We start from the raw sequence: 56,615 nt of genomic DNA, 5'->3' as shown, positions 1-56,615 counted from the left end.
GGTCGACTGAGCCATCAGCTTTCCTTCATGACGCGACGTTGGATGAGAGAGATCAGAAGGGTAATGACGAGCAGCACGAGGCCGGCCGCACTGGCGTATCCGAACTCGAAATAGCCGAAGCCCTGGTCATAGATCATGTAGGTCAACGTGTAACTCGCACGCGACGGACCTCCGCCGGTCATCACGTAGATCGTGTCGAAGGTCTGGAAGGACTTGATGATCTCGAGAATGATCACGAAGAACAGCGCAGGCTTCAGCAGCGGCAACGTGATGTAACGAAACCGATGCCAGGCATTCGCACCATCGAGAGAGGCAGCCTCGTAGTAGTCACTGGGGATGGCGAGGATGCCGGCCAAGAGAATGAGCATGTCATAGCCGAAGTTGCCCCATGCGTTGACGATCGCCAGAGACGGGAGAACGAAGGCCTCGCTCGTCAGCCATCCGATGGGCTGCATACCTGCATTGCTGATGAGCCAGTTCAGTGCGCCGTCTTCACTGAAGATCCACACCCAGATAATTCCTGCCATCACCGGGCTGGTGACCACCGGGAGGAAGAAGATCGACCGGTAGACGGCCATTCCGCGCAGCGGCCTGGACGCCAGTACGGCGACCGCGAGCGATAGCACCACCACCATGGGCACGGCGAGCGCGACGAAGACCAGAGAGACGACGAGCGCCTTCTGGAAGATCGGATCTGCGAAGAGGCGGACGAAGTTATCCAGCCCGACGAGTTCAAACGCCCCGGAGATCTTCCAATCAGTGAAAGAGAGGAAGAGACCGCCGAGTGCGGGGATGATGCGGAAGGCGAGGAAGAGAATCAGGTACGGCGCGATGAACACATAGGCAATGACCGCGGTGTCCGATCGCAGTGCTTTACGCAGCCGGGACGGCGGCTTGTCAGCGCCCGTGGCGGGCGCCGCCTCCTTGCGCGGGAGGAGTGTGGATGTCGACACATCGGGCCTCTCGGTCGATCGGTTCAGAGACGGTGGGCGATACGGACGTTCGCCCACCGTCTCGACGGGTTCTTCTATCCGCGGCTGAGCAGAGAGTTGATCTCTGCTTCGGCGGCATCCAATGCTTCCTGCGGGTCGGTGCGTCCGAGGATCGCGTCCTGCACGTGCGGGGCGAGGAGGCTGATGATCTCTCGGGCCTGCGGGTGCATCTCGCCCGCATAGGCATCATCGAGGTACGCGGTCTGGAAGTCCTCGAGGCTGCCTTCCTCGAAGAGACCGGTGATCGACGGACGGGGCGACTGGTATCCCGTGGCCTCCAGGAACGGTGTGAGCTCCTCGGGACTGGTGACGAACTCGATCCAGGCCTTGGATGCGTCGACGCTGTCGGTCGTGTTGAAGATCGAGAGTCCGCCGACCGTTCCGAATCCGACCGTCTCCTTGTTGGTGAGCGGGGGACCGGCGATCATGTTCTCGCGGTCGTAGAAGCCGTCCAGTGAGCGCGGGGTCGACGTCGCCATGAACCCGATCTTGCCGTTGCCGGCCGGGGTCTGCTCGAACGAAGTCAGCGTCGTCAGCTCCGCCGACGGGAAGTACTCGTTCTCGGCCATGAGCTTCAGGAACTCCAGCGTCTCCAGCCCCTCAGCGCTATTGAACGTCGCCTTGGAGCCGTCATCTGAAAGGACCGATCCGCCGGCCTGCGCGAGAGCGGTGTAGAAGGTGCCGTTCAACGTCACCTGCACTGCCCCTTCATACTGCGTCGAGAAATATCCGGCTTCCTTCAGCGCGGGCGCATTCTCGCGAACGTCATCCCATGTCTCCGGGCACTCGATTCCGGCTGCTTCCAGCACATCGGCGAAGCAGACCGTCATCCCTGCGTTCATCAGGATCGGAACGCCGTAGACCTCGCCGTCATAGGTCATGGCATTGATCGCCGATTCGCGCCAGTCGTCATCGCCTTCGACGATGTCGGTGACGGGCTCGAGTACCCCCTCCTCCGCGAACCGCGGAATGAAGTCGGGGTTGAAGTACACGACATCTGGCGCCTGTTTGCCTGCGAGCGAGACCGTCAGCGCCTCTTCGCGACCGCTGAACGGCTGCACGACGACTTCGACGTTGACGTTCGGGTACTGCTCGTTGAAGCGCTCGATGACCGGTGCCCAATAGGAGTCTTCTCCGGAGTCACCGATCGTGTAGTGCCAATAGGTGACGTCTCCGGTGACCTCGGTCGGCTCGGAGGCCGGCTCCGCCGCGGGTTCCCCTGCACACGACGCAAGCGTCACGGCGAGTAGGGTCGCGGTCGCCAGCGCTGCAAACTTAGAAAGTTGCTTCATTGCCCCATCCTTCTATCATCAACTGCAATCGGTTGCATTTCACGCTACGGCCCGTCGGGCTCTCTGTCAAGAGCTCTTGCAACCGGATGCATCACAAAGAGATCACAACCACAGTGGGGGCCGCGCGAATGGCGCGACCCCCACTGTAGAACGTTCACAGAGACATCATTGTTCGACGCATCCGCTGATCGCGCCGCTGACGGTGTTCGCACTCCCCTCGTCATCAAGGGTTGCGGCGTTATCCGCACACGTCATCGATCCGCGCAGCTCGTTCCCCGAGAACACAAACGCGCCGGTGGTCGCCGTCACCGCGACCGCACCGCGCACCTCGGTGTTGCGCACCTCGATGCGCGCAGCGCCATCGGCCTGGATTCCACCGCGAACGTCGGTATCCCTCATCAGCAGAGCGCCACCCGCTTCGACCACGACCCCCTCATCCACTCGAATGCCATCGATGCAGACGACCTCGCCGGAACGAACGACCAGGCCGTCGGCGATGTCTGCCGCCGGTTTCTCGGTGCAACTGGCCCATTCCACCTCTTCCACGTCGTAGCGGAAGAGGTTCGCGCCCGCGCTCACGTAGACGTCGCCCTCACCGTCGACCGCGCTCCACTGCAGACCGTTCGCAATGCGCGTCGTCTCGCCGGTCGCAGGGTCATGCACGCTGAACCGATAGCCCGCCGTGACATAAATCCTGCCGTCGGCATCCGATCTGCTCACCGTACCGTAGGCCCAGTACGTCGTCCCGGCGCTGTAGCGGCCGCCGACCGTCGCCTCGACGGTGGACTCGCCCGTGGTCGGGTCATAGGCGAACAGCGCCTCTTCCGCGACGCCCCAGACGACGCCATCCGGGTCGACCATCAGGCCGCTGACGCCCTCGCGCTCCTCCCCGGCCGGGTCGATCGTCTTCACGACCGTCCTCGTCGCCGGGTCGAAGACGATCAGCTTGCCCGCGGTGTGCCCACTGGGCACTGACCCGAGACCGCCGTCCACGGTGCTGCCGAGATAGACCAGACCATCGTTCGGGTTGTAGGCGACCGAGATGATGTTCTCGTCCTCGCCGATCTCGGTCGTCAGCCAATCGTGCTCGCCCGTCTCGGCATCCCAGATCGCGAGAGCGCCCTGAGTCTGGCCGTAGGTAGCCACCGACCCCATGTAGATCTCGTCGCGGTCGGGGTTGTACGCCATTCCGAACGGACGGTCCTGCCCCTGCGCGACACCGTCGAAGAGTGTCGGCACGGTGCTGGTGTCGACAGGGTCGTAGGTGGCCGGATCGAGCACGTCGAAGCGCGCATGACCATAGCCGCCGAAGTACATCTTGCCGTCGCGCACCGCGGCCGACTCAAATTGACCGCGCTGCATTGTCGGCCCATGGTTCACGCCCGCCTTGTCGATCTCGGCAAGGCCGACCATGTACCCGGATGCCCACACGCCGCCGTCGGGGCCGGGGAACAGCTTCTGGATCAGAGTCGGCTGCGCGAACTCGATCGGCTCGTTCGAGACGAGTTCGCCCGTCTCGAGGTTTGCGACGAACACCGCCTTAGACGATGTGCCGTACAGAAGCGGCGTGCCGCCGGACGTATCGACCACCCCGTTGGAGAGGTAGCCGCCGATGTCGATGCCGGTGGAGGAGAACGTGTTCGCCGGAATGTCGTATGCCAGCAGCTCCCCGCCGTCAGTGGAGAAGATCGCCGTGTCAGCGGTCGCGCCCTGGATGACGTGGTGCCCGAAGAAAAAGCGGGTCTGATCCGGGTCCCAGTGGACGACGTTGCCGTCGAGGTCGAGCACGAGCATCCGCAATCCGACCTGCGCGAGGATCCGATCACCCACGATGTCCATCCGCCCCACGAACTGGGTTCCCTCGTTCAGACGCGGCGCGGTCGTCTCATCGGCGATCAGAGTCTGCTCGCCGCGACCGCCCTCGGTGATCTTCCAGATCTGGGGGACGCGCCCGCCTGAGCCGACGTAGAGCGTGTCGGTCGGGGCGTGGTAGGCGATCGCGTGGATGTAGTCGATGCCGTCGCCGATCTTGCGCAGCAGCTCGACCTCATCGGTCACCGGGTCCACCTTGAACAGGCGGGCATCCGGGTACGAGCCGATGTACATCGACCCATCGGAGCCGGGAGACATGCCGAAAGTGGAGTCCTTCACATCGCTGATCCGGCCGAGATCGGTGCATTCTCCCGTCGCCGGGTCGTATCGCCAGAGCTTGGAGTCGTGATAGGTGCCCCAGTAGACGCGTCCGTCGTCGGCGATGTTCAGGTTGCGCGCGTGGTCTGCACCGTCGATCGTGCAGATGCGCAGCTGTGCCCCGCTGGCGACGTCGGTCACCGCGAACGTGGCGGGGTACCCACTCGTCGGGTTGCCCTTGAACGCCTGGTACGAGACGTGCCTGCCGTCCTCGATCCCCTGCGCCGCCTGGCTGGGAATCTGGCTGGTCACGGGCGCCCCGAGGTAGTCGATGCGCTCATCCTGGACGAGGATCTTGTCGACCGGCGAGAGCTCGGGCTCTTCGGGGGCTTCCGTGGCCAGCCCGAAGAACGCGTCGTCGACAACGGTGTCGACAAGACCTTCACCCGCACTGTAGAACATCACCTTCGCGGTGACGGCGCCTGCCGGCGCAGTGAACTCGCTGACCGAACGCTCCCACTGCCCGATCGTCGATCGCTCCGATTCGTACGGCCGGCTGATCTGCGTGCCCTCCTCGTCGAAGAAGTACGTCATCAGCAGCAGGTGGCCCGAAGTGCGGAGCTGGTCGTAACTGAACTCGTACGACTGCCCAGCTTCAACCGGAACCTCATCGCTGACGAGCCCTGTCGCCCCTGCGTCATTCTCATCGAGGATCCGAAGGCTCTGCTCCCCGTGCGAGACCGGGTCGCCGGTCACGGTGAAGAACTTGTCTGAGCCGATCCACAGCGGTGACCATGCGGTCAGCTCGAGCGTCGTGGCACCCTCTTCGAAGCTGGCGTTGGCCAGCAGGTTCTGCGCCTCGGCGGCTGCAGCGGGCCGTGCATCGAGCTGCGTCGCCCCGGTGAATGCGGTGGCGAGCAGCGCTCCGGCGAGCAGGCCCACCCCCGCCCTGTATCCCGTCGAACTTCGGTATCCCATTGTCATGATGACTCCGTTCCGCCGGCAACCGTGCCGGCATTGCGATGATTGATGGATGTCGCTGATACGTGACCGGTTGCCGCCTCACACACCGTCGCAGCCCTGGCTGACACCGCGGACGGCGTTCGGATGGCCGAGGTCATCGATGGGATTCTCGTTTCCGGAGCACTGCAGAGAACCACGCACGTCATTGCCCGCGAACACATAGCCGCCAGTGGTCTCCGACACCGAGACGGTCCCCGATATCGAGCTGTCCTGGATGCGGATGGCATCCGCACCGGTCGAGATGACTCCGCCGCGGATGACGCTGTCGACGATCCGGAGCGCGCCGCCGCTCTGCACAGTCACGCCGCCATTCACGGTGACGTTCGTACCGCAGACGATCTCGCCCTCCGCGACGATGAGCTCCCCATCGACGCGATTTTCCAGCTCCACGGTGCAGGCAAGTTCCGCCGGCGCCGGCACGTCGTAGCGGAACACGTAGGGGCCGTGCGAGAAGAGGATGTCGCCATCGGGATTAGCGACCGCGTTCATGATCGGCGATCCCATCACAGGGTCCGGCACGATCTCGGAGTACTCCATCGTTTCGGCATCGATCCGGAAGAACGAGAACCGATCGGTGCCGTATACGTTCCCGTCGGAGCCGATCTCGAGGTCGCCCCACATCCACACGGTTCCGGTGCCGTATCGGTGCTGGAGGATCGGCTCGGAGTAGACGATCTCGCCCAGCTCCGGGTCCCACTTGAAGATGGTGTTCTCGGAGACGCCCCAGATCAGACCGTCGGGTCCGGCCATGAGTCCGGTGACGCCCTCGTTCCCGGCGATCGGGATGACGTCGTGCACCACGGTCTCAGCATCCGGGTCCCAGACGACCATGTGTCCGTCCGTCTGCCCGGAGGGCACGGCTCCGAGGCTGCCATCGATCGTCGTTCCGAGGTAAACCAGGCCGTCATGGGCGAGCACGCTGACCACGGACTGCTCGTCGACGATCTCGGTCGTATAGGTCTTGCGTGTGTTCGTCGCGAAGTCGTAGGCGGTCAGCCCGCCCTGGTTGTGACCGTAGTGCGCGACGGTGCCCATGAAGATGCGGTCGGATTCCGCGTCGTAGTCCATGCCGAACGGGCGATCCTGCCCCTGGTCCTGCAGCGAGAAGATCTGGCGAGGAGCCGCCCCCGTCGCGGGGTCGTACTCCATCAAGCGGGCATTGCCGTACGTCGCCAACAGCAACTTGCCGTCACGCACCTCGGCCGCTTCGTACTGGCCGGATTGGATGGAGGCCCCGGCCTGACCGGTTGCGTCGTCGAACGGGGCAAGGCCGATCAGGTACCCCGAGGCGTACATTGAATCCGGGCCATTGAACAGCCGCTGCGCGGTCGTCGCGCTCGAGTAGACGATGTCGTGCGCCTCGGAGATCCCGGCCTCGATGTTCATCCGGACCACCCCATTGCTGGTGGCGGCGATCATCGTCCATCCGGGCCAACCTGCCTCGTCCAGCTGCACCCAGTACGAGTCATTGAGGTATCCATTGTTCGGGATGCCGAGGTTGCGCATTGCTTGGGTCGTGGAGTCGTACTCCCAGAACGTGGACCCGAACGAGTAGATGTACTTGTCCGGGGCATCGGGTCGCTGCGAGACGTGGTACCCGTGGATCTCGTTTGCCCCACCACGCCAGTACTCGATCTGATCGTCGGCACCGACCACGATCAGTCGATTGGAGATCCGGGCGAACAGCCGGTCGTTCACCCAAGTGAAGGTCGACACGAACGATTCGGTGGTCGCGCCGGGCGCGTTCTGCTCGTTCAGCAGGGGCGTCTTCGTGCCGTCGGCTGCGACCTTCCAGATCTGGGCGCTGTTTCCGCCCGCACCGACGTAGAGGTTCTTGCGCACCGGGTCGTAGGCCATCGAGTGGATGTATGACTGGGTGGGATCGACGGCTCCGAGGTTCGTAATCGAATCGTCGGCCGGCTCGTAGAGGTAGAGGTAACCCTTGGGGTAGCTGCCGATGTACATCCTGCCGTCGTCTGCGGCGGCAAGCGACCAGCCGTACCCTTCTGCGGGGCTGGCAGGGTTGATGACGCCGATTTCGCGGAGCTGGGTTGTCGCCGGATCGTAGACCCACAGGCTGTAGCTGCCGGAGGTGGCGATGTAGATCTTCCCGTCGCTGGACTTCTGGATGTGCTGTGCGAAGTCCGCTCCTGCAAGGGGCAGCGTGCGCACAATTCCACCGTCGGAGGTGCGGGCGACCACGAGGGTCGCCGGCGTGCCGGTCTCCTCGACACCCTTGTACAGGCCGTACGTCATCGAGACGCCATCCTCTTCTCCGATGACCGCGTTACGCACAACGCGGCTGCCAACCGGAGTTCCCAGTGAAGTGAGAGACTCGTCATTCGCGACGATCTGTTCGGGCACCGACGGGGGCACAGGCGGCACGTGGCCCGATCCGCCTGGGAGCCCGAAGTACACATCGTCGACGTACACGTCGGAGGTCGGCAGGTTGCCCGAGTAGATCATCACCTTCGCCTGCGACGCCCCGGCAGGGGCGTCGAACTCGAGGAACGCGCGCTCCCATGCACCGGTGCCGGTGCGTACCGTCTGCCACTCTGAGCCGATCTGCACACCTTCGGCGTCGTGGAAGTACGCCCAGATGCTGAAGCTGCCCGACACATGGAAGACATCGAGGTTCACCTCGTAAGTGGTGCGCTCCGTCACCGGCATGAGCGCGCTGACGAAACCACCGCCGGTGGTCGTGGCCTGGTCGTTCACGTGCAGGCTTTGGATGCCGTCGCTGACGGGGTCGCTCGCAACACCGAAGTGCGTGAGGGAAGTGCTCGACCACGGCGACCAGCTGTCGAGTGCGTCTGCGCTGGCGCCAAGCTCGAAGCTCGCGTTCGGCAACAGATTCGCGTCTCCGGGTGCTGTCTCCGCATGCGCTGCGGAAATGAATGTCGTCGCCAGGAGTGCCCCGACGAGCAGTCCCGCCGTCGTACGCCGTCGCATTTTCATCGTGTCTCCTCTGTCGCGGCTTCATCGCCGTTCAGTTCGGGGGAAATTCTTGCAATCGGTTGCAGTAGCAGGGTAGCCTCGACCGTGATGAGCACACAAGCCCCCCAGCAGATTCGTATCGCGGTGTTGCCCCCCGATGAACGTCCGAACACGGCCGGCTACGCCGCATGGATCGGAGCGTGCAGCGGAGCCGACGTGATTCTGCCTCCAGCTGCACTCATGCCGCGCTTCCGCGAGCCCGCCGACACGGCAGGATTGGCCGCATGGCTCCGCGAAATCGATGGCGAAGTCGACGCCCACGTCATCTCATTGGATCTCCTGGTGCACGGCGGCCTCATTCCCTCACGGCTCACGCACGATCGCATCGCCGATGTCATCCCTCGTCTCGACGTTCTGCGGGACCTCCGCTCCCCGATCAGCGCCTACCAGGTCATCACCCGGCTTCCGCACTATGACAACGCGACCCGTAGCAGGCAGGAGCCGGAGTATTGGGCGACTCACGGTCGCCACCTGTTCGCACTGTCCCAGGCCTGGGATCGCCAGGCACGTGGCGAAGCCGACCTCGATGAGGTGCGCGCCGCCCGCGCCGCCGTACCTGCCGAGTACGCGGGCGACCTGGTCCGGCGGAGGCTCCGCAACCACGACGTGAATCTCGCCGCGCTCGGTCTCGCCGCCGACGGCACCGTCCGCGACCTGGTCATCACCTCGGATGACACCGCGCCGCGCGGGCTTCCGGCCGCGGAGCGCCTCGCCCTGAGCGCGTGGAACGACCGACTCGACGCCGGAGCGCTGCTGTATCCGGGCGCCGACGAGGTGCCCAGTGTCCTCGTTTCCCGGGTGATCGGCCAGGCTCGCGGCATCATGCCGCGCATCTTCGTCACGAGCCCGGATGCTGCCGGATTGAGCCGCATCGCCCCCTACGAGGACCGGCCAGTGGATCAGGGCATCAGCCAGCAGATCCTCGCCCTGGGTGGCGTCCGCGTCGATGTGGCATCCGATGCCGACCTCGTTCTGGTCATCCATGCGCCCGCCGAAGAGTCCGGGGACTTCACGGGGACGCCGATCGACCAGGACAGCCGGCCCGCCAGCGCCGCGGTCGCCGCAGAAACCGCCGCGCATCTGGCAGCGGGGCGACGGGTCGCCGTCGCAGATGTCCGCTACGCCAATGGCTCGGACCCGGCGCTGGTCACCGCGCTTGACGACGTGGATGCGCTCGGCGAGCTCGCCGCCTTCGGCGGGTGGAACACGGCGGGCAACACACTCGGCACGACGCTCGCAGCCGGCGTCAGCGCGCTCTTCGACAACTCCGCGGCAAGCAGTGCCGCCCGCCGGCGCTACCTGCTCACCAAGATCATCAAGGACGGTCACTACCTGCCGGTGCTCCGTGTGCGCCTGTTGCAGGAGCTCGCAGAGCGCGGACTATCTGACCCTCCGTTGGAGGAGATCCCGGCACTCGCCGAGCGCGTTGCTGAAGAGCTGACGGAGTGGGCGAGCGGGATCCTCGCACTCCGTGGCATCCGCGTCGTAAAGGTGCGCTGGCCATGGTCGTATCTGTTCACCGTCGACTTCGAGATCGAGACGACCGCCGACACGGAGCAGATGCCGTGACCGATGCTCGCCAGGCTCTGCGTTCCGAGTGGAGCGACTTGATCGGCGCTGAGCGTGCACCCGATGCGGCCTGGCGAATCGGCGAGAGCACGGCGGGACCGGACGGCATCATGCGGACGACGGTGCATCTCACGAGCTTCGGCGTCACGCTCGACGCAGTGTTGCTGCTCCCGCCGGGGCAGAGCGCAGTGATCGTGGTGCCGTTCTACGACGTCGAGTCGTTGCTCGGCATCCCGAGCGAGCGGTATCCGGATGCCGATGCTCGCCCCACGAAGGCGTTCGCCCGAGAGATCGCCGCCCGGGGACTCGGTGTTCTTGCCGTGCCGTGGTGGGCAGAGATCGAAGCCCGACCGAGCCCGGCCGTCGAGCTGCATGCGCGCTATGGGCCGGTCGCCGCAGCGAATCGCGCCCGCTTTCCCGGCGTCACCGGGCTCGGCCGCAGCATCGCCGATCTCCGACTCGCGCTCGACGCCCTCACCACTGTCCCCGGCGTGGATGCGCAGCGACTCGGCGCCTTCGGGCATTCCCTCGGCGGCAAGCTCGCGCTCTTCCTCGGCGCCCTGGATACACGCATCGCCGCGACGGTCACTCATGAGCCTGGCCTCGGATTCGCGCACTCCAACTGGGAGGATCCCTGGTACCTGACTGATCGTGTGCCGACGGACCGTGATCTGGATGAGGTCCTGGCGCTCATCGCTCCTCGACCCGTGCTGTACGTCGGTGGCGGTGCGTCGGACGGCCCGCACAATGCGAATCTCGCCGAACGAGCCGCCACTGCATGGCCCGATGGCGGCCTGGATGTGCTCCAGCACGGCAACGGACACCCGCTCCCCGAGGACGTGCTGCACACCAGCATCCAATGGCTGAGTGATCACCTGCAATACTCTGGAGAGCGCTCTCAATGACCCAACGTGCAGGAGGTGGACGCGTGAAGGCGACGATCTATTCGATCGCAACCGAGCTGGGGATCTCCGCTTCGACCGTTTCGCGAGCCTTCTCCCGGCCACACATGGTCAACGAGTCTGTCCGCGAGCGCATCATGGCCACCGCAACAGCGCAAGGCTACGAGCTCAACCGTGCCGCTCGCGGCCTCGCCACCGGCAAGACCGGGCTCATCGGCCTTGTGGTCCTCGACATCACCAACCCGTTCTTTCCCCCACTGGTGCGCGCGATCGAGCGGGCGGCCTCCGCGTCAGATGCCTCGGTGCTGCTTGTCGACGCCGAATCCGGTGGCGCGGATGCCGCCGAGCAGCTGCGTCGACTCAGCGGTCAGGTCGACGGACTCATCGTCGCATCAACGCGGCTGCCCAAAGCAGTGTTGCAGGATGCGGTCGGATCGACACCGACCGTTCTCGTGAACCGTGCCGAGCGCGGCATCCCCTCCGTGGTCTGCGACAACTCGGAAGCACTCCGACAGGCGGCCGACCATCTCGTCACCCTCGGCCACCGGCGGATCCTGCTCCTGCAGGGCCCCGACGGATCGTGGGCTGCGAAACAGCGGACCGCCGCCGTACGCGGTTGGGCGAAGGATGCGCCGGGCGAAGTCGAGCTGATCGAAATCGGCCCTGTCGAGGCGACGTTCGAGGCCGGCTGGGCAGCTGCTTCTGAGATCGCCGCACAGCAGGCCACAGCGGTCATGGCCTTCGATGACTTCGTGGCCTGCGGAGTGGTCGGCGGGCTGGCGGAAATCGGGCTGAGTGTTCCGGGTGACGTCAGCGTAGTCGGCTGCGACGATGTGCTCCTCGCGCGAACAGTGACACCGCAGTTGAGTACGGTGAAAGTCGATTTCGATGAACTGGGTGGGCGCGCGGTGGCGCTGCTCAGCGATGTCTCCGCGGGGCGGACGGCGCGCAACGTCGTCGTTCCTGGTTCCTTCGCACCGCGCGGGACGACCGCCGCGGTGTAACCCGCGCTCGAAGCCTCATCGGGCGCTGAACAGCGCCCGTGTCGCGGCGGCGTATTCCGCCATCTCGGCTTCTTCCTCGGGATAGCTCCGATGCCCGGCAGTCATCGCCATGACACGTCGATGCCGCTGCGGAACAGCATCCGCGACGGCGAACTGGCCCACCGGAGGAACCGAAGGATCCTCACGGGCGGCAGCGATGATCGTAGGCACATCGATCCGGCTAGCGGCTGTCGCTGCGTCGAAATAGTCCAGCACGTCCCAGGCCTCCGGATGCTCCTGCACCCAGTCCCTGAGGGCGGAACTGCTGCCGCCGTTCGGAATCGCCAGCCGCCGCACGTGCGCTCCGAAGGCGGGCACATACAGAGATGCCGCATCGATGCGGTCATCCCAGGGGATGGCCAAGGCGCCGATGCCGCCGCCGAAGCTCGGCCCGAAGTAGCCGAGCCGGACGCCGCCGTGTCGCTCGCCCAACTTCGCGCCCAGGAGTTCTTCGAGCGCAGAGATGGCACACCAGACATCCGCCGCACATCCACCGTGCACGTAGGTATCGCGTGACTGGATGCCGTGCAGCACATGTTCTCGCCCGACCGAAGGAATGCCGTCGATCAGCGAGAGCGTCGGCATCCCTCGCGCGATCGGATAAAACACTGCCGCATCGGCTGGCGCCCACCGCGAATCCAGGGCGGCGCGGCCCCCATAGCCGTGGGCGATGATCACTGCGGAACGGATCTCCCCTGGAGGCAAGGTGAGCCAGCCGCCGAGGCGGAGTCCGTCGAGCGAGGTGAACTCGACGAGGCGGGTGCCGGGTTCGGGTGACCCCGCACTCGTCGGTTGCACCACGACCTCTCGCGCACGCCTGACGAGCGAACTCCAAAAATCATCGAAGTCGTCCGGTTCAGCGCGCGTATCAGCCACGCTCGCATTCTCCCAGAGCGGTCAGCATACTGCAACCGATTGCAAGCACGTTCCGGCTCACCGCAGCCCCGACGCTGGCACCACCACCCGCCGCGGATCCCTCACCCACACGACCCCATCCCGTCGCCGCTCCTCCCGCGTCGCGAAGCGGTAGCGATACGACACCGCCCGCACCCAACGCGGCGGACGCCCCTCGAACGGATCGCTCCTGAGCAGTGCGAGCGTCGGGGCATCCGCCTGCAACAGCCGCGCGAGGAACGTCGTGAACCATTCATCGAGCGACCGACCGAGCGGCAGGAACCACATCAGCCAGTCCAGCCGCAGATGGTACGGCGCGAACTGCCGGGGCACGCGCCGCACATCCCCCGGCTTGCCCTTAAACTCGTACTCGCGCCAGGTCGCGGCATCCGGATCCTCGTCCGTCGTGCCCTCGACGACGATCTCGATCCGCTCTTTCGTCACCGTGCCGAACGCGCCGTACGCGTTCGCGAGCTGCCAGCGGTTGAAGCTCGCGTTCATCAGCTGCCGTCTCGCGAAGAGATTGCGCAGTGCGGGCCAACTAATGACGACGTAGAGGATGCCGACGGCCGAGGTGATCACGAGCCAGTAGTTGGGGAGCCCCGACGCCGGCGTCGCGGCCTGAGGCACCCCGATCGCCGAGAACGCGATCACGATCGTCGCCCAGTTGAGCCATGCGAAGTTCCCGGTGGCGACCAGCCAGAGCTGCGTTGCCAGCACGATCCCGCCTGCGACCGCCCCGATGATCGCCGGCGCAGGCCCATCGATCCAGAGACCGAGAAGCGGAGCGAACAGGAAGAACGGCACTACCAGCTGCGCAAAGTGGTTTCCCAGCACCTCGCCCTTGTGGAACCAGCGCGGCATCAGATGCGCCTGACGACTCAACGGCCCCGGCATCGGCTGCGTCTCGTGGTGAAAGGTGAGGGCGGTGAGATCGCGCCACTCGCGTCCACCGCGAATCTTGATCATGCCTGCGCCGAACTCCAGCCGGAACAGCAGCCACCAGAAGAGCACGATGACCACCGTCGGCGGCGGCTGGTCTCGAGAGCCGAGGAACGCGGCGAGAAATCCGGCCTCGAGCAGCAGCATCTCCCACCCGAAACCGTAGAACGTCTGCCCGATGCTCGTGATCGACATGTACCCGAACCACAGCAACAGGAAGCACACCATCGGCACCCACGGAGGTGCAAACTGCGGGATGCCGACGACCAGCAGCGCACCGATGACGATGCCCACCCAACACAGCACGACGAGACGTCGATCCGTATAGCGGATGCGCGCGAACAGCGTGGGGCGCAGCATCCGCCCCCTCGCCCTCGAGGCGGATGCCCAGGCGAGAAGATCCGGGGCGGGCAGCAGCCCTCGCTCCCCGAGCAGCGGGCGGAACTGATTCAGCGACGAGACGAAGGCGACGAGATACAGCGCCGCAATGCCCCGCTGCAGCACCTCGCGCGCGAAGTTGTAGTCGACAGCGGCGAAACCGTCCATGCCATCAGAATACGACCGAGCACCGTACACCTGCACGACCGGGGGACGGATGCACGAGGCATCCGCCCATTCGATCGTGCAGGTGTACCAGGATCGCCGCGGGCCGATCCGGCGCTTTACTCGGTGACGACCCAGTCGAACTGGTCGCCGTTGGCCTCGAGCCAGGCGTCGACGGCGTCGGCTTCCTGGCCCTCACCGAACTCGTTCACGACGAGGTCCTCGAGCGTGCCGTACTGGTCATCGTCGAGCTTGATCTGCTCGACGAGTGCAGCGGCCTCGGGGAACTCCTCAGCGAAGCCCTTGTGCGCCATGAAGTTCAGCGTCTCCGCGTCACCCATCGCACCCAGCGGGTCTTCGAGGTCCTTGACGTCATACGTGCTGTTGGCCCAGAACGGGCGCCACAGCGTCACGACGACGTCTTCCTCGTTGTCGATGGCTTCACTGAGGACGGTGAGCATCGCGGCGGTCGACGAAGTCTCGAGCGTGTACTCGTCTTCCAGCTCGTAGGCCGGAATCATCGAGTCCTGCGTCTTCGCCGTCAGGCCAGCGCCCGGCTCGATGCCGATGATCTTGCCGTCGAAGCGGTCGCCCGCACCCTTGAGGTCTTCGATCGAGTCGATGTCCATGTAGCTGGGCACGGCGATCGTGAGCTTGGCGTTCTCGTAGTAGGCGCCGAGGTCTTCGAGGTCGGCGCCGTACGTCTTCATGTACTCGGCGTGCGTGACCTCGGGCCACGCAGACGGGAACATGTCGATGTCACCCTGTGCGAGTCCGGTGAACAGCGGGCCCGCCTCGGTGAGCGTCTCCAACTCGACGGTGTAGCCGATCTTCTCAAGCTGGTCCTGGACCAAGTACGCCATGCTCAGCCCATCCGACCAGGAGGGGATGAAGCCGAGCGTGATGGTGCCCATTTCAGCGCTTTCAGCGCTGTCGCCGTCTGCGTCTGCGCCTGCGCCTGCGTCACCCGAGTCTGTCGGGGTGCCCGCGCAACCTGCGAGGGCGATGGATGCTACGGCTCCGAGAGCCACGATGGCTGTGATGTGCCGGTACTTCTTCATGGTGCTTCCTTTCGTATGTTCTGCTGCGTTACGTATAGGTGTGGGTTTCAGGGAGCGGCTGGACGACGCGGTGCCACGAGCGCACGTTCGACCTCAGCCGCGGCATCCGCGGCCTCGTCGCGACGTTCCGCCTGGCGACGCGCGAGGATGCCGAAGAGCGAAGAGCGGTACTGACTCGGCGTGCCGAGCGCCGCGGTGACCCGGTCGAGGAAGACGGCGATCAGCACGACGCCGAGGCCGGCCTCGACGCCCTTGCCGATGTTGACGGTCGAGATGGCCTGCACGACCATCTTTCCCAGGCCGTCCGCGCCGGCCATACCGGCGATGACGGCCATCGACAGGGCGAGCATGATGACCTGGTTGACACCGGCCATGATGGTCGGCATCGCGAGCGGAAGCTGGATGCCGCGCAGAATCTGCGATGGCGTCGCGCCGAAGGCCTGACCGGCCTCGACGGTTTCGGAATCCACACCGCGGATGCCGAGCTCGGTGAGTCGCACGCCAGGGGGCAGAGCGAAGATCACGGTCGCGACGAGCCCAGGCACGACACCGATGCTGAAGAACACGATCGCGGGAATCAGGTACACGAAGGCCGGCATCGTCTGCATGAAGTCGAGCACCGGCTTGAGCACGGCACGGACCGTGTCGTTGCGCGCCGACCAGATGCCCAGTGGGATCGCGATCAGCACGGCGACCACCGCCGAGACGAGCACGAGCGAGAGCGTCTGCATCGCGGGCTCCCACAGGTCCATGCCGATGATGAGCACGAACGAGATCACGGTGCCGACGGCCATCTGCCAAGAGCGCACGAACCACGCGATGAGCGCGAAGATGGCGATCAGCACAGGGAACGGCGTGGCGAGAAGAGCGTCGCTGAGTCCGTTGACGAAGAACTTGACGACGACCGCGATGAAGTCGAGCAGACCCTCGAGGTTGTCCTTCACCCAGTCAACGATGGTCGCGACCCACTCACCGAGGGGAATACGGAAACCATCCATCAGCGCACCTCCCTTTCGATTGCGACGCCGGCGACGGCATCCTCTGCCGCCTCCAGAACCGCATCGATCTCGGCCTGCGGAACCGGCAGGTGCGGCAGAGTGATCTCCTCGGTCGCATTGGGCCCCGGGCCGAGAGCGGCGAGCAGCGTCACACGGGGAATGACACCGGTCAGGCGCCCCTCAGCGTCGAGAACCGCAAGCGGGAGCTGCGACTCGACGGAGGGGATGAACAGGTCCATCAGCACGTCGTCCTCGGAGACGCTCAGCGGCACGGGCTTGAGGATCGACTCCAGGGACGTCTCCCCCTTGCGGACAAGCTTGATGGCATCGCGATCGGTGACCATGCCGATCAGCTTGCGGTCACGGCCGGTGACGTACGCGGCCGACATATAGGTATCGCGCATCTGACGCAGCGCCGTACGAGGGCCGGCGTTGTCGGCGACGACCGGTCGCGGACGCTCCATGACGTTGCATGCCGTGAGCACACGCGCGCGATCGACGTCCTGCACGAACTGCTCGACGTAGTCGTTGGCAGGGTCAGTGAGGATGTCTTCGGGCGTTCCGATCTGCACAATGCGCCCGTCGCGCATGACGGCGATCCGGTCACCGAGGAACATCGCCTCGTTGAGATCGTGAGTGATGAACACGATGGTCTTCTGCAGCTTTGCCTGCAGCTCGACCAGCTGCTCCTGCATTTCTCGACGAATGAGCGGATCAAGCGCACTGAACGCCTCATCCATGAGCAGAATGTCGGTGTCTGCGGCGAGTGCACGGGCGATGCCGACGCGCTGCTGCATTCCACCGGAGAGCTGAGAAGGCAGCTTGTCACCCCAGCCGGTGAGCCCGACCATGTCGATCACTTCTTCTGCCTTCGCCAGTCGCTCAGCCTTACTGACGCCCTTCAGTTCCAGCGGGTAGGCGACGTTCGCGGCGACCGTGCGGTGCGGCAGCAGGGCGAAGTGCTGGAATACCATCGACACGTTCTCGCGGCGGATCTCACGCAGGCGCGATGCCGGGATGCCGGTGATCTGATCCGAGCCGATGGTGACGGTGCCGTCGGTGATCTCGTGCAGCCCGTTGAGCATGCGGATGATGGTGGATTTGCCCGATCCGGACAGGCCCATGATGACGAAGATCTCGCCTCGATTGACGGTGAAGCTGGCGTCGATGACGGCAGCCGTTCCGACATCCAGGATGTCATTTCTTCCCTCGCCTGCCTTCAGCCGGCGGACGGCTTGGTTCGGATTCTTTCCGAACACTTTGAAAAGATTGCGCGCGACAAGTGCGGCTTCGGTCACGATTCCCCCGATGGCTCACCCGCATTTCGGGTGCTCAGTGAGCCCGTCTCGGTTACGCCCGGGTGATACTCGAGGCCGTTTCGACATTCATCACGCTGGCGGCACTAACGGTGGATTCGGCTCCACCACAGGAGCATCGACCGTACGTCCACGCCTCTTCGCAGCACAGCTCATCGAAAGAAGGACGTGTCCGCGGACTGGTCATAAGGCCAAAAGGCCTACATTCCAAAGTAACAAAATGGCCGGTCAGAGGCAAATCTCGGTCGACAGAAGGGTGTGGTTTTTGTCGCGTGAACGGGGATTTGTCTAATGTCGACAATCTGCGGCGCGGACAGAATCAGCGCTTGATACTGCGCGTCACCGTGAATTTTGCCGTGCGGTGCAGTTGCTCGGTCGGGCCGATCAGACGGGTCAGCTCGGGCTTGTAAGTGAGGCTCGAGTTGAAAACCGTGAGCAGCTCACCTCCCGGCCGGAGGAGCCGGGCGGATGCCTCGAACAGGCGGGTGGCGGCACCAGTGTGCACGCTCGCGCCGAGGTGGAACGGCGGGTTGAGCAGGATTAGATCGGCGCTCGCATCCGGCAGCTCGGCGCCAGCATCGTCGTGAGTCACTGTGACTCGATCCGCGACGCCGTTGGCGATCATCGTCTCGCGAGCGGATGCCGCGGCTGCCGCCGAGCGGTCAGTGGCGATGACGCGGGCGTCGAGGTGGTGCAGGGCGTAGTACGCGGCGAGCGCGCCGGTGCCGCATCCGAGGTCGATGACGTTCTCTGCGGTGGGTGCACCGCCTGCGGCGAAAAGTTCCAGCAGCACCCGGGTGCCGATGTCGATTCGGTTCGCGGCGAATGCTCCCCCATGCGCGACGAGAGTGAGAGCGAACTCCGGATGCTCCGCACGCTGCGGGTACGGTGGCTCTTCCGCCACGGGCAACGGTCCGGTCGCCACGATCAGCCGCGACTTCCGCTCTGAGCGCTGCGCCTGCACGGTGTCGAAGTTCCGCCCGAGCACCTCGTTCTGCGTGAGGGTCATGTGCTTGACTCGCCCACCCGCGACGAGAGTCACGTCGGGCGCGGCCCAGCGAGCGACGGCATCCGCGATCTCTTCCAACTCGGCGAGCGCCTTCGGCAGCTGTAGCAGCACGAGGCGGGCGCCAGCGACTAGGTCGGTGTCGAACTCGTGTGCGGCGAAGCCGGTCAGTTCCAGCTTCTGCGCGTTGTTCGCCAGAGCCAGTCGTCCGGTGGCGGAATCTTGATGCACGCGCACACCCGCGAGCCCGGTATCCGCCAGAGCCAGCGTGATTGCGCCGTACTCGTCACCGATCACGACGATCTCGGGCCCGCTCAGCCCACGTTCTTCGACCAGCGCGAGAGCGCGCTCGACCAGCTGCAGATCGGTGGCGTCGTACGCCTGGAGGTTGTCCGCTTCGACATCGGGGAAGCGGCGGAGGCGGTCATAAGCAAAGTCGGGCACCTCCCCAACTTACGCGCGTCTGCGACCGCCGCTACGCACCTTCGCTCACGAGGTGGATCTCGTCGGCGACCAGTCCGTGTGCTTCTCTGTGCACGGTGTTCGCGGCCTCGGCATCCGGTGCGTTGACCAGGCAGAAGATCTTCCCGCCCGGCTCATCGACCCAATAGCGCAGATACTGCACGTCGTGCGCGTCCTGCAGCTGAAGATCGGCGGCGTGCGCCTTGGCGACATCCTCCTTGCTGACGGCGTCACCGAGCGTGTGGACGTCCATATACAGCGGCATGATTCCATTCCCTTCATCAAGGGTCGCGAAAGTCGGCGCGATCGAGTGAGGCGCCCCAGCGGCCCGACACGTCGGATGCTACGCCGATCCAGGGTCCGCGGCTACAGCAGTGCTGTCGCCAGCATCCGATCAGTTGCGTCGAATCGGTTCCATCCAATCGGCGGCATCCGCAAAGGCTTCTATCGCTGAGCGCCCGCCCGGCCTAGTGTGCTGTACAACGCATCGCACCAAGGAAGGGGCGAACGCCATGAGCGCGGCGATCGACATCAGTCAGCTGCACAAGAAGTTCGGACAGCACACCGCTCTGCACAGCATCGACCTGCGCGTGGCGCCCGGCACGGTGTTCGGACTGATCGGCCCGAACGGCGCCGGCAAGACCACGACGCTGCGCACTCTGGTGGATGTCATCCGGCCCACGTCGGGCGAGACCATGGTGCTCGGTGAGGATCCTCGCACAGGTGGGGCCGCGCTGCGACGCCGGATCGGCTACGTGCCAGGAGAGCTCCGGCTCGACGGGCGCGTCACCGGACACCGCCTGCTCGCGTTTTACGCAGAAGTGTCCGGGCCGGTCGCACCTGGCGCCACCCAAGAGCTCGCCGGACGCCTCGGCGTCGACCTCTCCCGCCCCGTGCGCACACTCTCCAAGGGGAACAAGCAGAAGATCGGCCTGATCCAGGCGTTCATGCATCGACCAGAGCTGCTCATCCTCGACGAACCGACCAGCGGCCTCGATCCTCTCGTTCAGCGCGAGTTCCTCCAGATGGTGCGCGAGGCGCGGGATGCGGGGCAGACCGTACTGCTCAGCTCGCACGTACTCAGTGAGATCCAGCAGATCGCCGACGAGGTCGCGGTGTTGAGTGACGGCCATATCGTGGCCGAGGGAAATGTCGCCTCGCTCAGACTCGGATCGATCCGTCGTGTGCGCGCAGGAATCACAACGACGGATGCCGCGGCCGACCGCGCGCGCCTCACGACGCTTCCCGGATTCGTAGGTCTCGAAATCAGCGATGAGAACGGTGGCCTCCGCATTACCGGAACCGTCGACGGCGCGATCGACCCGTTCGTGAAGGCGTTGGCCCCGTTCGAGGTCAACGACCTCACCGTGGAGGAGCCCGATCTCGAGGAGTCGGTGCTGAGGCTGTACGGGTCGGGTGCGGGAACGGTCGCCAAAGACGAGACGCGGGCATCGCGGCGGGCCCGGCGCGGAGGTCCTCGTGCGTAGCATCCTGCCGGTATTCCGGCGCAGCATCCGCGAGTCTTGGCGCAGCACGGCCGGCTGGAGCGTCGGCGTCGCCGCCGTCTTGTTCCTCTACCTGCCGCTGTACCCGAGTTTCGGCGCCTCCGGGCAATTGCAGGGCATCATCGACTCCATGCCGAAGGAGCTGATCGACACCCTCGGCTACGACCAGATCGCCACCGGGGCCGGGTACGCGCAGAGCACCTTCTATGGCCTGACCGGGTTCCTGCTGCTCACGATCGCAGCCGTGATGTGGGGCTCCGCCGCGATCGCCGGCGCCGAGGAGAGCGGACGCCTCGAACTCGACCTCGCGCACGGTGTCGGACGAGCGCAGTACGTCGTCGAGTCGGCACTGTCGGTTCTTGTCCGGATGCTCTGGCTCGGCGCCTTCGCGGGGGTCATCGTGTGGGCTGTGAACGGACCCGCCGAACTGGACATCAATCCGCCCCGGATCATCGGCGCGAGCGCCGCACTCGTCGGACTCGCCTTCCTCAGCGCGTCCGCGGGGCTCCTCGCCGGAGCTCTGACCGGCCGCAAATCGTGGGCATCCGGCGTCGGCGCCGGGATCGCCGTTCTCGGATACGTCTTCCAGGCTGTTGCAAAGCAGTCGGACGATCTCGAGTGGCTGAACGTTTTCTCGCCATACGCCTGGGTGTACCGCCAGTCGCCGCTGCTCGACGGCGTGCATCTCGGCGGTCTCGCGGCGGTCTGGGGACTTGCGCTGCTGTGCGCCGCGGCATCCGCCGTCGTCTTGCAGCGCCGCGATATCGCGGACTGAGACGCGCGGCTCGGAGAGCAAGGCTTGACACTTCTTTGGGTTCTATGGTTAGTTAGTCGAGTAAGTAACCAACTGACCACCTGGAGGCATCGTGATCGAAGAAGGCAAGCCGCTCTTCCTCCAGATATCCGAGCAGATCGAGGACTCGATCCTCGATGGCTCACTCGCGGAAGAGTCCCAGGCGCCGTCGACGAATGAACTCGCCGCCTTCTACCGCATCAACCCCGCCACCGCAGCCAAGGGAGTAGCCATGCTCGCCGACAAGGCAGTGCTGTACAAACGCCGTGGAATCGGCATGTTCGTCGCCACCGGAGCACGCGAGCTGCTGCTCGGCGAGCGCCGTGCAGCCTTCGCTGACCGTTACCTCGATCCGCTCCTCGCCGAAGCCCGCACACTGGGCCTCGGCGCCGAAGACCTCGCAACCATGCTGCGCGAACGCGCCGCAGCATCCACAACCACCGAAGGGAACCCCGCATGACCGCCGTCATCGAGGTGCAAAACCTCACCATGCGCTACAAGGACAAGCGCGCGCTCGACAATGTGTCTCTCAGCATTGAAGGTGGCCACATCTATGGTCTGCTCGGCCGCAACGGCGCCGGCAAGACCACTCTGATGTCGATCCTCACCGCTCAGAACTTCGCGTCGTCCGGCGACGTGAAGGTGTTCGGGGAGCACCCGTACGAGAACACGCACGTGCTTTCACGGGTCTGCTTCGTCAGGGAAAGTCAGAAATACCCGGAGGATGCCACACCTCGGCACGCGTTCAAGGCCGCGAGCCTGTTCTTCAGGAACTGGGATCAGGAGTTCGCCGAGCAGCTGATCAAGGACTTTCAGCTGCCGATGAAGCAGACGATCAAGAAGCTCTCGCGCGGGCAACTCTCTGCCGTCGGCGTCATCATCGGTCTCGCCTCACGCGCCGAACTCACCTTCTTCGACGAGCCGTACCTCGGCCTCGACGCGGTCGCACGGCAGATCTTCTACGACCGACTCGTCGAGGACTACTCAGAGCACCCGCGCACGATCATCCTGTCGTCGCACCTGATCGACGAGGTCTCCAACCTCATCGAGCGGGTCATCGTGATCGACGACGGGCAGATCCTCCTCGACGAGGAGACGGATGCCGTGCGCGACCGCGCGGCCACGGTCGTGGGCGATGCGGCAAAGGTCGAGGCCTGGGTATCCGGACGCGAGGTTCTGCATCGCGAGTCGCTGGGCCGCGTGGCATCTGTCACGGTCCTCGGCAAACTATCCGCCACCGAACGCGCAGCGATCACGGCCGATGGGCTCGACGTCGCACCGGTGTCACTCCAGCAACTGATCGTGCGTCTCACGCAGAAAGCGGCGAGCGCGAAGGCCGAGGAGGTCAACTGATGCTTCGCGTACTGAAGGTCGTCCGTCTGCAGCTCATCAACAAGCAGACCTACATCTGGGTGCCCCTGATCGTGTTGGGCGGCGCCTTACTCGTCTCGCTTCTCATCTACGCGATGATCCCGGGCGATGGGCCGAAGTACGGCGGTGGCAGCCAGGCGCCGCTGTGGTCCTTCCTGTTCGTGGGGATCCAGGCGATGACGATGTCGTTCCCGTTCTCGCAGGCAATGAGCATCACGCGGCGGGACTTCTACCTGGGCACGCTGATCACCGCGATGATGACCAGCGCCATCCTCGGGGTGATCTTCATCCTCGGCGGGCTGCTCGAATTGGCGACGAACGGCTGGGGGATCAACGGTTATTTCTTCCACCTGCCCTGGGTGTGGGAGTCCGGTCCGCTCGGAGCCGGATTCATCTACTTCACTCTCGCTCTGCTCATCTTCATCAGCGGCTTCACGTCTGCGACGATCTACAAGAGTTGGGGGCCGATGGTCTACCTGATCATCAGCCTGGCATTGACGCTCCTCCTCCTCGGCCTCGTGTACCTGGTCAGTCGACTAGAGCTCTGGGGCAACGTCTGGATGGGCATCCTCGATCTCGGCGCACTGGGACTCGCCCTCTGGGGCCTGGTCGCGATCGTGGTCATGGCCGGGATCTCGTTCCTGGCCTTCCGTCGCGCGATTCCTTAGGTCACTCGCCTCGTTGAACGCCCGCCTCCACCATTCGGTGGGGCGGGCGTTCTGCGTCGTGGCCGGGGTTCAGATCATGTCGTCGGCGCCGATGATGTCGAGGGTCCAAGTGCGGGTGTCGGGATCGTCGGCGTCGTGGGCGTCGGTGACTTCCTTAATCGCCTCGTGGATCCGCTTCTCCATGGCGGCATACTCCGCCGAGTTCAGCCGCAGATTGTGCTGAGAGAAGGTGCCGTGCGGCTCGGGGTCGCGGCCGGTCACATACTCCGGCACCCACTCCAGCACACGACGAACCATGTCGAAGTGGTCTTCGGCGAGCGCACTCATCAACGCCCCGCCGAGCATCTCATCCTCGACCGGCCGCGCCGGGGAACCGATGCTCCATGCCCCCTCGACCGCCGTCCAGACTCGATCTCGGCGGTCACGAGCCCGCTCCGGCGCCTCTTCGATGAGTCCGGCATTCGCAAGTACACGCAAATGGAAGCTCACGCCGTTGGCCGGCAAGTCCAACTCGGCCGCGATATCAGCGGCACGGGCGTAGGTCCGTCCCACCAGCACCTTCGCAATCCGACGGCGCAGCGGATGCGCGTATGCCTTCAGCATCGCCGACGTCGCGTGCTTCGAATCGGGATACGGATCCTCGTGAGGGGTGTCATCCGTCATGCCCTGATCCTATCCGCACCACAAGTTGCGCACATTTACTTGCGCAACTTCTCTTGCGCATTTATCCTGGACCGCATGACCACCACCGCACTTCCGCATCGACTCAGTCGCAACAGCCGTTACATCACCTGGCTCATCAGCGACACCGCCAAGGGCCTCGCCGGTGGACTGTTTGGCTTCGCGGTCCCACTGATCGCCCTGTTCGTCACGAACGACCCGACACAGGCCGGCATCATCGGCGCAGTGGGGATGACGATCCGCACCGTTACCACTCTGCTGGGCGGAGTTCTCGCCGACCGACACCGACGCATACCGATGATGGTGCTGGGCTCGGCTATCGGCATTCTCCTCGCCGGCGCCTTCACCCTGCTCGCCCTCGCCGACGCGCTGACCTTCACCACGCTGCTGCTGCTCGACGTGCTGCTCGCGGCGCGCGCAGGCCTATTCGATGTCGCCGGGGAGAGTGCACTGAAGGAGATCGTCCCGGATGATGCGATGGGCAGAGCTCAGGCCGCCAATCAGGGGCGCAATGCCGTGCTCGAACTCGCCGGCGGCCCGCTCGGGGGTGCGCTGCTCGCCGTTGGCGGCTGGCTGATCGGCGCCGTGATGGCTGTGAGCCACGCGATCGCCATGGTGACGGCATGGATGCTGCAGCGCTCTGCCGCAACCGGGGCCTCGTCCCCTGCCGCTTGGGAAAACCCAGACGAACACGCCGCCGGTCGGAGTGTTACCCAAGGACACGCCGCAGACACGCCAGATGATCCCCGTTTTCCGACGGCGACGACGGAAGTCGCAGTATCCGGGGTGGCCACGGCAACTGCGGCGAGCGCCATCAGCAAGCCGAATGCGATCCGCGAGATGACCGAGGGCTTTCGGTGGCTGTTCTCCCGACCAGACCTGCGCGGCGTCCTCTTCGTGGCGACGATCATCAACCTCGGTTTCACCACAGCGCTCACGTGCATCATCTACGCGCTGCAGCAGCAAGGGCACACGCCTCTGACGATCGGACTGTTGTCGTCCGGCGCCGGTGTGGCGATGCTCATCGGCGCTCTCTTCGCACCAATGCTGGTCTCACGGGTGCCAGCGGGCATCATCATCATCGCCGGACTCGGCGTGTCGGTGATCGGCGTCTTCGCTCTGCTGCCCGTGCACGCACCGTTGGCCCTGGCCGCGGTGCTGGGCGCGATCGTATTGTTCATCCCCGCGGTGAACGCGGCGCTCATGGGTTACTTCATGGTGGCAACCCCCACCGAATTGCTGGGACGTGCGAACAGCGCAAGCTCCGTGCTCGGCATGGGTGCGATGCCGCTGGCACCCCTAATCGCCGGCTTCGGCCTGTCACTGATCGGCCGCGAGAACACCCTGCTCGTGGCAGCGGCGCTCTGCCTCACCGCGGTGCTGCTCGCGTTCGGCAACCGTGCACTGCGCGCTCTGCCAGCCGAGGCCGGCTGGTCCGCCCACGCCGCACAATTCCTCGTGCGCTGACGGAATACTTGACTCTGACACGATGCTTGACTCTGACACCGTGTGAGGTGGGAGAACTGAGACATGTTATCCATCGGAGCGTTCGCGCAGATCGGCCAGGTGACCCACCGGATGCTCCGGCACTGGGACACCGCGGGCCTTCTCGTGCCCGCCCACGTGGACGAGTTCAGCGGTTACCGTTCCTACGATCCGTCGCAGCTGGAAAGGCTGCACCGGATCGTGGCACTGCGCCAACTCGGCTTCGGCCTCGACGACATCGCGCTGATCCTCGAGCAGGGAGTGGATGCCGAACGCATCGGTGTCCTGCTGCGGATTCGCCGGGCCGAGGTCGCCGAGGAGCAACGCATCGCGGCCGCACGCCTCGTCGACGTGGAGCGACGCCTCCACCTCATCGAAAGCGAGAATCAGATGTCCACAATCGAGATCATCGAGAAGCCCCTCCCCGCTGTACGTTTGGCCGCACGGCGGGCGATCGTCGCATCCCAGCCGGAGATCGCCGACGTCGTCGGCCCCGCGTTCGGGGCCGTCGCGGCAATCATCGGAGACAAGCGCGGCTCCCTGACTACGCCGATCGCCCAGTACTCGGCGGCAGAGGACGGCACCGAGGTCATCGCCGGCTACGCCTACGACGGGCCTGCACAGGACGGGTTCGAGCTCGTCGACCTCCCCGCCGCGGCGGAGGCGATCTGTGGCATCCATCTCGGGTCGATGGATCAGATCGCGAACAGCTGGATGCAGATCCACACCGAGATCATCGCCCGCGGCTTCGTGCCGACGGGTCCCTGCCGGGAACTGTACGTGCGGGCAGTGTCGGACGATCAGTCCGACTGGGTCACCGAACTGCAGCAGCCCGTCGCGCGGGCCTGAGCGACGCCTACAGCACCCCGGCGAGCGCGGCGATTCCGGCAATCACTGACACGACGGCCAGAACCAGCGCGATCGCGATGAGGATCGCGTGCACCTTGAGGAACACGGTGGCCTTGCCATCGGCATCCCGAGCACGCGGATCGTTCACGACCCGCTTGTAGAACCGCGGCCACACGATCACGTTGAAGGCGGCGTTGATGAAAAGAAGCACGGCAAGAGCGATCACACACCCAGCGTAGGCCGCGAATGTATCAAGAAGGGCTTGCCCTGCTCCTAGTAGGTGTGAGCACAATGATCTTCATGACCGACGCCTCCCCCGAAGGCGCCGTCAGCGATGGTTCGGCGCGCTGGGAACGCGCCGCCGATCTGTTCGCCGACTGGCGCTCTGGAAACGTACGCGCCATGGACGATCTGGTGCGCCTCATGACCCCCGTCCTATGGCACGTCGTGCGCGCCTACGGGCTCGAGCGGACGCTGACGGAGGACGTCGTGCAGTCCACCTGGCTCGCTCTCGTGCGCGGGCACGAGAAGATCGCCGACGGCCGCGCCGTCTCCGGATGGCTCACCATCACGGCCCGCCGCGAAGCCTGGCGGGTCAGCAAGAGTCACAGACGAGCGGATGCCACCGCAGACGAAATCCTCGAGCCGATGCTGCCGCCGACGGAGTCCACTGAGACGGAGGTCGCGGCATCCGATGAAGCGCGCCGGCTATGGACCGCCGTCGCCACCCTCGAAGACCGGTGCCGGCGCCTGCTGCGAGTCGTCGCATTCGACGACCGGCCGGACTACGCGCGCATCGCCACCGACCTCGACATGCCGATCGGCAGCATCGGACCGACACGCAAACGGTGTCTCACGAAGCTGCGCACCGCGCTGGTGAACACGGGGTTCTCCGACGAAGGGGGTCGTGATGGCTGAATCCGATGAACTGATGCTCGCTCAGCTGCGTGCAGCGTTCGAAGAGCTCGACCCGGCACCGAGCGACCTCGCCGACCGCATGATCGCGGCCATTGCGATCTCCGATCTGTCCCGCGAGTACGCCCTGCTCACCCTGATCGAGAACGCCGAAGCCGCAGTGCGCGGCGACAGTAAGACGACCACGCTGCAGTTCAGCGATGGCACATCGAGCATCCTGTTGCACATCAGTCACACCGCGAACCGGCGGCGCCGCATCGACGGCTGGGTGGATGCCGGCGCCACCGAGGTACGGCTCACCCAGGGCGAACGCGACTGGAGCATCACGCCCGATGAACAGGGCCGCTTCGCATTCGACGACGTCCTGCCCGGCCTCAGCCGCGTGCTGCTGGTCACCGGCGAAGGACACAAAGATCTGCTCACACCTCAGTTCGAGGCGTGAGCTCGCACATCAGCGAGCACGCGGGCGCTGAGCCTGCCGGAGAGGGAGAGCAATGGAGCATCCGAAGGGCTGGAGTTGGCAGGACCGCGCGGAGGGGTCGATCGCCCGCGGCACGGCACTTGATCCCAGCGTGGATCCCGTCGACGGCATCCGTGCGTATCCGACCGCGTATCTCCCGGATCGGCTGCTGATCGCCGATCGCAGCCTTGAGGAGAACGAGGGCCCCGATAGCGAGCTGCGCGCGCTCATGGCGGCCGCCGAGTCGTTCGGTTGGGAACTTCTGGTCGAGCCGGATGACGTGGTGCGGGCAGGACACGGAGCGGAGATGCTGCCCGGCATCCCTGGGCTTCGTCGCGCGCTGCTACGCACGCAGGGTGTTCTTACCGAAGGGGAGTCTCCGGTGGCGCCGGATGCCTGGCGCGTGCTGCAGCGCGCCCGCCGGATCGTCGGAAACCCCATGCCTCGGGCCGGACTCGAGCACATGCTGGCAATCGACCCGGTCGGGCTAAATCCGTTCACGCGCACCAACCCGTTCACCAGGACCAACCCGTTCACGCGCACGAACCCGGTGCGCGGTGCGGGCGCCGTCGGCAGCGACGACTATCTCGAACCCGGTCGCGGTGGGCGCCAGCCCCTCGCGTGGATCGGCGCGGCGCCGGTACGCGGGGCAGAGCCTCGAAAAGGGCGGCGGGCTGTCGTGGCGGTACTCGACACCGGTTGCGGCGAACACGACTGGCTGCCCGATTCGGTTGTCACCCGCGCGATCGAACTCGATGGTGTGCCGATCGGGTTGACCGGCAATGATGATCCGGAGCGGTATCCGGATCTGTACGGCCAGTTGGACGGCGAGATCGACGCGGTGGCGGGCCACGGCACGTTCATCGCGGGGCTGATTCGGCAGACGGCTCCGGATGCGGACATCCTCTCGATCCGCGTCGCAGGCTCTCTCGGCGTGGTTGATGAGAGTACGTTCCTTGAAGCGCTCGCGGCGGTGATCGAACTGCAGCGTCGATTCGTGCACGGGATCGACGGCGGGCATCCCGTCGATGTGCTGAACTTGTCGCTCGGTTACTACCACGAGACCCCGATGGACGGTCAGTTTTCACTCGTGCTCTACGACCTGCTGCAGGCCGCGCGCGAGCTCGGCACAGTCGTCGTGTGCTCGGCAGGAAACGATGCGATCGACCGTCCCTCGTTTCCGGCATCACTGTGGGCGTGGCCCGGTGCCGACAACGGCCTGGTCGCTGACCGCGCGGTGCCGCTCGTTTCAGTCGGAGCACTCAACCCCTCGCGGCGGTCGCTGGCACTGTTCTCGAACATCGGACCGTGGGTGCGCACATTCGCTCCAGGGGCGATGGTCGTGTCGACGACGCCGGCATTCGTCGGTGGCGCGCAAGCGTCGACCAGGGCAGATGTGGATGGTCTCGAACGGCAGACGATCGACCCGGACGACTACCGCGGCGGATTTGCGGCGTGGAGTGGAACGTCGTTCGCCGCACCCTATGTCGCGGGGAAGATCGCCGCGCGGTTGGCCGCATCGGTGCCGCGTGAGGGTGCCGCGGCGGAGGGCGCGGTGAAGAAGGCCGTGGATGCCGTGTTGAAGGAGCTCCCGCCGGTCGCGCCACTGAGCTGAGCGCGGCTGAGTCAGCGCCCCCGCTCTTCCGCCGCCGCCCCAGACACGGCATCCTGGAACGATGGGGACTTCTGCGCGCACACTGTACGAGCGCGGGCGCGCGGCTTCCAACGCGCAGCGTTACGCCGAGGCGCGGAAACTGTTGGCGCGCGCGGCGGCCGAGGCAGCTACCGGGGCGACCGCGCAGACGACGGATGCCGGGCCAGACCTGCAGGCGAGGATCACCGGTACAACGGCGTATGTCCTCGCGCAAACCGGCGAGCCTGCCAGAGCCGAGGAACTCTGCCGGGAGGCGCTGGCGCAGGACGGTGTCAGCGCGGAGACTCAGGCGATCTTGGCCGGGCAGCTCGGCGTGCTGCTCACCCGTGCCGGACGCCTCGATGAGGCGGATGAAATGCTCAGCCGCGCGATCGATGGGCTCACCGGCGATGCCAGGGCGAACTGCCTGCTCAACCGGTCACTCGTGCACATGCAGCGGCGTGAGTTCGACGCCTGCACCGCCGACCTGGCGCAGGCCGTCACGCTCTATGAAGCCTCGGGCGACATGACCGCCGCCGCCGAGGCCCGCCACAACCTCGGTTACACCGCACTGCTGCGCGGCGACCTGGTCGAAGCTCTCGAGCTGATGACGGCATCCCGCCCGATCATCGCCGCAGACTCCCCCATCAGCGCCGCGATGAGCGACCTCGACCGTGCCGAGGTGCTGCGCGATGCCGGGCTCGTCGATGAAGCCGAACACCTCCTGGAGAGCGTCGCCACTACCTTCGGCAGCGCCAGGATGCGCCAGGCTCGCGCCGAGGCCGAGTACCATCTCGCCCGCTCCCTGCTCCGGCACGACCCGGCCAGAGCAGAGCGCGTCGCCCGCGCCGCCACTCGCCGATTCCGCGCATTGGGGGCGCAGAGTTGGGCCGCGCGCAGCGATGCGATCCGTCTGGATGCCGGGCTCGACGGAGGCTCCCCGCCACCCGCCATCGAGTTCACCCGGACGGCAGGTGAGCTCAGAGCAGCCGGATTTCCCAGCGAGGCGACCGCCGTGGCGCTGAGCGCTGCCCTCTCCGACACCAGCGGCACCACACCCCTGCCGCGCATCCCCGCGCACGCACCGACTCCACTGCGCCTGCGCGCCACCGAGGCCCGTGCTGCACGCGCCGGAGCCCACCGCAAGCACGCGGAAGCACGCCGCCACGCCGCCGCCGGCCTTGATCTGCTGTCTGAATGGCAGCGCTCATTCGGCGCGCTCGACCTGCAGGCATCCCTCACGATGCACGGAACGAAACTTGTGTTCCACGGACTTTCCGCTGCCGCCGCGAGTGCAGACGCCGGCATCCTCTTCGACTGGTCAGAGCGCGCCCGCCACCTCAGCCAGCAGGTCGCGCCGGTGCGCCCGCCGCATGATCCGCAGTTGGCCGCCGATCTGGCGGAGTTGCGGATGCTGCGCACTGAACTGACCGGCCAGGAGTGGACCGCACATCCGCAGGTACGCGCGCTCCGAGACCGCGTGCGCGACCGGCAATGGTCGGCCACCGGCGCCGGCGACACCAGACCGCGCGTCACCGTTTCCGAACTGCGTGACACCATCGGCGCCGATACCGCGGTGCTGTCGTACGTGTTCACGGGCAGCAGCCTCAGCGTCGTGGTCACCACCGCGACGGACAGCGTTATCGTCGAACTCGATTTCGCCACGGTGCAACAGGCATCTGCGGGGCTGCGTGCCGACCTCGACGTCTCCGCCTCGATCCGCAGCGGTCCGATGGCTCACGTCGTCGCGCGCGCACTCGGTGAGCGGATGCTGCGCCTCGACGACGCCCTCCTCACCCCGCTGCGAGCACTGATCGGCGAGCGCCAGCTGGTGCTGACTGTGCCCGGCATCCTCGCTGGAATTCCGTGGGGGATGCTGCCGTCGATGGCGGGGCGCCCCTTCACGCTGGCGACCTCAGCGTCACGCTGGATGCAGGAGCGTGAGACGCCGCGCGCGCTGAAGACGGCGGGCTTCGCGGCCGGTCCGCGGGTGGCCCGCGCCGCCGAGGAGGTGTGCGCCGCGGCATCCGCCTGGACGAACGCCGCCGTGCTCACCGGCGACGATGCGCGAGTGGATGCCGTCACCGCTCTCGCCGGCAATGTCGACGTGCTGCATGTTGCCGCGCACGGACGGCACGCCGTCGACAACCCCCTGTTCGCGGGATTCGAGCTCATCGACGGCACGCTGTTCGGCTACGACGTCGATCTGATCTCACCCGCTCCGGACACCGTCGTACTCTCCGCCTGCGAGCTCGGGCTGTCGTCGGTGCGCTGGGGCGAAGAGGCGCTCGGGATGACGCGGGTGTGGTTGCACGCGGGAACCCGTAGTGTGATCGCGGCTCCGGCAGTCGTGCCGGACGACATCGCCAGCGAACTGCTCAGCGCCGTACACACCGGTCTGAGCAGGGGCTCGTCACCCGCTGTCGCCCTTGCCGAGGCATCCGCCATGACGGGCCATCACACCCCGTTTCAGTGCCACGGAAGTGGATCCTGAAGAATTTCTCCATTCGATGTATCAGGATTCCCCGAAGTGGCTCTTGATACATGGAAGGTGTCACGTGGATGCTCCGGAAGGGTAGGAGCTCGGCGCGGTTGGCTCTGGGGACGCGTTTGGGGACGCACAACCGACACCGACTACTCAGGATGGTGCTGCAGGGCGCAGCTGCGGCACCATCCGCTTGGGGGATCACGGGTACACATGCAGGGCGATCGTACGGGCGTCTGGGGACACGCCGAGCGATGGCCCTGCATCCGTGCTTCGGCCCTGCAGGTGTGCCGGTCGGTGAGTGTGCCGGTCGGCGAGTGTGCCGGTCGGTGAGTGTGCCGGTCGGTGAGCCGCCGGGTTCAGCTGGCGACGACCACCGTGTATCCCGCATCCACAAGTGACTCGGCCGCGGCATCCGTGATGACCGTGTCGAAGAGCTCGGTGCCACCGACATGGGCGAACGCGACCTGGCCGATCTTGCTCGAATCGGCCACGACAACCGCCCGTCGCGCACGCGAGGCCATCATGCGATTCACGGCGGCTTCACGCTCATCGTGCGTGCTTGCCCCGGCCTCCGCCGACAGTGCGTTCACGCCGATGAAGGCGATGTCGAGTTGGATGCCACTGAGCAGCTGTTCCACGAATGGGCCCACCAACTCGTAGCTGCGGGAGTGGATGACTCCTCCGGTCACAACCACCTTGATATCGGGCCTCGTCGCGAGCTGGGAGGCGATATTGACGGCGTTCGTGACGACCGTGAATTCACCGAGGTCGTCGCGTGCGGCGAGGGCCGCGGCGATCGCCGTGGTGGTCGTTCCGCCGGAGAGGCCGACGACAGCGCCGGTTGTGACGAGCTCGCAGGCTGCGTGAGCGATGAGCTCCTTCTCGTGCGTGCGTTGGTGGCTCTTGTACCGAATCGGCAGCTCGTACGCGACTGACTGCGCCACCGCACCGCCGTGGGTACGAGTGAGCAGCCGCTGCTCGGCGAGGCTGTCGAGATCGCGACGGATCGTCGCCGCGGACGCTTCGAACCGCAGGACCAGATCGTCGACGGAGACCTCACCCTGCCCCGCAAGCAGGTCGAGGATCTTCGCCAGCCGAGCCGCGCGTTTCACGCGGATTCCTGGCTGAGCGACAGGGCCGACGGAGCCGACAGGTCTGACAGGGCGAACAGCCTGAGCAACCGCGCCGCCTCATCGGCAACCGCTACGCGGCCCGGTGCGACGTACTTGCGGGAGTCGACCAGACGCTCATCGGCATCCAGCATCTGACGCACGGCACGCGTGAAGAAACCGTTCAGGTGCGTGGAGACGTTGATCTTCGTCATGCCCGCGCGCACGGCCTGCGCGATGACGTCGTCCGCAACACCGGACGAGCCGTGCAGCACGAGCGGCACATCAAGAGCGGCACGCAGCTGAGCGATCAGCTCGATGTCGAGCGACGCGCTACGGTCGAGCATCGCGTGGGAGGATCCGACGGCCACGGCGAGAGCATCCACTCCCGTTTCGGCGACGAACGCCTGCGCCTCGGCAGGATCGGTGCGCACGCCGGGAGCGTGAGCGCCATCCTTGCCACCGACCTCACCCAGCTCACCCTCGACGTAAACTCCGGCGGCATGCGCCTTGCGTGCGACCTCGGCGGTCAGCGCGACGTTCTCGTCATAGGGCAGCGCGCCGCCGTCGAACATGACCGATCCGAAGCCGAGCGCGATGGCCTCGTCGACAAGCTCGGGGAGCTCGGCGTGGTCGAGGTGCACGGCGACCGGAGTCTCGGCCCGGCGTGCAACGGCAAGAGTGGCGAGGGCGATCGGCTCCAGCCCACCGTGGTACTTCGCGCAGTTCTGCGAGATCTGCAGGATGACCGGCAGTTGCGCCTGAGCGGATGCCAGAACCAGCGCCTCTGCCGTCTCCAGGTGAATCACGTTGAAGGCGCCGATACCGCGGCCGGCAGCAGACGCGTCGCGGATGAGGTCGGCAGCGCGGGCGAGGGTCATTCGGAGTCCTTCTGGTTTGTGGCGTCGGTCACGATCAGGGCGTTTGCGAGCTGTGGATGCTGCGGTGAGATTTCACCGGCAAGTGGCATGAGTACGGCCGCGGCCGACCACGCGGTTGCGCGGCGCAGGATGGTTTCGGTGTCACGTTCGCCGGAGTCGAGCAGCGTTGCGACGGCAGCGACGGCCGCATCACCCGCGCCGGTGGGGTTGCCGGCGAGCGTTTCAGGCAGGCGCGCGTGGAGGATGCCGGTTGCGGTGATCGCGAGCATCCCGTCCGCGCCGAGCGAGAGCATGATGAGCCCGGCGCCGCGGCGAAGCAGTTCGCGCGCGCCGCCGATCGGGTCGTCGAGACCGGTCGCCTCAGCGAGCTCAACCTTGTTCGGCTTGAGCACGGCGACTCCGGCATCCGCGGCAGCGAGCAGCAAGGGTCCGGAGGTGTCGACGATCACCGGCCGGTCACCCGCTGCGGCGATGAGCGCCTCTAAGAGGCCCTCGGGCGCCCCGGGCGGAAAGCTCCCCGAGATCACAACGACTGATGCGAATGCCGCCTGCTCGAAGACGGTCGCAACGAACTGTGCCCACTCCTCACGGGTCGCGCTGATACCGCGTTCGTTGACGATCGTGGTGTCGCCGAGCGACCGGTCGACCCAGGCGATGCTGCGACGGGTCGCGGCCGCAACAGGAACGAGCAGGTGCGGCATGCCGCTGGCATCAAGCTCGGCACGCAGCTCGGCACCGGTCGCGCCGCCGACCGTCGTGATCGCAAGCGCCGCGTATCCTTCGGCGTGCGCGACGCGGGCGACGTTGAGGCCTTTGCCGCCTGCGCGCACGGCGCCGGTGTCAGCGCGGTGCGCTCCGCCGGGCTCGATGCGGTCGATCTCCCACGTCATGTCGAGGGCGGGATTCGGGGTCACGGTGAGAATCATGTCAGCTCCCTCGCGCGCAGTGCCGCGCCCAGCAGGCCGGCGTTGCCTTCGAGCTGCGCGGGGATCAGTTCGGGGATGCGGTGGAAGCTCAGCCGCGCGGCCAGCCGTGTGCGCAGTTCGTCGAACAGCGCGCCACCAGCGCGGGAGAGCCCGCCGCCGATCACGACGGCCTCGGGTGCAAATATTGCGGTGAGCTGCGCGAGCGACAGAGTGAGGGCGTCGAGCGCCTCGTTCCATACCCGCTCGGCGACCCCATCGCCGGCCTGAGCGCGGGCGATGACGTCCTTGGCGCCGGCCGGAGTTTCACCGGTGGCGGCGGCGTAGCGGCGGGCGATTGCTCCGGCGGAGGCGATCGCTTCGAGGCATCCGCGCGCACCACACGCGCACTCCGGCCCGTCGGCAATCGGTGAATGACCGATCTCGCCGGCGTACCCGCCCGCGGTGTACGGCTGACCGCCCACGAGGATCGCGCCGGCGATTCCAGTGCCGATGATGAGAACCACGACGTCGTCGTGCGCACGGGCGCCGCCGAGCTCATGCTCAGCCCAGCTCGCCGATCGCACATCATGGTCGAACGCGACCGGAAGCCCGATCCGTTCTGCGGCGAGCGCGCGCAACGGCGCATCCCGCCAGCCGAGATTGCTCGCGAAGACGCCGATGCCGGCATCCGCATCGACGATGCCTGGCACGACGAAGCCCAGCGCTTCCGGCACCACATCCGGATGCTGCACCCGCAGTTCGTCGGCCAGTCGAGCGAGTTCCTCGATCAGTGCCGTCGCCGGGTCATCGCCGAGGAGAGGCGTCGGGGTGCGGCGCAGACCGAGTGCAGAGCCTTCGGCGTCGAAGAGCGCCGACTTGATGTCGGTGCCTCCAACGTCGAAGGCGAGCACTGGTGCGCCGACTCCGATTCCGGAAGTGGTGGGTGGCATCACGCCTCGAGAATAACCGAGCGGCTCAGGTTGCGGGGCTGATCCGGGTCAAGACCCTTGCCGACCGAGCGTTCGAGTGCGACACGGTGCAGTCGAACGAGATCAGCCAGCGGGTCGACATCGTGCTGCACGAAGCGGCCACCGGTGGCTTCGACCTGACCGGCGAGGCCCTCTGGTGCGACACCGAACTGCCACGTGATGCGGCCAGGTGCGGCGATCGCGATCGGACCGTGGCGATAGTCCATCGACGGGTACGACTCGGTCCACGACTGCGACGATTCGCGCATCTTCAGTGCGGCTTCGTGCGCGAGGCCGATCGTCCAGTTGCGGCCGAGGAAGGTGTACTGGTCTGCCGTCGCGAGGGTCTCGTCGTCGGTGGAGGCAAGCACGGCCTCGGCATCCGCAATCGAACGCGCGACGTCGGAATCTAGGCCGAGCGATGCGCGCATAAGGGTCAGCGCGGTGGTGGCGAAGCGCGTCTGCACGACCGACTTCTCGTCCGCGAAGGGCAACAGCACGGCGTCGTCGACCAGGCCAACCAGCGGCGATGTCGGGTCACCAATAATGCCGATGACCGGGATCTTTCCCTTGATCTGCTCGGTGATCTCCAGCACCTCACTGGTGGTGCCGGAGCGGGTGAGTGCGATGACGGCGTCGTAGTCACGGTCGAGGAAGGCCTCGGATGCCGCGTATGCATCGGTCACGCCGAAACCTGCGGTCTCACGCAGTGCCGCGTACGACTGCGCCATGAACCACGAGGTGCCGCAACCGACGACAGCAACACGCTTGCCTGCCGCGGGGAGCACCTTCTGCTCGTCACGCATCTCTGCCGCGCGGGCCCACGTTGCCGGCTGCGAGAGGAGCTCTGCGCGCATGTGTGCGCCCGGTGCGAGGTTCTGATGTGTCATGAGTTCCAATTCCGTTCTAGACGTCCAGCGTTTGAAGACTTATGGTGCTTTAGTAAGCAAAACAATCATATAACGTCACGGACACAATTCGATGACAAACCGTACATTGTTTGTACACACACTTCACAAATAGGGGTAGTGTCCTACCCAATCCACATATCGGACGACGTGCGCGAAGCCGCGCACCGAGACCACGCACCGTCGCGTGAGTTCCTTTTCTTCGTGACGGCGCATCCACACACAGTGAGGAATGACATGAAGAAGTCTCTGCGGTTCGGCGCTGTCGCCATCACAGCGACCGCGACGCTCGCGCTCGCATCCTGCGGGTTCGGCGGCTCGGGTTCAGGTTCCGACGGCGGTGGGGATGGCGGCGACGCCGGCTCCACCACCACGATCGATCTGCTCGTGCCCAGCTATTCCGACAACACGAAGGGCCTCTGGGAAGACGTCATCACCGGCTTCGAAGCCGCAAATGACGGCATCAAGGTCAAGCTCGAGGTGCAGTCGTGGGACAACCTCGAAAGCGTGATCGCCACAAAGGTTCAGGGTGGCGAGGCGCCCGACATCTACAACGGCGGCCCGTTCGCCGGCTTCGCGGCCGATGAACTGCTGTACGACGTCGAAGAGGTCACGAGCCCCGACACCTTCGCCGACTTCCAGGAGTCGTTCATCAAGAACGAGCAACTCGACGGCACGACGTACGCACTGCCGTTCATCGCATCCGCCCGTGCACTGTTCGTCAACAACGACCTTCTCGAGCAGGCCGGCGTCGAAGCGCCGACCGACTGGGATTCGCTACTGGATGCCGCGACGAAGGTGTCCGCCCTCGGCGACGGTATCGCCGGCTACGGCATGCCACTCGGATCCGAAGAGGCGCAGGCAGAAGCGGCCGTATGGCTGTGGGGCGGCGGCGGATCGTTCGGCGATGAGTCGACGATCACCATCGACACTCCGGAGAACCTCGTCGGCGCTGAACAGATCAAGAAGATGATCGACGCGGGCGCCACCCAGGCCGACCCCGGTTCGACCCAGCGTTCACCCCTGATGGATATATTCATCCAAGGCAAGATCGGGATGCAGGTGGGTCTGCCGCCTACGGTCGGCCAGATCGCCGAGGGCAACCCCGACCTGAACTACTCCATCGTTCCGATCCCCACCAAGGACGGCTCGCCGTTCACGCTCGGCGTCGCCGACCAGCTGATGGCCTTCCAAAACGACGGAGACAAGGCCGAGGCGATCACGGCATTCTTCGACTACTTCTACTCACCGGACGTCTACGTGCCGTGGGTGCAGGCGGAGGGATTCCTGCCTGTGACGAAGTCGGGTTCTGAGCAGCTCGCCGACGATGAGGCGCTCGCGCCGTTCCTCGAGGTTCTGCCGGATGCTCAGTTCTACCCCTCCACGAACGCCCAGTGGTCGGCGACGGACGGAGCATTCAAGTCGCTGTTCGGTCAGCTGCAGACGAAGTCGGCCGCTGACGTGTTGGCAGAGATCCAGGCACAGGTCGACGCGGGCTGACGCCCGGAGATGAAGGGGTTCGGGATAGTTCCATGAGCCGAATGACGAAATCCTCGAGCCCCGTGGGGGCGGCCACCGGTCGCCCCCACACCCCCGACAACACGGACGCTGTGCCGCAGAAGAGCCCCGGTGCACGGGAGTTGCTGCGTGCGTTGCCGTGGCTCGCGCCCGCACTGATCCTGATCATCGGCGTGGTGCTGTTCCCTGCGGGGGTGATGTTCTTCAACTCCACGCGAGACATCTCACTGTCCGGTCTCGACAAAGGCTCGGTCGGCTTCGACAACTACATCGCCGTGTTCAACTTCCCGGCATTCTGGCCGATCATGGGGCGCACGGTCATCTGGGTTGCCTCGGTCGTCGTGATCACCGTCGTAATCTCGCTCGGGCTTGCGCAGATCCTGAACAAGGCGTTTCCGGGTCGCCAACTCGTGCGGCTCGCCGTGATCATCCCGTGGGCGGCATCGGTCGTGATGACGACGCTGGTGTTTTACTACGGCCTTGAGCCGTACTTCGGCGTCATCAACAAGTTCCTTGTCGACATCGGCCTGGTCGCCACACCCGAAGGCTTCGGATGGACGCGCAATCCCACGACCGCGTTCGCCTGGTCAATCGTGATCGCGATCTTCGTGTCGCTGCCGTTCACGACCTACACGCTGCTCGCTGGGCTCCAGTCCGTGCCTGGCGATGCGCTTGAGGCAGCGAAGATGGATGGTGCGGGACCGGTGCGCACCTACTGGTCGATCGTCTTCCCGCAGCTACGCGGGGCACTCAGCGTCGCCGTACTCATCAACATCATCAACGTGTTCAACTCGCTGCCGATCCTGAAGGTGATGACCGGATCGATACCCGGTTACGACGCCGACACGGTCATGACGATGATCTTCAAATACATCGAACTGCAGAAGAAGGTCGATGTCGCCAGCGCACTGTCTGTGGTGGCCTTCCTGATCGTGATCGTGATCGTCGCGGCCTACGTGAAGATCGTCAAGCCCATGAAGGAGGTCTGATGATGACCATCACAGAGACCCGCCTCATCACTACGTCCGGGGGCGGCCGCCCCGGGGCACCCGTCGGGCGTCGACGTCGCTACACGGCCGACCAAGTGTCGCTGCCTCGCGTCATCCTGCGTATGGTCGCCGGCGCCCTCGTTCTCGGCATCTTCGTGCTGCCGTACGTGATCATGTTCTTCGGCTCCGTGAAGACGAAGTCGCAGATCCGCTCGGTCGACCCGACGTATTTCCCGGTGGAGTGGCACTGGGAGAACTACATCCACATGTGGTCGACGCCAGAGACGCCGCTGCCGTACAACCTGATCTCGACGATCGTCATCGCGGTATTCGCAACGCTGCTCGTGCTGGTCGTGGCGATGCCTGCCGCGTATTACACGGCACGATTCAAGTTCCCCGGGCGCATGGTGTTCCTGTTTCTCGTGATCGTCACGCAGATGCTGCAACCGGCCGTGCTGACCTCTGGCCTGTTCCGACAGTTCACGGTGCTCGGCCTGGGCGACACCTGGGCGGCGATGATCTTCATCAACGCGGCGTTCAACCTGTCGTTCGCGGTGTGGATCATGCACTCGTTCTTCGCCAGCATCCCGAAAGAGATCGACGAGGCCGCGCAGATCGATGGTGCCGGACGACTGACGGTGCTGTTCAAGATCAGCCTGCCGCTGGTGTGGCCCGGCATCGTCACCGCGATCGTGTTCACGTTCGTCGCCTGCTGGAACGAGTTCGCCGCGTCGCTGGTGATCCTGTCCACAGACAAGAACCAGCCGCTGTCCGTCGCGCTGACGAAGTTCGTCGGTCAGTACGAGACCAGCTGGCAGTACGTGTTCGGCGTCTCGATCGTCGCGATCCTGCCCGTGATCATCCTGTTCATGATGATCGAGAAGCGCCTCGTCGGCGGGCTGACCGCGGGGAGCGTGAAGTAGCCGGGTACACCTGTCGGTTGAAATTACGGATGCCTGTCCAACTCCCCGATCTGGACCGACATCCGTAATTTCGACCGACATCCGTGCGGCCGGCAGCCGCCCGTCAAACCGGATGATTCCACCGCACCCCGAGCACGGTGGTGAGCGCATACTGCGCAGCCCCGAGATGCGCTTCGGATTGTGGATGCGCGAACCGCACCCGCATATCGCTCGTGCCGCTCGCCGCATAGGCAGTTTCCCGACGCAGCAGTTCGAGGAACGGCTCCCCCAGCGCTGCGGCGGATCCGCCGAGGATGACCTCGGCCGGATCAAGCATTGCCGAGATCAACTTCGTCGCGCGTGCGAGAGCGACAACCCCGGCCGCCAATCGTTCCGGCGCAGCAGCCGCGGCGAGCGCACGGGCATCCGCCTCCGGCATCCCCTCGCTGAATCCTTCGCCGAGCATCGCGACCATCGACGACGCGGATTCCAAACAGCCGGTGAGCCCGCAGCCGCACTCCACTGCCGCATCTCCGAAGACGACCTGCACATGGCCGATCTCACCGGCGCGCGACCGCGGGCCCGGCGCGATCACACCGTCGAGCATCGTGGTCGCGCCGATGCCGACCCCGAGGTGGATGAAAATGCGGTAGCCGAACTGATCCGGTGAGATCGTCGCCTCCGCGATGGCTTCGGCATCCACGTCGTTGATGAGCAGCACCGGCACATCGAGGATCGACTCCAGCTGCGCAGCCAGCGGCAGATCGCGCCATCCGAGCTGCACGCTCTCGAGCACGACCCGTCCGTCGGTCGCACCGGGCAGCTGCACACTCGCGACGAGAAGCCGATCGCCGTGAGACGCGGCCCACCGTGTCGCGATACTCGCGAGAACACCGACCGTCTGCTCAGGCACGTACTCGGTGCGGGACTGCTCGATGACTCGACCGTCGAGGCCGACGAGTGTGGCGATAACCTCGGTTTGATGCACCACCATGGTGAGGACGACAAGGTGGTCGTCGACGCTGAGCGTCGTCGCCCGCTTGCCGCCCGTGCTCGCCGCCTGCTCACCCTCGATGACGTATCGACTCTCGATGAGTTCGGCGACCAGCGACGAGGCCGTGGCGGCAGTGAGTCCGGTGGCTCGGGCGATCCCCGCGCGGGTCTGCACGCCTGGATCCAGGAAAACCAGCTGCAACGCACGCCTCAGATTCGCCCGACGCATCATGCTCTGCGCGTCAAATCCGACGTCATCGGTGAGTGTCGGCTTCATCAGCGCTCCTTGGCGACAGGTGGCAGGCGGCATCGCTTGACATGGACATCGGACGTCCATACGCTGAGCATACTTTAGTGACTGAACTAAGTATGTTGTTCGGCGAAGGAGTATCGTGCGATTCACCCACCCTAGAAGACGGCCGGTGCTGTGATGAGCACAATCACGCTCGCGGATCTTGAAGCCCCGCACCTCCGCTCGCCCATCGGCTCTCCCCAGCGGGTTCGGCGCCATAATCGCGGCATGGTGTTACGCGCGCTGCAGCGCGAGACGACTGTCAGTCGTGCCGACCTCGCTCGCATGACAGGCCTTGCGCGGCCCACCGTCTCAGAGGTCGTAAAGCACCTGCTGCTCGACGGCATCGTCGTCGAGACCGGCCAGAGCCAGGAGACCAGACCGGGAAAGCCTGCTGTCATGCTGCGCCTCGACCACGACGCCACACAGGTGATCGCGATCGACCTGAGTGATCCGGCCGGATTCCGCGCCGCGCTGTGCACACCGGACGGACGCATCATCGAACGCGCTATGCGCCCGGCGGGAGTGGATGCTGTGGCTGCAGCCCTGGCGATGGCCATCGAACTCGCAGCCGTTGCCACCCGCCCGCTGCTCGGCATCGGAATCGGCATCCCTGTAGAGAGCGGTCGTGGATCAGACGGCGCCGCCGGCGCCGAACTGACGGAGACACTGCATCGCAACCTGCAGGTCGAAACCCGCACACCCGCTCGCGTGAGCAACGTCGCCGATCTTGTCGCGCTCGCCGAGCACCGGAACGGCCGCCACGGTGACTTCCTGATGGTGCGGTTGGGTGAACGGGGCAGCACAGCATTGCATCTGGGTCCCACAGAAGGCGCTCATTCCACGGCACGTGAGCTCGCTCACCTCGTCGTCGACGATGCACCGGATGCGGGATCCCCCACGTGTGTGTGCGGGCGAAGTGGCTGCATCCACTCTTGGATCGGGTCAGCGGCCCTCGCCGCCCGGATCGATGCGGCATACGACGCGCGCGAAACCCGGCGGGCGGCCGCCCACCACCTCGGCAGGTCGCTGGCGGGAATCACCGCGGCGCTCGATCTGAAGCGCGTCGTGATCAGTGGGGCGGACGCAATCGTCGATTCGACGTTCTGCGACGATGTGGCGGAAGTGCTCCGAACAAGCACAGCGCTGCCATCGGGCGCTCCGATCGAGGTCGACCCTGCATCAATCGGACAGGATGCGGTTCTGCGCGGCGCCGCCGCCCACGTCGCAGGTTCCGCGTTGGGAGTCCGCTAGAACGCGGACTCGGGGCTCAAGCCGGGTACGTCAGCGGCCTTCAGCGGCCTCGGTGTGGTGGCGGATGACCTCAGCCACCACGAAGTTGAACCACTTCGCGGCGAATTCGGGGTCGAGGTGCGCTTCTTCGGCGAGAGCGCGCAGACGCGCGACCTGCTGCTCTTCGCGCCCCGGATCGGACGCCGGCATCGCATGCTCTGCCTTGAGAATGCCGACCTGCTGGGTGGCGCGGAACCGCTCGGCCAGCATGTAGATGAGCGCGGCATCGATGTTGTCGATGCTGCCTCGCAGGCGCAGCAGCTCGGCTCGGGCGTCGTCGGCGTCGGTCATGTGTCTCCTCATCGTCGGCGGTTAAGACGATATCGTGCGTCGGCGCTCTAGAGTTGGCGCATGAGCACTGAACTGCCCGTGGAACCTGACGATGTCACCGCGACCGCCAACGAAGCGACCGCCAACTCGCGGGCTGAAGCTGCCACGAAGGTGAAGCCCAAGAAGCGGAAGCCTGCACCAGCGGAGGCTGTCACCGCCCCCGAGATTGCACCGAAGCAGGTCATCGAGCCGATACCGTCGAGCCGCTCATTCTGGACACGCATCGACCGACCCTTCATGTTCGGCTTCCTCGTCACCCTCGGCGGTCTTGCCGCGATCCTGCTCGGACTCGCGCTGTCGAACCTGTCAACGGTGATCATCTACATCGCCCTCGCACTGTTCGCCGCTCTCGGCCTCGACCCCGCCGTGCGCTTCCTCGAGCGGCGCGGCATGAGCCGCGGGTGGGGTGTGGTGATCGTACTCATCGGCCTCATTGCCGCCCTGGGCCTGGTCATCTGGGCGATCGTCCCCGTCGTGGTCGCGCAGATCGCCAGCTTCGTCAAAGATGTTCCCGTCATGGTCGGGGACTTCCAGCAGAGCGACCTCTACGCGACGTTGGAAGATCAATTCGGCGACCAGTTCCAGACGCTGGTCGGCGATGTGCAGGGTTTCCTCACTGACCCGGGCAACATCGCCACGATCGGCGGCGGCGCACTTCAGGTCGGCGCATCCATCGCCAACGGCATCTCCGGCGCAGTGATCGTGCTGGTGCTCATCATCTACTTCCTGGCAACTCTGCCAGGCATCAAGCAGGCGATGCTTCGCCTCGTCCCGGCACGCGACCGTTCGAACGCCGACCTCATCAGCACCGAGATCACCGACTCTGTCGGTGGTTACGTCATGGGCATGGTGACTCTGGCGTTCATAAACTCGATGCTTGTTCTGGTTCTGTACACGGTGCTCGGCTTGCCATTCCCGCTGCTGCTGGCCGTGGTCGCGTTCCTCATCACGCTGATCCCGCTGGTCGGATCTCTGCTGTTCTGGGTGATCGGAACCGGAATCGCCCTGTTCGGCGACAACATCATCTTCGCGCTGATCTTCGCGGTGATCTACCTGATCTACATGCAGGTGGAGTCGTACTTCCTGACGCCGAAGGTGATGAACCGAGCGATCGCCATCCCCGGCTCGCTAGTCGTCATCGGCGCACTGGTCGGCGGCACCCTGCTCGGACTGCTCGGGGCACTCGTGGCGGTGCCAGTCACGGCATCCATCCTGATCATCATCAAGAAGATCTGGATCCCCCGGCAGGATGCCAGGGTCTAAGCAGCTCTAAAGACCTTCGAAACTGTCGTCGACGATTCCGACGAACTTCGTCCCGACGCCTTCGAATTCAGCGCGGTGGTGTCCTGGTGCCGGCTTCGGCAGGTCGGATGGCAAGTGGTGGCTGCAGCTCACGTAGGTGAACTCCTTCGGCCACCACTTCTTCGGCCTAGCCGTCTCGGTGTAGCCGCACACGGCACATGTCAGCGTGGCCCAGATCGGGCGCGCGCCCTTCTTGCGGTTCGCCCGCGACTGGACGAGCCACGCGGGCGGATCCTGCTCCAGCGCAGCGAACTCCGCCTCGCTGATTCCGTCGTCCAGCCCGTGGCGCACGACCATCTCCAAAGGGATGTCGAGCCGGTGGGCGAGGTCACGCTTGGAGATCATTCGACCATTCTCCCAGGTCACCGGCACGATCATGCCCGCTCTTCGGAGCATGACGAGGGGTCTCCCCGGCGACTGCCGGGAAGACCCCTCCTCAATCGATCAGATCAGACCGTTGTCCGTCAGCCACTGCGTGGCAATTTCTTCAGGAGAGAGCTGGTCCACCGTGCTCTGCACGCCGAGCGCGACGAGGTCGTCGACACTCAGCGCCGCGCTGACCCCGTTGATGACCGCCACTGCCTCCTCGGAGACGTCGCTCGACGCGATCGGAACGACGTTCGAGGCGAGGATGAGGTTCTCCGGGTCTTCCAGCGCGACGATGTCCTCGGTCTGGAACGCCGGGTCTGCACTGTAGATGTCGGCGACCTGGATCTCGCCGGCCAACAGCGACTCAAGCGTCGTGTCACCCGTGGCTGAGAAGGCGAGGTCGACACCGTAGAGCTCCTTGGCGCCCGCCGGACCATACGGGCGCTGTTCGAACTCCGGAGCCCCACCGATCGTGACCTGCTCGCTGACGTTCGCAAGGTCGGCGATCGTCGTGAGGCTGTTCGCTGCGGCGAATTCCTTCGTCACGGTGTAGGTGTCCTGGTCGCTGGCCTCGGCGTACTCGAGCGCAGTCAGGCCGTCCGGCAGCACACCTTGAAGCGCCGCGTAGACAGCATCCGGGCTGTTGGTATCGGCCGAGCCGTCGTAGAACTCGAGCAGGTTGCCGGTGTACTCCGGGAACAGGTCGATCGCGCCAGATTCGAGCTCGGGAATGTACGCGTCGCGCTGCCCGACGTTGAACTGCCTCTCGACCTCGATGTCGGCGTTCTCCAGCGCCTGGGCGTAGATTTCGGCGATGATCTCGTTCGAGTAGTAGGCCTGTGACCCGATGACGATCGTGTCGGAGGCCGCGTCGCCGGAGTCGCCTCCGTCGGCGGCGGGGTCCAGGGGGTTGCTGGTGGCGCAGCCCGCGAGGACAAGCGAAGCGGCGAGCGCGATGCCGCCGGCGAGGACGAGGCGTGACTTTCGTGCGGTGAACATAATGTTCCTCTCTGATGGTGAGTCGATGTGGATGCTTTTGCGCCCGTTCACGCGGGGGCGTGCGAGGCGTTCCGGCCAGGGCGCGGGCGTTTCGTTCCGATCTGCTGCACGCGTACACCCGCCGGCACCGCAGCTCGCTGCGCGGCAGCGAGGAGGAGATCGACGAGCAGGGCGAGCAGGGCGACGAGGATCGCCGCGCCGAGCACCTGGTCAAAGCGGCGCAGCGGAATGCCCTGGATGATCGGCCAACCCAGCCCGCCAAGATTGACGTAGGCCGCGATGGTGACTGTAGCGATCACCTGCAGGAGCGCCGCGCGGAGGCCGCCGACGAGCAGCGGGAGACCGAGTGGCACCTCGACCTTCCAGAACACCTGCCATTCGGTCATGCCCATCGAACGGGCAGCGTCAATCACGCGGCGGTCGATCGCTTCGAGGCCGGTATAGGCTCCGGCGAGCAGCGAGGGGATCGCCAACAGCACGAAGGTGATGACCGCGGCCTCGGGTATGCGCAGCACGCCGAGCAGCAGCACGAGCAGGATCAGCAGTCCGAAGGACGGCACCGCGCGTGCGGCACCCGACACCGCCACGGCGAACTCGCGACCGCGCCCGGTGTGGCCGATGAGCCAGCCCAGCGGAACGGCGATCACTGCGGCGACGGCGACCGAGATCACGGTATAGAACAGATGCTGACCGAGCAGGATGGGCAGCGCATACGACCCTTCCAGTCGTTCCGGGGAGAACAACCAGGCCAGCGCCTCAGCAAAGACATTCATGCGGCAACGCTCACGTTCATGCGGCAGCCCTCACCGGAAGTGCGCGGCGACGCGCGGTGGGAATGCCGGTGGCCCGCACCCACGGCATCACGGCGCGCCCGACGAGCATCAGCAGAAGATCGACGATCAGCGCGATGACCACGACTGCGATGACGCCGGCGAGCACCTCGACAATGATGCGGCGCTGCAGACCGTTCGTGAAGAGGTAGCCGAGATTGGTGACGCCGATGAGCACCCCGACGGTGGCGAGCGAGATCGTGCTGACTGCCGTGACCCTGAGGCCTGCGAGGATGACGGGACCGGCGAGCGGCAGATCTACCGTCCAGAACCGCCGTGACCCTCCGTAGCCCACCGCCGTCGCGGACTGACGCACCGCGGCATCCACCGAGTCAAGACCGTCGGCGACGGAGCGGACCAGGATGGCGACCGCGTAGATCGTGAGACCGACGATGAGGTTCGTCTCGCTGATCGGGGAGTAGCCGACCACCGCGGGCAGCAGGATCAGCAGCGCGAGCGAGGGGATCGTGTAGAGGAGCCCGGTCAGCACGATGACCGGACCGCGCACGAGTCGGTACCGCCATGCGATCCAGCCCAGGGGCAGCGACAGCGCGAACCCGAGAACGATCGGAATCACGCTCTGACGCAGGTGCACCAGGCTGAGCTCGAAGATGAGCCCGATGTTGTCGATGACCCAGTTCATGTCGTGCCCGGATCGGTGAGTGCCCCCTGCGTACGGCCCTCGGAGTCGACGACGACGGTTCCGTGCGGCGTCTGCTTGAGGTGCAGCGCCCGGCGTCCGCGCTCGGCACCAATGAAGGCCGAGACGAAGTCGTCCGCCGGGTTTTCGATGATCTCACTGGGGCTGCCCACCTGCACGATGCGGGCACCCTTGTCGAGAATGACGACCTGATCGCCGAGCAGAAATGCTTCATCGATGTCGTGCGTCACGAAGACCACAGTCTTATCGAGCTCCCGTTGCAGCCTTATGAGCTCCTGCTGCAGGTCGGCGCGCACGATCGGGTCGACGGCGCCGAATGGCTCATCCATGAGCAGGATGTTCGGGTCGGCCGCGAGTCCACGCGCAACCCCGACACGCTGCTGTTGCCCACCCGAGAGCTGGCTGGGGTAGCGGTCAGCGAGAGCGCGGTCCAGCCCGACAGTGTCGAGCAGTTCGTTGGCTCGCGCGTGCGCTACCTTCTTCGAGGTACCGGTGAGCCGAAGAACCGTCGCAACGTTGTCGATCACGGTGAAGTGCGGCATGAGTCCAGAGTTCTGCATCACGTAACCGATGCTGCGGCGCAGGGCAACCGGATCCTTGTCGAGCACGCTGTCGCCGTCGATCTCGACGTCGCCGCCGGTCGGCTCGACCATGCGGTTGATCATGCGCAACAACGTCGTCTTTCCGCATCCGGATGACCCGACGAACACCGTCGTTTTGCGCGACGGGAGCACGAGGCTGAAGTCCTCGACGGCGCGCGTGCCGTCGGGGAATCTCTTTGATACTGAGCGGAACTCGATCATGCGTGTATCTCCGACCTGGCCGCGCCTACGGTCCGACCTCGACGCCAGGGGCGAATGCCACGTGGCCGGAGATGTCTTTACCGAGCCGCTCGAACGCCGACTGATAAGGATGCGGGTACCCCCACGCCTGATCGGCGTGCGTCTCTCCGTCGATCATGAAGGAGTAGTACTGGGCCGCCCCCTTCCACGGGCACGTGTACGCGGTCGGGCTCTCGACGAGCACCCCCGGTGTCACCGATGTGAGGGGAAAGTACCAATTGCCCTCTATCGAGATCAGATCAGTCTCGTCGGCCTCGGCGATCGTGGTTCCTTCGAATACAGCCTTCATGGTCTGGTCTCCTCAGATTCGGTTACGAGCGTAAATGAAGGTTCGGACATTCGGGGAACATTCTTCGGCTGTTCGGAGCCGAGCTCCAGATGGATGGGATGCCGGACCGCCCACGGTTCAGGCAGACTCCCGCCCGTACTCCTCGAGCAGCCGCAGCCAGATCTCGCTCACCGTCGGGTAGGCGGGCACCGCGTGCCAGAGTCGCGAGATCGGCACCTCGCCGACGATCGCGACGGTCGCGGCCTGCAGCAGATCGGCGACATCCGGTCCGACGAAGGTGACCCCGACGATGACATCGCGTGCGGTGTCGACGACCATGCGTGCCTGCCCGCTGTAGCCGTCCTCGCGCAGACTCGACCCGGCGATTGCCCCGAGGTCGTAGTCGATCACGCGGGTGTCGTACCCGGCATCCATCGCCGCTTTCGCGGTGAGCCCGACCGACGCGACCTCCGGCTCGCCGAACACGACCTGTGGCACGGCCGCGTGGTCTGCGGTGGCGACATGGCGACCCCATGCCGCATCGTCGACGTCGTCACCGTTCGCGCGGGCTGCAATCACGTCGCCTGCGGCACGCGCCTGATACTTGCCCTGGTGAGTGAGCAGCGCTCGTCCGTTCACGTCGCCGACCGCGTAGAGCCAGTCGACGCCGGGAACGCGGAGGGTGTCGTCCGTCGTGATGTAGCGGCCCGGTTCTAGATCGACCGCATCAAGCCCAATGTCGGAGGTGCGGGGAGTGCGCCCGGTGGCGACGAGGAGTTCTGCGGCGGTGACCTCCGAGCCGTCCGAGAGGGTGACCGTAACGCCATCCGCATCACGGGCGACGCGCGTCGTGCCGGTGTTCGTGCGGACGTCGACGCCGAGTTCACGCAACCCTGTCTCGACGAGCTCGCTGGCGAACGGCTCCATATTCGCCAACAGACCGCTGCGAGCGATCAGAGTCACCTTCGCACCGAGGGAGGCATACGCGGTCGCCATCTCGACGGCGACAACGCCGCCACCGACGATCGCCAGGGATGCCGGGATCTCCTGCGCGCTGGTCGCCTCGCGGCTCGTCCACGGCGCAGCATCCGCCATTCCATCGATTGGGGGGATGGTGGCATCCGTACCAGTGGAGATCGCGACCGCATGTCGGGCCGTCAGCACCTTGGTCGCACCTTCCGCGTCTGTCACCGTGACCTCTCGCGTGCCGGTGATCCGGCCGTGGCCGCGGGCGAGGTCGATGCCCGCCGATTGCAGCCAGCCGACCTGGCCGGCATCCGACCAGTCGCTGGCGAACGCGTTGCGCCGCTCCAGAACCTTGCGGACATCGAGCGTGCCCGTCACGGCTTCGGCGGCACCCGCGACGTGCTGGGCCGCACGCAATGCCTGAGCCGAGCGGAGCAATGCCTTCGACGGCATGCACGCCCAGTAGGAGCATTCACCGCCGACGAGTTCGCTCTCGACGATGATCGCGCTGAGCCCTGCCTGCACGGCGCGGTCTGCCACGTTCTCGCCGACAGGGCCTCCGCCGAGCACAATCAGGTCGTATTCATCTGTCGACATCTCTTCGCCTTCCGTCGGAACCCGTGAAGCACCAGTCTTGCCGAGGTGCAACGCGATGTCACCGGGGTTGTTCCCGATTGGGTACAGATGTATGGCGAGAATACGGATGCCCGGGGTACAGATGTCAGGCGAAAGTACGGATGTCGGCCGATTCAGCGATATTCCGACCTACAGGTGTGTTTCCGACCGACAGATGTACCGCGCAGGCTGCGGAACGAGCACGGCTTTCCCTCGCTGGCGGCGCTGTTCGATCGCCCTCATGCCGTAACCTCCGTGTTCGAAGGAGTCACCCGCTGCACCAGCACCACGGCTGCGACGGCAATCACAACGGCAACGATGAACACGGCAGTGAACGGGTCACCGGTCGTCGACAACGCGGCGAAAAGCGTGCCGGTGACGGCCAGCACCAGCGCAGCGCCGAAGGAGTCGGTGACCGTCATGGCCGCGCTGTTGAAGCCCAGATTCGCCGGTGTCGACATCGACAGGATCAGCACGCTGCTGCGTGGACTCATGAGCCCCATGCCCGAGCCGGCGACCACCCATGCGGCGGCGATCACCAGCGCATCCAACCGGAAGGCCGATGTCACCGCCACGAGTGCGATGCCGATCAACACGAGGACCATTCCGATCCGCAGTGCCGTCACGCTGGACAGCCGGGCACCCATCCGGCCCTGGACGGTGGAGGCGATCGACCAGGCGAGTGCGCCACCGGTCAATGAGAGCCCGGCGAGAGTCGGAGTGAGGGCGTACCGGTCGGTCAGCAGGTACGGCAGGTAGACCTGTGCGCCGAAGAATGCTCCGGCCATGAGGCCACGAACCAGGATGACCGATGGCAGGCCGCGGCGAGCGATCAGGGTTCCCTTGGGCACCAGCGGCCGGACGGCAATGAGAGCGACGACCGCGGCGGCGAGCGCGAGCGCCGGACCGATGTCCGGAATGTCGCCCAGAAGATTCAACGCAAGCACGGCGACGGCCGCGAGCACGGACCAGCCGAGCCTGCCGAATGCCCACGGCACCGATGCATCCCGTTCTCTCGAGAGCCCGCGCAGGGCAGGGATCACCATGACAAGCGCGGCCATCGCGAGCACGACCACGCTGAGGAAGACCCAGTGCCAGCTCCAGAGATCCGTCATCACCCCGGCGATCGTCGGACCGATCAGAGAAGGCACGACCCATGCTGCGGCGAATGCGGCGAAGATCGCCGGGTGCAGGTGCGGCGGGTAGACCCGCGCGACCACGACGTATAACGCCACCATCATCGCTCCGCTACCGAGACCCTGCGCGAAGCGCCCTGCCACGAGAATCTCCATGCTCGGCGCGAGTCCGGCGATGAGAAGGCCGACGACGAAGACGAGCACCGAGGTGTACAGCACGGCTGTCGGCCCGCGACGGTCCGACCAGTTCCCCGCTACGACCATGCCGATCAGCCCTGTTGCCAGAGGTCCGGCGAAGGCCAGCGCATACAGTCGCTCACCGTCGAGATCTGCGCTCACCGCCGGCATCACGGTCGTGACCGCCAGCGACTCGAATGCCCCGAGGAACACCAGGGCACACGCGCCGATGGTGATCCAGACGTACGCGCCGTTCATGATGCCCGGTGCGGTGGCCTTGACCGTCCGCACCTCTCCCGTATCCGTTGTCATGAGGATGACGCTAAGACCTCAACTATGGTTGAGGTCAAGCCGACGGTGCAACAGGGAGAACCGCATGCCGCAGTTAGATGGAGACAAGAACCGGCAGCTCACGATCGGCGAGTTGTCCAGTCGCAGCGGAGTCGCAGCATCCGCATTGCACTTTTACGAACGCAACGGCCTGATCGACTCGGAGCGCACGGACGGGAATCAACGCCGCTACCGCCGCGATACGCTGCGCCGGGTCGCGTTCATCCGGGTGTCGCAACGCGTCGGCATCCCCCTCAAAGACATTCGCGCGGCCCTCGAGTCGCTGCCGGAAGGACGCACTCCTACCAAGAAGGACTGGGCCCGCCTCTCGCAACGCTGGCGCGATGAGTTGGATGCGCGCATCCGCCAACTCGAGCATCTGCGGGGAGATTTGGACGGATGCATCGGATGCGGATGCCTGAGCCTGAATTCGTGCGCGCTGCAGAATCCGGCTGACGTCCTCGGTGTTGCAGGGGCTGGGCCGGTTCGCTGGCTCAAAACCGGGGCGGCGGCGGAGTGACTCGGATACACCTGCAGGGCGATCGTACGGATGTCGACTGATTCGTCGGCGTTTCGCCCTGCATCCGTGCTTCGGCCCTGCAAGTGTGCCGGGTGGCCAGTCGATCAGCCGGGTCAGGCGAGCAGCAGGCTGGTCGGCGCGGGCGCCGGGGCGCGGTGGCGGATGCCGCGAGGCGCGCCCGTGCGCTCATCGAGGTCGAGCACGCTGATCTCATCCGACCGCTGCCCCGCAACGAGCAGCGACCCATCGTGGACCAGATGATGCCGCGGCCAGTCGACTCCGGATTCGGCGAGCGCGAACGGCTCGACGCTCTCGCCCGCACCACGCACGCGCAGCGCGGCAATGGTGTTGCTGCCGCGCACTCCTGCGTAGAGGGTCTCGCCATCGCGTGAGCGCGACAGCTCGGACGGGAAGTCGAAGCCGACGACCGCCCCGGGGCTCACCGACGTCGCCGCGATGAGCGCCCATCGACCATCCGCGCCGGCCGCGAGCGTGAAGACCTCGCAGGAGTATTCCGTGACCACATGCAGGTGGCCGCTGGGGTGCACCACCATGTGCCGAGGGCCGACGCCGTACGGCAGCACGATCTGGTGATCGAGCGTCAGGCCGCTCGCCGTCGGGCGCCAGATGCGCACGAGGTCGAAGCCGAGATCGGTGGTGGCGATGCGTCCGTCCGGCAAGAACGCTGCGGAATGCGCGTGCGAAGAGCGCACGTTTTTGTCCGCTTCGACGGGCGGCACGGGTTCGGGCTCAGCGGCAGCATTCAGCCCGAGCATCTCGTCGAACAGCAGGAGTCCAGAGCGTGGCGCAGCAGTTGCACTGGGTTCGAGCGACGCAGCGGCGGCCGCCAGCATGTCGCTGAGGTCGACCGCAAGTGGATCGGCATCCCCGGTGGCGGCATCCATTCCGTAGGGATCGGTGGTGGCATCCGCGATCGACGGCTTCAGCATCCGTCCGTCTGAAGACAGGTCGATGCGCACGACCCGTCCATCGCCGTAGCAGCTGGCAACCAGGTAGTCGCCGGATGGTGCGACGGCGAGGTGGCAGACCGAGTCCCCGGCCTCGACGGGGCGGCCGAGCGGAGTCAGCGCCCTCTCGCCGGTGCGCGCGAATGCCTGGACACTGCCCGATCCCTCCAGCGCCGCAAAGACGACATCGAGCGAAGGATGCCGCGCCAACCACGATGGCGACGACGTCTTGGTGACCGCGCCCCGGTAGGCGAGTGAGGCAGGCTCGCGCCCCTCGTCGCCTTCGAGCAGGCCGATGCCCGTGGCATCCCCGCCCATATCGGCGCCGTAGCCACCGACCCAGAACTGCGTCATCGCTGTCTCCTCATGTGTATTCCTGGAGGTGTCACAGTTTGCCGCCTCTGGCCCGACTCAGCGACCATACGCGACACCCCGCCCGCGCCGACACCAGCACCCGCACGGCACCGACCCGCGCGCGCTCCGCTCAGTCCACGAGGTCGTGGCGGACGATCACCTGATCACGCTCAGGGCCGACGCCGATGACCGAGATACGCGTCTTGCTCATCTTCTCGAGCGCGAGCACGTAGTCCTGCGCGGTCTGCGGCAGATCTTCGAAGCTGCGGGCCGTCGTGATGTCTTCGCTCCAGCCGGGGAAGTTCTCGTAGATCGGCTTCGCGTGGTGGAAGTCGGTCTGGTTCACCGGAACATCGTCGAAGCGCTCTCCGTCGACGTCGTAGGCGACACACACCGGGATCTGCTCGAGACCGGTAAGGATGTCGAGCTTGGTGAGAACGAGGTCGGTGATGCCGTTGATGCGTGTCGCGTAGCGCGTGATCGGGGCGTCGTACCAGCCGACCCGGCGCGGACGGCCGGTCGTCGTGCCGAACTCGAAACCTGCGGAGCGCAGCCAGTCACCCTTCTCGTCGAACAGCTCAGTCGGGAACGGTCCAGATCCGACGCGGGTCGTGTAGGCCTTCACGATGCCGACGATGCGGTCAAGACGGCCGGGGCCGACGCCGGATCCGGATGCCGCGCCTGCCGCCGTCGCGGTCGAAGAGGTGACGAACGGGTAGGTGCCGTGGTCGATATCGAGCATGGCCGCCTGACCGCCCTCGAAGACGACGACCTCGCCACGATCCAGTGCCTCGTCGAGGAGGTGGCCGGTGTCGGCGACCATCGGGCGCAGCCGCTCGGCGTAGGAGAGCAGCTCTTCGACGATCTCGTCGACGGTGACCGAACGACGGTTGAAGACCTTCACCAGCAGGTGGTTCTTCTGATCGAGCGCGCCCTCGACCTTCTGGCGCAGGATGTTCTCGTCGAAGAGATCCTGCACGCGGATGCCGACGCGGTTGATCTTGTCGGCGTACGCCGGGCCGATCCCGCGACCGGTCGTTCCGATGTTGCGCTTGCCGAGGAAGCGCTCAGTGACCTTGTCGAGCGTGCGGTGGTACTGCGTGATGAGGTGCGCGTTCGCGCTCACCTTGAGCTTGGAGACGTCGATCCCGCGCGCCGAAAGCGCCGTGAGTTCATCGAAGAGCACCTCGGGGTCGATAACCACGCCGTTGCCGATCACCGGCGTGACACCAGGAGAGAGGATGCCAGAGGGCAGCAGGTGCAGTGCATACTTCTCGTTGCCGACGACGACGGTGTGGCCGGCGTTGTTGCCGCCGTTGAACTTCACCACCCAGTCGGTGCGGTCACCGAGCAGGTCGGTGGCCTTTCCCTTGCCCTCGTCGCCCCACTGGACTCCGACGATCACAATTCCTGGCATGGGTACCCCCTGGCAAAATATGCCTCTGCTTTCGCCGGGATTGCACCGGCGGATGAGCTGGCCCTAGTCGGGCTTGTCCATCTTACCGAAGGCCCCCCTGCCGTCTCCGTCGAACTCAGCGATCCGAGATGACGCCACGCCCGAGACCGAGCTCGGCGAGCCGATCCGCGGCCTGCTTTCGCTTCAACTCGAGCGACTCACCGATCTCCATGGCCAGCCTCGGGCGGGTGCGGATCAGGGCATCCACCGTCTCGAGCGGGAGGACCACAAGAGTGAGGATGTCTCCCGCCACCGTGACCGACTGCGTGCGCTCGCGCGTAAGGGCGGTCTGCCCGACGATCTCGCCTCGCTCTGCATAGGAGAACTCGATCCGAGCGCCGTCAATCTCAAGGGCGAGCGTCGCCCGCCCAGACAGCACGACCTTCACCTCGTCGGGAATGACACCGGCCGGCAGTACGACCTCCCCGACGCCGTATCGCTCGAGACGTGCAGAGGAGAGTAGTTGCTCGGTGTCCTCCTCGCGCAGATGCAGAGTGGGTGCGATCGCCGCAACGGCCTCGACGAGACGCTGGGGCTCGGTGAGTGGATCGGTGGAGTCTCCGTCCAGTGCGAACCCGCGACGACGGGCCGCGTACCAGAGCCAGGAAAGGTACATCGACAGCGCGCGGCCGGCGTCCGCGGGACCTGTGACCGGGATCGAGACGCCGTATGCACCAGAACCGGCGTAGTCGATCGATGCACGCTCACCTTGGACTCGCATGGGCAGCGCATCGGCGATCTCCCGCAGCAGCGCCATCACCTCGTGCGGCGGATCGTCGGTGGAGAACTTCACCGACGTGGTTGCGGAGTGGGGACCGGCCGGTTCGCTCAGGTTCGTGAAGGATGCCCCGGAAAGCGTGGAGTTCGGCACGATCTGGATGCCGGACCCGGTCTCGATGTGCACTGCCCGCCAGTTCACCTCGACGACACGCCCCTTGACGCCGCCGGTATCGAGCCAGTCACCGATTTTGAAAGGTTGCTCGAAGAGCAGCAGGAGCCCAGAGATGACACCGCCGACGGCGTTCTGCAGGGCGAGTCCGATGACGATCGACCCCACCCCCAGCGCCGTGAGCAGTCCGCCGACGTCGGCTTCCCACACCCAGGAGAACAGCAGTGCGAGCCCGACGACGACCAGCGCAAGCCGTGCGATCTCCACGAAGATCGTCGGGATCCGCTCGCGCCAGGATCCGGGGGACGCATTCGCAAACAGTGCCACGTTGAACGACGACAGCACCAGCAGGATGAGGAGGAAGCCGAAGACGGTCGCCACAACTCGCACCCACACTTGATCGGCGGGCGATTGGATCGCGAATCCCAGCAGCGCGAACACGGCGCCAGCAGGAACCACCCAATTGCGCAGCAGCCGGAGTGGCCCGGCGATCGGATTGCCCCAGCGGCTGAAGGCGCCGACGAGCTCGGTGAGGACGACCAGCACGACGGGCACGCCGACCGCCAGTGCGATCACCCACCATGCCCAGCCGTCGTTGAAGATATCGGCCATGTCAGGCGACCTTCCACACGGTCTCGGTCTTTCCCTGCGCTTCGACTGTGCCGGCCTCGACGTAGGTCACCAGTTCCTGGGTGCGGTCGCGGACCGCCTGGCTGACGTAGATTCCCGGCTCGCCGGTCACCGATCGCACCCGGTATGCGAGGCTCACCGCGTCGCCCCACAGGTCATAGGCGAGTGTGGTCCGCGCGACCAGACCGCTCGTCACA

The 56,615-nt window shown here is 65.6% G+C and carries 53 protein-coding genes (2 of these 53 cut by a window edge); 20 read left to right on the top strand and 33 right to left on the bottom strand.

The features are described from left to right. The 5 genes from ACSU04_RS17635 to ACSU04_RS17615 form a co-directional block, all read right to left on the bottom strand. On the bottom strand, nt 1-15 hold the 5' portion of the coding sequence (locus ACSU04_RS17635; protein ID WP_439283613.1) for a carbohydrate ABC transporter permease. The gene continues 867 nt to the left of window position 1, outside the view; 15 of the gene's 882 nt are visible here — the first part of the coding sequence; it begins with the start codon at nt 13-15; its stop codon lies off the left edge, out of view. Further along, nucleotides 15-953: a carbohydrate ABC transporter permease gene (locus ACSU04_RS17630; RefSeq protein WP_439283611.1), complete on the bottom strand. Its 939-nt coding sequence runs from the start codon at nt 951-953 to the stop codon at nt 15-17. Before ACSU04_RS17630 ends, ACSU04_RS17635 begins: the two co-directional genes overlap by 1 nt. A 74-nt stretch (nt 954-1,027) precedes the next feature. Then, a complete protein-coding gene (locus ACSU04_RS17625; RefSeq protein ID WP_439283609.1) occupies nt 1,028-2,284 on the bottom strand; it encodes an ABC transporter substrate-binding protein in 1,257 nt (418 codons plus the stop codon). Nucleotides 2,285-2,449: 165 nt separating this feature from the next. After that, on the bottom strand, nt 2,450-5,398 hold the full coding sequence (locus ACSU04_RS17620) for a hypothetical protein (protein ID WP_439290483.1): 2,949 nt from the start codon (nt 5,396-5,398) through the stop codon (nt 2,450-2,452). A 78-nt stretch (nt 5,399-5,476) separates the two neighbouring features. Next, the gene (locus ACSU04_RS17615) at nt 5,477-8,395 is read right to left on the bottom strand and encodes a carbohydrate binding domain-containing protein (protein WP_439290482.1); all 2,919 of its coding nucleotides are present in this window, start codon (nt 8,393-8,395) and stop codon (nt 5,477-5,479) included. Between the two features lie 87 nt (nt 8,396-8,482). Here ACSU04_RS17615 and ACSU04_RS17610 point away from each other — a divergent pair, with 87 nt between their 5' ends. Genes ACSU04_RS17610 through ACSU04_RS17600 form a run of 3 tightly spaced genes read left to right on the top strand, consistent with a single transcriptional unit; the run spans nt 8,483 to nt 11,909 of the window. After that, on the top strand, nt 8,483-10,003 hold the full coding sequence (locus ACSU04_RS17610) for a DUF4127 family protein (protein ID WP_439290481.1): 1,521 nt from the start codon (nt 8,483-8,485) through the stop codon (nt 10,001-10,003). Next, the gene (locus ACSU04_RS17605) at nt 10,000-10,908 is read left to right on the top strand and encodes a dienelactone hydrolase family protein (protein WP_439290480.1); all 909 of its coding nucleotides are present in this window, start codon (nt 10,000-10,002) and stop codon (nt 10,906-10,908) included. The genes ACSU04_RS17610 and ACSU04_RS17605 overlap by 4 nt, the downstream gene beginning before the upstream one ends. Continuing rightward, a complete protein-coding gene (locus ACSU04_RS17600; RefSeq protein WP_439290479.1) occupies nt 10,905-11,909 on the top strand; it encodes a LacI family DNA-binding transcriptional regulator in 1,005 nt (334 codons plus the stop codon). The genes ACSU04_RS17605 and ACSU04_RS17600 overlap by 4 nt, the downstream gene beginning before the upstream one ends. Nucleotides 11,910-11,924: 15 nt before the next feature. On the opposite strand, the gene ACSU04_RS17595 is transcribed toward ACSU04_RS17600, so the two are convergent. The 7 genes from ACSU04_RS17595 to ACSU04_RS17565 all read right to left on the bottom strand — a co-directional run bounded on the left by ACSU04_RS17595 (nt 11,925) and on the right by ACSU04_RS17565 (nt 19,435). Next, nucleotides 11,925-12,824 (bottom strand): acetylxylan esterase, encoded by a 900-nt coding sequence (locus tag ACSU04_RS17595; protein ID WP_439290478.1) that lies wholly within the window; start codon nt 12,822-12,824, stop codon nt 11,925-11,927. Between the two features lie 57 nt (nt 12,825-12,881). After that, nucleotides 12,882-14,330, bottom strand: coding sequence for a lipase maturation factor family protein (locus ACSU04_RS17590; RefSeq protein WP_439290477.1), 1,449 nt, complete (start codon nt 14,328-14,330; stop codon nt 12,882-12,884). 116 nt (nt 14,331-14,446) lie between these two features. After that, nucleotides 14,447-15,388 (bottom strand): glycine betaine ABC transporter substrate-binding protein, encoded by a 942-nt coding sequence (locus ACSU04_RS17585; protein WP_439290476.1) that lies wholly within the window; start codon nt 15,386-15,388, stop codon nt 14,447-14,449. Nucleotides 15,389-15,435: 47 nt separating this feature from the next. Continuing rightward, nucleotides 15,436-16,386: an ABC transporter permease gene (locus ACSU04_RS17580; protein ID WP_439290475.1), complete on the bottom strand. Its 951-nt coding sequence runs from the start codon at nt 16,384-16,386 to the stop codon at nt 15,436-15,438. Continuing rightward, entirely contained in the window at nt 16,386-17,684 is a 1,299-nt protein-coding gene (locus ACSU04_RS17575; RefSeq protein ID WP_439290474.1) for a quaternary amine ABC transporter ATP-binding protein, read from the bottom strand. Before ACSU04_RS17575 ends, ACSU04_RS17580 begins: the two co-directional genes overlap by 1 nt. A gap of 337 nt (nt 17,685-18,021) precedes the next feature. Further along, on the bottom strand, nt 18,022-19,152 hold the full coding sequence (locus ACSU04_RS17570) for a class I SAM-dependent methyltransferase (RefSeq protein WP_439290473.1): 1,131 nt from the start codon (nt 19,150-19,152) through the stop codon (nt 18,022-18,024). Between the two features lie 31 nt (nt 19,153-19,183). Beyond that, nucleotides 19,184-19,435: a DUF4242 domain-containing protein gene (locus ACSU04_RS17565; protein WP_439290472.1), complete on the bottom strand. Its 252-nt coding sequence runs from the start codon at nt 19,433-19,435 to the stop codon at nt 19,184-19,186. A 247-nt stretch (nt 19,436-19,682) separates the two neighbouring features. Between ACSU04_RS17565 and ACSU04_RS17560 the strand changes: the two genes are divergently transcribed. The 5 genes from ACSU04_RS17560 to ACSU04_RS17540 all read left to right on the top strand — a co-directional run bounded on the left by ACSU04_RS17560 (nt 19,683) and on the right by ACSU04_RS17540 (nt 23,507). Then, nucleotides 19,683-20,657 carry an ABC transporter ATP-binding protein gene (locus tag ACSU04_RS17560; RefSeq protein ID WP_439290471.1) on the top strand — a complete coding sequence of 325 codons (975 nt, stop codon included), beginning with the start codon at nt 19,683-19,685 and terminating at the stop codon, nt 20,655-20,657. Then, entirely contained in the window at nt 20,650-21,450 is an 801-nt protein-coding gene (locus ACSU04_RS17555) for an ABC transporter permease subunit (protein ID WP_439290470.1), read from the top strand. Before ACSU04_RS17560 ends, ACSU04_RS17555 begins: the two co-directional genes overlap by 8 nt. Nucleotides 21,451-21,541: 91 nt before the next feature. Next, on the top strand, nt 21,542-21,928 hold the full coding sequence (locus tag ACSU04_RS17550) for a GntR family transcriptional regulator (protein WP_439290469.1): 387 nt from the start codon (nt 21,542-21,544) through the stop codon (nt 21,926-21,928). After that, on the top strand, nt 21,925-22,821 hold the full coding sequence (locus ACSU04_RS17545; RefSeq protein ID WP_439290468.1) for an ABC transporter ATP-binding protein: 897 nt from the start codon (nt 21,925-21,927) through the stop codon (nt 22,819-22,821). The genes ACSU04_RS17550 and ACSU04_RS17545 overlap by 4 nt, the downstream gene beginning before the upstream one ends. Then, nucleotides 22,821-23,507, top strand: a complete 687-nt coding sequence (locus tag ACSU04_RS17540) for a hypothetical protein (RefSeq protein ID WP_439290467.1) — start codon at nt 22,821-22,823, stop codon at nt 23,505-23,507. Before ACSU04_RS17545 ends, ACSU04_RS17540 begins: the two co-directional genes overlap by 1 nt. Nucleotides 23,508-23,576: 69 nt before the next feature. Here the strand turns inward: ACSU04_RS17540 and ACSU04_RS17535 are convergent, their stop codons facing one another. Next, entirely contained in the window at nt 23,577-24,170 is a 594-nt protein-coding gene (locus ACSU04_RS17535; protein ID WP_439290466.1) for a winged helix-turn-helix domain-containing protein, read from the bottom strand. A 75-nt stretch (nt 24,171-24,245) separates the two neighbouring features. Between ACSU04_RS17535 and ACSU04_RS17530 the strand changes: the two genes are divergently transcribed. Beyond that, complete coding sequence (locus ACSU04_RS17530) at nt 24,246-25,655, top strand: MFS transporter (RefSeq protein WP_439290465.1); 1,410 nt, start codon at nt 24,246-24,248, stop codon at nt 25,653-25,655. A 63-nt stretch (nt 25,656-25,718) separates the two neighbouring features. After that, on the top strand, nt 25,719-26,522 hold the full coding sequence (locus ACSU04_RS17525) for a MerR family transcriptional regulator (RefSeq protein ID WP_439290464.1): 804 nt from the start codon (nt 25,719-25,721) through the stop codon (nt 26,520-26,522). 7 nt (nt 26,523-26,529) lie between these two features. On the opposite strand, the gene ACSU04_RS17520 is transcribed toward ACSU04_RS17525, so the two are convergent. Then, nucleotides 26,530-26,748, bottom strand: a complete 219-nt coding sequence (locus ACSU04_RS17520; protein ID WP_439290463.1) for an SCO4848 family membrane protein — start codon at nt 26,746-26,748, stop codon at nt 26,530-26,532. Nucleotides 26,749-26,822: 74 nt separating this feature from the next. Here ACSU04_RS17520 and ACSU04_RS17515 point away from each other — a divergent pair, with 74 nt between their 5' ends. From ACSU04_RS17515 to ACSU04_RS17500, 4 genes are all read left to right on the top strand, one after another. Beyond that, complete coding sequence (locus tag ACSU04_RS17515) at nt 26,823-27,440, top strand: RNA polymerase sigma factor (protein ID WP_439283568.1); 618 nt, start codon at nt 26,823-26,825, stop codon at nt 27,438-27,440. Further along, the gene (locus tag ACSU04_RS17510) at nt 27,433-27,879 is read left to right on the top strand and encodes a hypothetical protein (RefSeq protein ID WP_439283566.1); all 447 of its coding nucleotides are present in this window, start codon (nt 27,433-27,435) and stop codon (nt 27,877-27,879) included. The genes ACSU04_RS17515 and ACSU04_RS17510 overlap by 8 nt, the downstream gene beginning before the upstream one ends. A 52-nt stretch (nt 27,880-27,931) precedes the next feature. After that, entirely contained in the window at nt 27,932-29,512 is a 1,581-nt protein-coding gene (locus tag ACSU04_RS17505) for a S8 family peptidase (protein WP_439290462.1), read from the top strand. A 61-nt stretch (nt 29,513-29,573) separates the two neighbouring features. Further along, complete coding sequence (locus ACSU04_RS17500) at nt 29,574-32,024, top strand: CHAT domain-containing protein (RefSeq protein ID WP_439290461.1); 2,451 nt, start codon at nt 29,574-29,576, stop codon at nt 32,022-32,024. Between the two features lie 350 nt (nt 32,025-32,374). On the opposite strand, the gene ACSU04_RS17495 is transcribed toward ACSU04_RS17500, so the two are convergent. From ACSU04_RS17495 to ACSU04_RS17475, 5 genes are read right to left on the bottom strand one after another with little or no spacing between them, the layout of a single operon-like run. Continuing rightward, complete coding sequence (locus ACSU04_RS17495) at nt 32,375-33,130, bottom strand: DeoR/GlpR family DNA-binding transcription regulator (RefSeq protein WP_439290460.1); 756 nt, start codon at nt 33,128-33,130, stop codon at nt 32,375-32,377. Then, a complete protein-coding gene (locus ACSU04_RS17490; RefSeq protein WP_439290459.1) occupies nt 33,127-34,008 on the bottom strand; it encodes a class II fructose-bisphosphate aldolase in 882 nt (293 codons plus the stop codon). The genes ACSU04_RS17495 and ACSU04_RS17490 overlap by 4 nt, the downstream gene beginning before the upstream one ends. Next, on the bottom strand, nt 34,005-34,934 hold the full coding sequence (locus ACSU04_RS17485) for a 1-phosphofructokinase family hexose kinase (RefSeq protein ID WP_439290458.1): 930 nt from the start codon (nt 34,932-34,934) through the stop codon (nt 34,005-34,007). Before ACSU04_RS17485 ends, ACSU04_RS17490 begins: the two co-directional genes overlap by 4 nt. Beyond that, entirely contained in the window at nt 34,931-35,863 is a 933-nt protein-coding gene (locus ACSU04_RS17480) for an ROK family protein (RefSeq protein ID WP_439290491.1), read from the bottom strand. Before ACSU04_RS17480 ends, ACSU04_RS17485 begins: the two co-directional genes overlap by 4 nt. Then, complete coding sequence (locus tag ACSU04_RS17475) at nt 35,863-36,771, bottom strand: SIS domain-containing protein (RefSeq protein WP_439290457.1); 909 nt, start codon at nt 36,769-36,771, stop codon at nt 35,863-35,865. The genes ACSU04_RS17480 and ACSU04_RS17475 overlap by 1 nt, the downstream gene beginning before the upstream one ends. Before the next feature lie 255 nt (nt 36,772-37,026). On the opposite strand from ACSU04_RS17475, the gene ACSU04_RS17470 reads away from it, so the two are divergent. The 3 genes from ACSU04_RS17470 to ACSU04_RS17460 are packed head-to-tail and all read left to right on the top strand — an operon-like array spanning nt 37,027 to nt 40,219. Continuing rightward, nucleotides 37,027-38,289: an extracellular solute-binding protein gene (locus ACSU04_RS17470; RefSeq protein ID WP_439290456.1), complete on the top strand. Its 1,263-nt coding sequence runs from the start codon at nt 37,027-37,029 to the stop codon at nt 38,287-38,289. A gap of 32 nt (nt 38,290-38,321) precedes the next feature. Next, nucleotides 38,322-39,296, top strand: a complete 975-nt coding sequence (locus ACSU04_RS17465; protein ID WP_439290455.1) for a carbohydrate ABC transporter permease — start codon at nt 38,322-38,324, stop codon at nt 39,294-39,296. Then, on the top strand, nt 39,296-40,219 hold the full coding sequence (locus ACSU04_RS17460) for a carbohydrate ABC transporter permease (protein ID WP_439290454.1): 924 nt from the start codon (nt 39,296-39,298) through the stop codon (nt 40,217-40,219). Before ACSU04_RS17465 ends, ACSU04_RS17460 begins: the two co-directional genes overlap by 1 nt. 103 nt (nt 40,220-40,322) lie before the next feature. Here the strand turns inward: ACSU04_RS17460 and ACSU04_RS17455 are convergent, their stop codons facing one another. Further along, complete coding sequence (locus ACSU04_RS17455; RefSeq protein WP_439290453.1) at nt 40,323-41,468, bottom strand: ROK family protein; 1,146 nt, start codon at nt 41,466-41,468, stop codon at nt 40,323-40,325. A 243-nt stretch (nt 41,469-41,711) separates the two neighbouring features. On the opposite strand from ACSU04_RS17455, the gene ACSU04_RS17450 reads away from it, so the two are divergent. Continuing rightward, nucleotides 41,712-42,737 (top strand): ROK family transcriptional regulator, encoded by a 1,026-nt coding sequence (locus ACSU04_RS17450; protein WP_439290452.1) that lies wholly within the window; start codon nt 41,712-41,714, stop codon nt 42,735-42,737. Between the two features lie 30 nt (nt 42,738-42,767). Here the strand turns inward: ACSU04_RS17450 and ACSU04_RS17445 are convergent, their stop codons facing one another. Beyond that, entirely contained in the window at nt 42,768-43,067 is a 300-nt protein-coding gene (locus ACSU04_RS17445; RefSeq protein ID WP_439283540.1) for a chorismate mutase, read from the bottom strand. 60 nt (nt 43,068-43,127) lie between these two features. Between ACSU04_RS17445 and ACSU04_RS17440 the strand changes: the two genes are divergently transcribed. Next, nucleotides 43,128-44,369: an AI-2E family transporter gene (locus ACSU04_RS17440; protein ID WP_439283538.1), complete on the top strand. Its 1,242-nt coding sequence runs from the start codon at nt 43,128-43,130 to the stop codon at nt 44,367-44,369. 6 nt (nt 44,370-44,375) lie between these two features. Here the strand turns inward: ACSU04_RS17440 and ACSU04_RS17435 are convergent, their stop codons facing one another. The 8 genes from ACSU04_RS17435 to ACSU04_RS17400 form a co-directional block, all read right to left on the bottom strand. Then, nucleotides 44,376-44,753 carry a hypothetical protein gene (locus tag ACSU04_RS17435; RefSeq protein ID WP_439290451.1) on the bottom strand — a complete coding sequence of 126 codons (378 nt, stop codon included), beginning with the start codon at nt 44,751-44,753 and terminating at the stop codon, nt 44,376-44,378. A gap of 99 nt (nt 44,754-44,852) precedes the next feature. Beyond that, nucleotides 44,853-45,776, bottom strand: coding sequence for an ABC transporter substrate-binding protein (locus ACSU04_RS17430; RefSeq protein WP_439290450.1), 924 nt, complete (start codon nt 45,774-45,776; stop codon nt 44,853-44,855). A 47-nt stretch (nt 45,777-45,823) separates the two neighbouring features. Further along, a complete protein-coding gene (locus ACSU04_RS17425; protein WP_439290449.1) occupies nt 45,824-46,549 on the bottom strand; it encodes an ABC transporter permease in 726 nt (241 codons plus the stop codon). Nucleotides 46,550-46,565: 16 nt separating this feature from the next. Then, nucleotides 46,566-47,249 (bottom strand): ABC transporter permease, encoded by a 684-nt coding sequence (locus ACSU04_RS17420; RefSeq protein WP_439290448.1) that lies wholly within the window; start codon nt 47,247-47,249, stop codon nt 46,566-46,568. Then, the gene (locus ACSU04_RS17415) at nt 47,246-48,070 is read right to left on the bottom strand and encodes an ABC transporter ATP-binding protein (RefSeq protein WP_439290447.1); all 825 of its coding nucleotides are present in this window, start codon (nt 48,068-48,070) and stop codon (nt 47,246-47,248) included. Before ACSU04_RS17415 ends, ACSU04_RS17420 begins: the two co-directional genes overlap by 4 nt. A 25-nt stretch (nt 48,071-48,095) precedes the next feature. Further along, nucleotides 48,096-48,398 carry a DUF427 domain-containing protein gene (locus ACSU04_RS17410; RefSeq protein ID WP_439290446.1) on the bottom strand — a complete coding sequence of 101 codons (303 nt, stop codon included), beginning with the start codon at nt 48,396-48,398 and terminating at the stop codon, nt 48,096-48,098. A 117-nt stretch (nt 48,399-48,515) separates the two neighbouring features. Beyond that, complete coding sequence (locus ACSU04_RS17405; RefSeq protein ID WP_439290445.1) at nt 48,516-49,940, bottom strand: dihydrolipoyl dehydrogenase family protein; 1,425 nt, start codon at nt 49,938-49,940, stop codon at nt 48,516-48,518. Nucleotides 49,941-50,197: 257 nt separating this feature from the next. Continuing rightward, entirely contained in the window at nt 50,198-51,583 is a 1,386-nt protein-coding gene (locus tag ACSU04_RS17400) for an MFS transporter (RefSeq protein ID WP_439290444.1), read from the bottom strand. On the opposite strand from ACSU04_RS17400, the gene soxR reads away from it, so the two are divergent. Then, the gene (soxR, locus tag ACSU04_RS17395) at nt 51,582-52,121 is read left to right on the top strand and encodes a redox-sensitive transcriptional activator SoxR (RefSeq protein ID WP_439283520.1); all 540 of its coding nucleotides are present in this window, start codon (nt 51,582-51,584) and stop codon (nt 52,119-52,121) included. The two genes, ACSU04_RS17400 and soxR, sit on opposite strands and share 2 nt — an antisense overlap. Nucleotides 52,122-52,234: 113 nt before the next feature. Here soxR and ACSU04_RS17390 read toward each other — a convergent pair whose 3' ends face one another. The 4 genes from ACSU04_RS17390 to ACSU04_RS17375 all read right to left on the bottom strand — a co-directional run. After that, the gene (locus tag ACSU04_RS17390) at nt 52,235-53,443 is read right to left on the bottom strand and encodes a lactonase family protein (RefSeq protein WP_439290443.1); all 1,209 of its coding nucleotides are present in this window, start codon (nt 53,441-53,443) and stop codon (nt 52,235-52,237) included. 130 nt (nt 53,444-53,573) lie between these two features. Beyond that, a complete protein-coding gene (locus ACSU04_RS17385; RefSeq protein WP_439290442.1) occupies nt 53,574-54,860 on the bottom strand; it encodes an adenylosuccinate synthase in 1,287 nt (428 codons plus the stop codon). Between the two features lie 115 nt (nt 54,861-54,975). Then, nucleotides 54,976-56,400, bottom strand: coding sequence for a mechanosensitive ion channel domain-containing protein (locus tag ACSU04_RS17380; RefSeq protein WP_439290441.1), 1,425 nt, complete (start codon nt 56,398-56,400; stop codon nt 54,976-54,978). 1 nt (nt 56,401) lies between these two features. Beyond that, nucleotides 56,402-56,615: the 3' end of an adenylate/guanylate cyclase domain-containing protein gene (locus ACSU04_RS17375; RefSeq protein WP_439290440.1), read on the bottom strand. 1,934 nt of this gene lie beyond the right edge of the window; only the last 214 of its 2,148 coding nucleotides appear in the window; its start codon lies beyond the right edge, outside the window — the gene reads right to left on this strand; it ends in the stop codon at nt 56,402-56,404.

Source organism: Microbacterium sp. A84 (genome assembly GCF_051842815.1).
In the GTDB taxonomy this organism is placed as follows: domain Bacteria; phylum Actinomycetota; class Actinomycetes; order Actinomycetales; family Microbacteriaceae; genus Microbacterium.
This window is presented reverse-complemented; position numbering and strand designations above follow the sequence as displayed.

Excerpts from the sequence above, each read along its gene's own strand:
- ACSU04_RS17625 (WP_439283609.1), bottom strand. The coding sequence starts at position 2,284 with ATGAAGCAACTTTCTAAGTTTGCAGCGCTGGCGACCGCGACCCTACTC.
- ACSU04_RS17620 (WP_439290483.1), bottom strand. The coding sequence starts at position 5,398 with ATGACAATGGGATACCGAAGTTCGACGGGATACAGGGCGGGGGTGGGC.
- ACSU04_RS17615 (WP_439290482.1), bottom strand. The coding sequence starts at position 8,395 with ATGAAAATGCGACGGCGTACGACGGCGGGACTGCTCGTCGGGGCACTC.
- ACSU04_RS17610 (WP_439290481.1), top strand. The coding sequence starts at position 8,483 with ATGAGCACACAAGCCCCCCAGCAGATTCGTATCGCGGTGTTGCCCCCC.
- ACSU04_RS17600 (WP_439290479.1), top strand. The coding sequence starts at position 10,905 with ATGACCCAACGTGCAGGAGGTGGACGCGTGAAGGCGACGATCTATTCG.
- ACSU04_RS17590 (WP_439290477.1), bottom strand. The coding sequence starts at position 14,330 with ATGGACGGTTTCGCCGCTGTCGACTACAACTTCGCGCGCGAGGTGCTG.
- ACSU04_RS17585 (WP_439290476.1), bottom strand. The coding sequence starts at position 15,388 with ATGAAGAAGTACCGGCACATCACAGCCATCGTGGCTCTCGGAGCCGTA.
- ACSU04_RS17580 (WP_439290475.1), bottom strand. The coding sequence starts at position 16,386 with ATGGATGGTTTCCGTATTCCCCTCGGTGAGTGGGTCGCGACCATCGTT.
- ACSU04_RS17565 (WP_439290472.1), bottom strand. The coding sequence starts at position 19,435 with ATGCCGCTGTATATGGACGTCCACACGCTCGGTGACGCCGTCAGCAAG.
- ACSU04_RS17560 (WP_439290471.1), top strand. The coding sequence starts at position 19,683 with ATGAGCGCGGCGATCGACATCAGTCAGCTGCACAAGAAGTTCGGACAG.
- ACSU04_RS17545 (WP_439290468.1), top strand. The coding sequence starts at position 21,925 with ATGACCGCCGTCATCGAGGTGCAAAACCTCACCATGCGCTACAAGGAC.
- ACSU04_RS17540 (WP_439290467.1), top strand. The coding sequence starts at position 22,821 with ATGCTTCGCGTACTGAAGGTCGTCCGTCTGCAGCTCATCAACAAGCAG.
- ACSU04_RS17535 (WP_439290466.1), bottom strand. The coding sequence starts at position 24,170 with ATGACGGATGACACCCCTCACGAGGATCCGTATCCCGATTCGAAGCAC.
- ACSU04_RS17530 (WP_439290465.1), top strand. The coding sequence starts at position 24,246 with ATGACCACCACCGCACTTCCGCATCGACTCAGTCGCAACAGCCGTTAC.
- ACSU04_RS17525 (WP_439290464.1), top strand. The coding sequence starts at position 25,719 with ATGTTATCCATCGGAGCGTTCGCGCAGATCGGCCAGGTGACCCACCGG.
- ACSU04_RS17515 (WP_439283568.1), top strand. The coding sequence starts at position 26,823 with ATGACCGACGCCTCCCCCGAAGGCGCCGTCAGCGATGGTTCGGCGCGC.
- ACSU04_RS17510 (WP_439283566.1), top strand. The coding sequence starts at position 27,433 with ATGGCTGAATCCGATGAACTGATGCTCGCTCAGCTGCGTGCAGCGTTC.
- ACSU04_RS17505 (WP_439290462.1), top strand. The coding sequence starts at position 27,932 with ATGGAGCATCCGAAGGGCTGGAGTTGGCAGGACCGCGCGGAGGGGTCG.
- ACSU04_RS17500 (WP_439290461.1), top strand. The coding sequence starts at position 29,574 with ATGGGGACTTCTGCGCGCACACTGTACGAGCGCGGGCGCGCGGCTTCC.
- ACSU04_RS17490 (WP_439290459.1), bottom strand. The coding sequence starts at position 34,008 with ATGACCCTCGCCCGCGCTGCCGACCTCATCCGCGACGCGTCTGCTGCC.
- ACSU04_RS17485 (WP_439290458.1), bottom strand. The coding sequence starts at position 34,934 with ATGATTCTCACCGTGACCCCGAATCCCGCCCTCGACATGACGTGGGAG.
- ACSU04_RS17480 (WP_439290491.1), bottom strand. The coding sequence starts at position 35,863 with ATGCCACCCACCACTTCCGGAATCGGAGTCGGCGCACCAGTGCTCGCC.
- ACSU04_RS17475 (WP_439290457.1), bottom strand. The coding sequence starts at position 36,771 with ATGACACATCAGAACCTCGCACCGGGCGCACACATGCGCGCAGAGCTC.
- ACSU04_RS17470 (WP_439290456.1), top strand. The coding sequence starts at position 37,027 with ATGAAGAAGTCTCTGCGGTTCGGCGCTGTCGCCATCACAGCGACCGCG.
- ACSU04_RS17465 (WP_439290455.1), top strand. The coding sequence starts at position 38,322 with ATGAGCCGAATGACGAAATCCTCGAGCCCCGTGGGGGCGGCCACCGGT.
- ACSU04_RS17460 (WP_439290454.1), top strand. The coding sequence starts at position 39,296 with ATGATGACCATCACAGAGACCCGCCTCATCACTACGTCCGGGGGCGGC.
- ACSU04_RS17455 (WP_439290453.1), bottom strand. The coding sequence starts at position 41,468 with ATGAAGCCGACACTCACCGATGACGTCGGATTTGACGCGCAGAGCATG.
- ACSU04_RS17450 (WP_439290452.1), top strand. The coding sequence starts at position 41,712 with ATGGTGTTACGCGCGCTGCAGCGCGAGACGACTGTCAGTCGTGCCGAC.
- ACSU04_RS17445 (WP_439283540.1), bottom strand. The coding sequence starts at position 43,067 with ATGACCGACGCCGACGACGCCCGAGCCGAGCTGCTGCGCCTGCGAGGC.
- ACSU04_RS17440 (WP_439283538.1), top strand. The coding sequence starts at position 43,128 with ATGAGCACTGAACTGCCCGTGGAACCTGACGATGTCACCGCGACCGCC.
- ACSU04_RS17435 (WP_439290451.1), bottom strand. The coding sequence starts at position 44,753 with ATGATCTCCAAGCGTGACCTCGCCCACCGGCTCGACATCCCTTTGGAG.
- ACSU04_RS17430 (WP_439290450.1), bottom strand. The coding sequence starts at position 45,776 with ATGTTCACCGCACGAAAGTCACGCCTCGTCCTCGCCGGCGGCATCGCG.
- ACSU04_RS17425 (WP_439290449.1), bottom strand. The coding sequence starts at position 46,549 with ATGAATGTCTTTGCTGAGGCGCTGGCCTGGTTGTTCTCCCCGGAACGA.
- ACSU04_RS17420 (WP_439290448.1), bottom strand. The coding sequence starts at position 47,249 with ATGAACTGGGTCATCGACAACATCGGGCTCATCTTCGAGCTCAGCCTG.
- ACSU04_RS17415 (WP_439290447.1), bottom strand. The coding sequence starts at position 48,070 with ATGATCGAGTTCCGCTCAGTATCAAAGAGATTCCCCGACGGCACGCGC.
- ACSU04_RS17410 (WP_439290446.1), bottom strand. The coding sequence starts at position 48,398 with ATGAAGGCTGTATTCGAAGGAACCACGATCGCCGAGGCCGACGAGACT.
- ACSU04_RS17405 (WP_439290445.1), bottom strand. The coding sequence starts at position 49,940 with ATGTCGACAGATGAATACGACCTGATTGTGCTCGGCGGAGGCCCTGTC.
- soxR (WP_439283520.1), top strand. The coding sequence starts at position 51,582 with ATGAGGATGACGCTAAGACCTCAACTATGGTTGAGGTCAAGCCGACGG.
- ACSU04_RS17400 (WP_439290444.1), bottom strand. The coding sequence starts at position 51,583 with ATGACAACGGATACGGGAGAGGTGCGGACGGTCAAGGCCACCGCACCG.
- ACSU04_RS17390 (WP_439290443.1), bottom strand. The coding sequence starts at position 53,443 with ATGACGCAGTTCTGGGTCGGTGGCTACGGCGCCGATATGGGCGGGGAT.
- ACSU04_RS17385 (WP_439290442.1), bottom strand. The coding sequence starts at position 54,860 with ATGCCAGGAATTGTGATCGTCGGAGTCCAGTGGGGCGACGAGGGCAAG.
- ACSU04_RS17380 (WP_439290441.1), bottom strand. The coding sequence starts at position 56,400 with ATGGCCGATATCTTCAACGACGGCTGGGCATGGTGGGTGATCGCACTG.